Origin of the sequence: Nocardia sp. NPDC004604 (assembly GCF_040609795.1) — a bacterium.
In the GTDB taxonomy this organism is placed as follows: Bacteria; Actinomycetota; Actinomycetes; order Mycobacteriales; family Mycobacteriaceae; genus Nocardia.
On sequence record NZ_JBEXLC010000049.1, the window covers coordinates 1 to 56,803 of the forward strand.

Annotated in this window: 51 protein-coding genes and 2 pseudogenes; 30 read left to right on the plus strand and 23 right to left on the minus strand. The window is 66.4% G+C overall.

All coding sequences use genetic code 11. The annotated features are described in order from the left end of the window. Positions 1–42: 42 nt before the first annotated feature. Positions 43–2,859 (minus strand): aconitate hydratase, encoded by a 2,817-nt coding sequence (locus ABZW16_RS19110; protein WP_354957246.1) that lies wholly within the window; start codon positions 2,857–2,859, stop codon positions 43–45. A 334-nt stretch (positions 2,860–3,193) separates the two neighbouring features. Between ABZW16_RS19110 and ABZW16_RS19115 the strand changes: the two genes are divergently transcribed. The 8 genes from ABZW16_RS19115 (at position 3,194) to ABZW16_RS19150 (ending at position 11,596) form a co-directional block, all read left to right on the plus strand. Further along, on the plus strand, positions 3,194–3,769 hold the full coding sequence (locus tag ABZW16_RS19115; RefSeq protein ID WP_354957247.1) for a DUF6676 family protein: 576 nt from the start codon (positions 3,194–3,196) through the stop codon (positions 3,767–3,769). Between the two features lie 264 nt (positions 3,770–4,033). After that, positions 4,034–5,461 carry an NlpC/P60 family protein gene (locus ABZW16_RS19120; protein WP_354957248.1) on the plus strand — a complete coding sequence of 476 codons (1,428 nt, stop codon included), beginning with the start codon at positions 4,034–4,036 and terminating at the stop codon, positions 5,459–5,461. Between the two features lie 138 nt (positions 5,462–5,599). Continuing rightward, complete coding sequence (locus ABZW16_RS19125) at positions 5,600–6,802, plus strand: MoxR family ATPase (protein WP_354957249.1); 1,203 nt, start codon at positions 5,600–5,602, stop codon at positions 6,800–6,802. A gap of 32 nt (positions 6,803–6,834) precedes the next feature. Further along, entirely contained in the window at positions 6,835–7,785 is a 951-nt protein-coding gene (locus tag ABZW16_RS19130) for a DUF58 domain-containing protein (protein WP_354957298.1), read from the plus strand. Beyond that, a complete protein-coding gene (locus ABZW16_RS19135) occupies positions 7,782–8,786 on the plus strand; it encodes a VWA domain-containing protein (protein WP_354957250.1) in 1,005 nt (334 codons plus the stop codon). Before ABZW16_RS19130 ends, ABZW16_RS19135 begins: the two co-directional genes overlap by 4 nt. Positions 8,787–8,883: 97 nt before the next feature. After that, the gene (fabG1, locus tag ABZW16_RS19140; protein ID WP_354957251.1) at positions 8,884–9,600 is read left to right on the plus strand and encodes a 3-oxoacyl-ACP reductase FabG1; all 717 of its coding nucleotides are present in this window, start codon (positions 8,884–8,886) and stop codon (positions 9,598–9,600) included. 76 nt (positions 9,601–9,676) lie between these two features. Next, on the plus strand, positions 9,677–10,513 hold the full coding sequence (inhA, locus tag ABZW16_RS19145; protein ID WP_354957252.1) for an NADH-dependent enoyl-ACP reductase InhA: 837 nt from the start codon (positions 9,677–9,679) through the stop codon (positions 10,511–10,513). A gap of 21 nt (positions 10,514–10,534) precedes the next feature. Continuing rightward, on the plus strand, positions 10,535–11,596 hold the full coding sequence (locus ABZW16_RS19150; RefSeq protein ID WP_354957253.1) for a ferrochelatase: 1,062 nt from the start codon (positions 10,535–10,537) through the stop codon (positions 11,594–11,596). Between the two features lie 28 nt (positions 11,597–11,624). Here the strand turns inward: ABZW16_RS19150 and ABZW16_RS19155 are convergent, their stop codons facing one another. The 4 genes from ABZW16_RS19155 to ABZW16_RS19170 form a co-directional block, all read right to left on the minus strand. Continuing rightward, a complete protein-coding gene (locus tag ABZW16_RS19155) occupies positions 11,625–14,069 on the minus strand; it encodes an FHA domain-containing protein (RefSeq protein ID WP_354957254.1) in 2,445 nt (814 codons plus the stop codon). A gap of 594 nt (positions 14,070–14,663) precedes the next feature. Continuing rightward, positions 14,664–15,434, minus strand: a complete 771-nt coding sequence (locus ABZW16_RS19160) for a serine protease (RefSeq protein ID WP_354957255.1) — start codon at positions 15,432–15,434, stop codon at positions 14,664–14,666. Positions 15,435–15,543: 109 nt separating this feature from the next. Next, positions 15,544–16,362: a hypothetical protein gene (locus ABZW16_RS19165; RefSeq protein WP_354957256.1), complete on the minus strand. Its 819-nt coding sequence runs from the start codon at positions 16,360–16,362 to the stop codon at positions 15,544–15,546. A gap of 210 nt (positions 16,363–16,572) precedes the next feature. Beyond that, positions 16,573–17,400: a DUF3097 domain-containing protein gene (locus ABZW16_RS19170; RefSeq protein WP_354957257.1), complete on the minus strand. Its 828-nt coding sequence runs from the start codon at positions 17,398–17,400 to the stop codon at positions 16,573–16,575. Positions 17,401–17,480: 80 nt separating this feature from the next. On the opposite strand from ABZW16_RS19170, the gene ABZW16_RS19175 reads away from it, so the two are divergent. Together ABZW16_RS19175 and ABZW16_RS19180 are read left to right on the plus strand one after the other, a co-directional pair. Continuing rightward, on the plus strand, positions 17,481–17,912 hold the full coding sequence (locus tag ABZW16_RS19175; protein WP_354957258.1) for an NfeD family protein: 432 nt from the start codon (positions 17,481–17,483) through the stop codon (positions 17,910–17,912). Beyond that, entirely contained in the window at positions 17,912–19,168 is a 1,257-nt protein-coding gene (locus ABZW16_RS19180; protein ID WP_354957259.1) for an SPFH domain-containing protein, read from the plus strand. The genes ABZW16_RS19175 and ABZW16_RS19180 overlap by 1 nt, the downstream gene beginning before the upstream one ends. Before the next feature lie 78 nt (positions 19,169–19,246). Here ABZW16_RS19180 and ABZW16_RS19185 read toward each other — a convergent pair whose 3' ends face one another. Next, on the minus strand, positions 19,247–19,786 hold the full coding sequence (locus ABZW16_RS19185; RefSeq protein WP_354957260.1) for a DUF3558 family protein: 540 nt from the start codon (positions 19,784–19,786) through the stop codon (positions 19,247–19,249). Positions 19,787–19,977: 191 nt separating this feature from the next. On the opposite strand from ABZW16_RS19185, the gene argS reads away from it, so the two are divergent. Next, positions 19,978–21,741: an arginine--tRNA ligase gene (argS, locus tag ABZW16_RS19190; RefSeq protein WP_354957261.1), complete on the plus strand. Its 1,764-nt coding sequence runs from the start codon at positions 19,978–19,980 to the stop codon at positions 21,739–21,741. A gap of 40 nt (positions 21,742–21,781) precedes the next feature. Here the strand turns inward: argS and ABZW16_RS19195 are convergent, their stop codons facing one another. After that, complete coding sequence (locus ABZW16_RS19195; RefSeq protein ID WP_354957263.1) at positions 21,782–22,669, minus strand: LLM class flavin-dependent oxidoreductase; 888 nt, start codon at positions 22,667–22,669, stop codon at positions 21,782–21,784. A 21-nt stretch (positions 22,670–22,690) separates the two neighbouring features. Continuing rightward, the gene (locus tag ABZW16_RS19200) at positions 22,691–23,032 is read right to left on the minus strand and encodes a metalloregulator ArsR/SmtB family transcription factor (protein WP_354957264.1); all 342 of its coding nucleotides are present in this window, start codon (positions 23,030–23,032) and stop codon (positions 22,691–22,693) included. A gap of 204 nt (positions 23,033–23,236) precedes the next feature. Here ABZW16_RS19200 and ABZW16_RS19205 point away from each other — a divergent pair, with 204 nt between their 5' ends. The 7 genes from ABZW16_RS19205 to ABZW16_RS19235 all read left to right on the plus strand — a co-directional run bounded on the left by ABZW16_RS19205 (position 23,237) and on the right by ABZW16_RS19235 (position 31,575). Further along, the gene (locus ABZW16_RS19205) at positions 23,237–23,422 is read left to right on the plus strand and encodes a hypothetical protein (protein ID WP_354957265.1); all 186 of its coding nucleotides are present in this window, start codon (positions 23,237–23,239) and stop codon (positions 23,420–23,422) included. Positions 23,423–23,425: 3 nt separating this feature from the next. Beyond that, a complete protein-coding gene (locus ABZW16_RS19210) occupies positions 23,426–24,361 on the plus strand; it encodes a CorA family divalent cation transporter (RefSeq protein WP_354957266.1) in 936 nt (311 codons plus the stop codon). Between the two features lie 174 nt (positions 24,362–24,535). Continuing rightward, positions 24,536–25,825, plus strand: coding sequence for an extracellular solute-binding protein (locus ABZW16_RS19215; RefSeq protein WP_354957267.1), 1,290 nt, complete (start codon positions 24,536–24,538; stop codon positions 25,823–25,825). After that, positions 25,822–27,642, plus strand: a complete 1,821-nt coding sequence (locus ABZW16_RS19220) for a hypothetical protein (RefSeq protein WP_354957268.1) — start codon at positions 25,822–25,824, stop codon at positions 27,640–27,642. Before ABZW16_RS19215 ends, ABZW16_RS19220 begins: the two co-directional genes overlap by 4 nt. After that, a complete protein-coding gene (locus ABZW16_RS19225; protein WP_354957269.1) occupies positions 27,639–29,270 on the plus strand; it encodes a tetratricopeptide repeat protein in 1,632 nt (543 codons plus the stop codon). The genes ABZW16_RS19220 and ABZW16_RS19225 overlap by 4 nt, the downstream gene beginning before the upstream one ends. A 124-nt stretch (positions 29,271–29,394) precedes the next feature. Further along, on the plus strand, positions 29,395–30,702 hold the full coding sequence (locus ABZW16_RS19230; RefSeq protein ID WP_354957270.1) for a DUF3533 domain-containing protein: 1,308 nt from the start codon (positions 29,395–29,397) through the stop codon (positions 30,700–30,702). Positions 30,703–30,771: 69 nt separating this feature from the next. After that, the gene (locus ABZW16_RS19235) at positions 30,772–31,575 is read left to right on the plus strand and encodes an LLM class flavin-dependent oxidoreductase (RefSeq protein ID WP_354957271.1); all 804 of its coding nucleotides are present in this window, start codon (positions 30,772–30,774) and stop codon (positions 31,573–31,575) included. Positions 31,576–31,580: 5 nt separating this feature from the next. On the opposite strand, the gene ABZW16_RS19240 is transcribed toward ABZW16_RS19235, so the two are convergent. Genes ABZW16_RS19240 through ABZW16_RS19250 form a run of 3 tightly spaced genes read right to left on the minus strand, consistent with a single transcriptional unit; the run spans position 31,581 to position 33,281 of the window. Then, entirely contained in the window at positions 31,581–32,417 is an 837-nt protein-coding gene (locus ABZW16_RS19240; RefSeq protein WP_354957272.1) for a helix-turn-helix transcriptional regulator, read from the minus strand. Beyond that, positions 32,414–32,959, minus strand: a complete 546-nt coding sequence (locus tag ABZW16_RS19245) for a DUF6879 family protein (protein ID WP_354957273.1) — start codon at positions 32,957–32,959, stop codon at positions 32,414–32,416. The genes ABZW16_RS19240 and ABZW16_RS19245 overlap by 4 nt, the downstream gene beginning before the upstream one ends. A 4-nt stretch (positions 32,960–32,963) precedes the next feature. Further along, entirely contained in the window at positions 32,964–33,281 is a 318-nt protein-coding gene (locus ABZW16_RS19250; RefSeq protein ID WP_354957274.1) for a hypothetical protein, read from the minus strand. A 165-nt stretch (positions 33,282–33,446) separates the two neighbouring features. Between ABZW16_RS19250 and ABZW16_RS19255 the strand changes: the two genes are divergently transcribed. Both ABZW16_RS19255 and ABZW16_RS19260 read left to right on the plus strand, forming a co-directional pair. Then, a complete protein-coding gene (locus tag ABZW16_RS19255) occupies positions 33,447–33,839 on the plus strand; it encodes a hypothetical protein (protein ID WP_354957275.1) in 393 nt (130 codons plus the stop codon). Positions 33,840–33,950: 111 nt separating this feature from the next. Continuing rightward, complete coding sequence (locus ABZW16_RS19260; protein ID WP_354957276.1) at positions 33,951–34,319, plus strand: nuclear transport factor 2 family protein; 369 nt, start codon at positions 33,951–33,953, stop codon at positions 34,317–34,319. 175 nt (positions 34,320–34,494) lie between these two features. Here the strand turns inward: ABZW16_RS19260 and ABZW16_RS19265 are convergent. Continuing rightward, a pseudogene (locus ABZW16_RS19265) lies at positions 34,495–35,178 on the minus strand (iron-sulfur cluster-binding domain-containing protein). A gap of 2 nt (positions 35,179–35,180) precedes the next feature. Next, a pseudogene (locus ABZW16_RS19270) lies at positions 35,181–35,444 on the minus strand (metal-dependent hydrolase); the annotation flags it as partial. Positions 35,445–35,767: 323 nt separating this feature from the next. On the opposite strand from ABZW16_RS19270, the gene ABZW16_RS19275 reads away from it, so the two are divergent. After that, on the plus strand, positions 35,768–36,670 hold the full coding sequence (locus ABZW16_RS19275) for a trypsin-like peptidase domain-containing protein (RefSeq protein ID WP_354957299.1): 903 nt from the start codon (positions 35,768–35,770) through the stop codon (positions 36,668–36,670). Between the two features lie 338 nt (positions 36,671–37,008). Then, positions 37,009–37,287 carry a hypothetical protein gene (locus tag ABZW16_RS19280; protein ID WP_354957277.1) on the plus strand — a complete coding sequence of 93 codons (279 nt, stop codon included), beginning with the start codon at positions 37,009–37,011 and terminating at the stop codon, positions 37,285–37,287. Between the two features lie 309 nt (positions 37,288–37,596). Here ABZW16_RS19280 and ABZW16_RS19285 read toward each other — a convergent pair whose 3' ends face one another. Next, on the minus strand, positions 37,597–38,289 hold the full coding sequence (locus ABZW16_RS19285; protein ID WP_354957278.1) for a TVP38/TMEM64 family protein: 693 nt from the start codon (positions 38,287–38,289) through the stop codon (positions 37,597–37,599). 175 nt (positions 38,290–38,464) lie between these two features. Between ABZW16_RS19285 and ABZW16_RS19290 the strand changes: the two genes are divergently transcribed. The 3 genes from ABZW16_RS19290 to meaB all read left to right on the plus strand — a co-directional run bounded on the left by ABZW16_RS19290 (position 38,465) and on the right by meaB (position 43,768). Beyond that, positions 38,465–40,342, plus strand: a complete 1,878-nt coding sequence (locus tag ABZW16_RS19290; RefSeq protein WP_354957279.1) for a methylmalonyl-CoA mutase family protein — start codon at positions 38,465–38,467, stop codon at positions 40,340–40,342. Continuing rightward, the gene (gene scpA / locus ABZW16_RS19295) at positions 40,342–42,675 is read left to right on the plus strand and encodes a methylmalonyl-CoA mutase (protein ID WP_354957280.1); all 2,334 of its coding nucleotides are present in this window, start codon (positions 40,342–40,344) and stop codon (positions 42,673–42,675) included. Before ABZW16_RS19290 ends, scpA begins: the two co-directional genes overlap by 1 nt. Positions 42,676–42,766: 91 nt before the next feature. Continuing rightward, entirely contained in the window at positions 42,767–43,768 is a 1,002-nt protein-coding gene (meaB, locus tag ABZW16_RS19300; protein WP_354957281.1) for a methylmalonyl Co-A mutase-associated GTPase MeaB, read from the plus strand. Positions 43,769–43,802: 34 nt separating this feature from the next. Here meaB and ABZW16_RS19305 read toward each other — a convergent pair whose 3' ends face one another. Next, a complete protein-coding gene (locus ABZW16_RS19305; protein ID WP_354957282.1) occupies positions 43,803–44,399 on the minus strand; it encodes a TetR/AcrR family transcriptional regulator in 597 nt (198 codons plus the stop codon). Between the two features lie 48 nt (positions 44,400–44,447). On the opposite strand from ABZW16_RS19305, the gene ABZW16_RS19310 reads away from it, so the two are divergent. After that, a complete protein-coding gene (locus ABZW16_RS19310; RefSeq protein ID WP_354957283.1) occupies positions 44,448–44,849 on the plus strand; it encodes a nitroreductase/quinone reductase family protein in 402 nt (133 codons plus the stop codon). A 458-nt stretch (positions 44,850–45,307) separates the two neighbouring features. Here ABZW16_RS19310 and ABZW16_RS19315 read toward each other — a convergent pair whose 3' ends face one another. From ABZW16_RS19315 to ABZW16_RS19330, 4 genes are all read right to left on the minus strand, one after another. Then, positions 45,308–46,732 (minus strand): neutral zinc metallopeptidase, encoded by a 1,425-nt coding sequence (locus ABZW16_RS19315; RefSeq protein ID WP_354957284.1) that lies wholly within the window; start codon positions 46,730–46,732, stop codon positions 45,308–45,310. Then, on the minus strand, positions 46,729–47,589 hold the full coding sequence (locus ABZW16_RS19320; protein ID WP_354957285.1) for a hypothetical protein: 861 nt from the start codon (positions 47,587–47,589) through the stop codon (positions 46,729–46,731). The genes ABZW16_RS19315 and ABZW16_RS19320 overlap by 4 nt, the downstream gene beginning before the upstream one ends. A gap of 65 nt (positions 47,590–47,654) precedes the next feature. Next, a complete protein-coding gene (locus ABZW16_RS19325) occupies positions 47,655–48,533 on the minus strand; it encodes a hypothetical protein (protein WP_354957286.1) in 879 nt (292 codons plus the stop codon). 290 nt (positions 48,534–48,823) lie between these two features. Then, positions 48,824–49,318, minus strand: a complete 495-nt coding sequence (locus tag ABZW16_RS19330) for a MarR family transcriptional regulator (RefSeq protein WP_354957287.1) — start codon at positions 49,316–49,318, stop codon at positions 48,824–48,826. A gap of 117 nt (positions 49,319–49,435) precedes the next feature. On the opposite strand from ABZW16_RS19330, the gene ABZW16_RS19335 reads away from it, so the two are divergent. Then, entirely contained in the window at positions 49,436–50,077 is a 642-nt protein-coding gene (locus tag ABZW16_RS19335; RefSeq protein ID WP_354957288.1) for an NAD(P)H-binding protein, read from the plus strand. A 3-nt stretch (positions 50,078–50,080) separates the two neighbouring features. Here the strand turns inward: ABZW16_RS19335 and ABZW16_RS19340 are convergent, their stop codons facing one another. From ABZW16_RS19340 to ABZW16_RS19350, 3 genes are all read right to left on the minus strand, one after another. Beyond that, a complete protein-coding gene (locus ABZW16_RS19340; protein WP_354957289.1) occupies positions 50,081–50,962 on the minus strand; it encodes an amidohydrolase family protein in 882 nt (293 codons plus the stop codon). Next, entirely contained in the window at positions 50,959–51,984 is a 1,026-nt protein-coding gene (locus ABZW16_RS19345; RefSeq protein ID WP_354957300.1) for a nucleoside hydrolase, read from the minus strand. The genes ABZW16_RS19340 and ABZW16_RS19345 overlap by 4 nt, the downstream gene beginning before the upstream one ends. A 61-nt stretch (positions 51,985–52,045) precedes the next feature. Then, the gene (locus ABZW16_RS19350) at positions 52,046–53,254 is read right to left on the minus strand and encodes an FAD-dependent monooxygenase (protein WP_354957290.1); all 1,209 of its coding nucleotides are present in this window, start codon (positions 53,252–53,254) and stop codon (positions 52,046–52,048) included. A gap of 101 nt (positions 53,255–53,355) precedes the next feature. Between ABZW16_RS19350 and ABZW16_RS19355 the strand changes: the two genes are divergently transcribed. Next, positions 53,356–53,928, plus strand: coding sequence for a TetR/AcrR family transcriptional regulator (locus tag ABZW16_RS19355; RefSeq protein ID WP_354957292.1), 573 nt, complete (start codon positions 53,356–53,358; stop codon positions 53,926–53,928). A gap of 257 nt (positions 53,929–54,185) precedes the next feature. On the opposite strand, the gene ABZW16_RS19360 is transcribed toward ABZW16_RS19355, so the two are convergent. Further along, positions 54,186–55,532 carry a CoA transferase gene (locus ABZW16_RS19360; protein ID WP_354957293.1) on the minus strand — a complete coding sequence of 449 codons (1,347 nt, stop codon included), beginning with the start codon at positions 55,530–55,532 and terminating at the stop codon, positions 54,186–54,188. Between the two features lie 44 nt (positions 55,533–55,576). Here ABZW16_RS19360 and ABZW16_RS19365 point away from each other — a divergent pair, with 44 nt between their 5' ends. Both ABZW16_RS19365 and ABZW16_RS19370 read left to right on the plus strand, forming a co-directional pair. Beyond that, on the plus strand, positions 55,577–56,482 hold the full coding sequence (locus tag ABZW16_RS19365; RefSeq protein WP_354957295.1) for a dienelactone hydrolase family protein: 906 nt from the start codon (positions 55,577–55,579) through the stop codon (positions 56,480–56,482). Positions 56,483–56,555: 73 nt separating this feature from the next. After that, on the plus strand, positions 56,556–56,803 hold a 248-nt coding region (locus ABZW16_RS19370; RefSeq protein ID WP_354957297.1), incomplete at its 3' end, for a thioesterase domain-containing protein.

The window sequence follows — 56,803 nt, forward strand, 5'->3', positions numbered from 1 at the left end:
CCATACACGTCGCTCTTCAGATGTTCACTACAGCACAGTCGATCAGCCGCGAATCATATTGCGCAGCACGTACTGCAGGATGCCACCGTTGCGGTAGTAGTCGGCCTCACCGGGGGTGTCGATCCGGACCACCGCGTCGAAGGTGACCACATCACCGTTCTCCTTGGTGGCGGTGACCTTCAGGGTCTTCGGAGTCACACCCTCGTTCAGCTTGGTGATGCCTTCGATATCGAAGGTCTCGGTGCCGTCCAGCTTCAGCGACGCGGCCGACTCACCGGCCGGGAACTGCAGCGGGATGGCGCCCATACCGATGAGGTTCGAGCGGTGGATGCGCTCGAAGGACTCGGTGATGACGGCCTTCACGCCGAGCAGCGAGGTGCCCTTGGCGGCCCAGTCACGCGAGGAACCCGAGCCGTACTCCTTGCCGCCCAGCACGACCAGCGGGATGCCCGCGGCCTGGTAGTTCTGCGAGGCGTCGTAGATGAACGCCTGCGGGCCACCGTCCTGGGTGAAGTCGCGGGTGTAACCGCCCGAGACATCGTCGAGCAGCTGGTTGCGCAGCCGGATGTTGGCGAAGGTGCCGCGGATCATCACCTCATGGTTACCGCGGCGCGAGCCGTAGGAGTTGTAGTCCTTGCGCTCGACGCCGTTGGCTTCCAGGTACTGCGCGGCCGGGGTGCCCGGCTTGATGTTGCCCGCGGGGGAGATGTGGTCGGTGGTGACCGAATCGCCCAGCAGCGCGAGCACACGCGCGCCCTTGATATCGGTGACCGGCTCCGGCGTCTGCGGCATGCCCTCGAAGTACGGAGGCTTGCGGACGTAGGTCGACTCCTCGGCCCACTCGAAGGTCTTGCCCTCCGGGGTCGGCAGCGAACGCCAGCGCTCGTCACCCTTGAAGACGTCCTTGTAGTCCTCGAGGAACATATCGCGGGAGATGACCCGGTCGATGGTGTCCTGGATTTCCTGCGGCGAGGGCCAGATGTCCTTCAGGAACACCTCGTTGCCGTTGGTGTCCGTGCCGAGCGCGTCGTTTTCGAAGTCGAAGTCCATGGTGCCCGCGAGCGCGTAGGCGATGACCAGCGGCGGGGAAGCCAGGTAGTTCATCTTCACGTCGGGGGAGATGCGGCCCTCGAAGTTGCGGTTGCCGGAAAGCACCGCGGTGACGCTCAGGTCGTTGTCGTTGACCGCCTTGGAGATCTCCTCCGGCAGCGGACCGGTGTTGCCGATGCAGGTGGCGCAACCGAACGCGACCAGGTTGAAGCCCAGCTTGTCCAGGTACGGCCACAGGCCGGCCTTTTCGTAGTAGCCGTTGACGACCTGCGAGCCCGGGGCCATCGAGGTCTTCACCCACGGCTTGCGGGTCAGGCCCTTCTCCACCGCGTTGCGGGCCAGCAGGGCGGCGCCCAGCATGACCGACGGGTTGGAGGTGTTGGTGCAGGAGGTGATCGAGGCGACCACGACCGCGCCGTGGTCCAGCACGAAGTCGCCGTACTCCTCGGTGGAGACCTTGATCGGCTTGGACGGGCGACCAACCGCGCCGTTCGCGGCCGAGGGCAGCACGGCGTCGTCTTCGGCGAAGGAGAGTACCGCCGGATCGCTGGCCGGGAAGGACTCCTCGATGGCCTCGTCCAGGTGGGTGTGCGGCGTCGCGGCGGCCGGACCGCTCTCCGCGTCATTGGTGTAATTGTGGATGTCCTTGCGGAAGGCGGTCTTGCTCTCCGACAACAGGATTCGGTCCTGCGGACGCTTCGGACCGGCGATGGACGGCACCACGGTGCTCAGGTCCAGCTCCAGGTACTCCGAGTACGCGGGCTCATTATCGGCGTCGTGCCAGAGGCCCTGCTCCTTGGCGTAGGCCTCGACCAGCGCGACCTGCTCATCGGAGCGGCCGGTCAGCTTCAGGTAGTCGACGGTCACCTCGTCGATCGGGAAGATCGCTGCGGTGGAACCGAATTCGGGGCTCATATTGCCCAGGGTGGCGCGGTTGGCCAACGGCACCTCGGAGACGCCCTTGCCGTAGAACTCGACGAACTTGCCGACCACACCGTGCTTGCGCAGCATATCGGTGACGGTGAGCACGACGTCGGTGGCGGTCACACCCGGCTTGATCTCACCGGTCAGCTTGAAGCCGACGACGCGCGGGATGAGCATGGAGACCGGCTGGCCCAGCATGGCCGCCTCGGCCTCGATACCGCCGACGCCCCAACCCAATACGCCGAGGCCGTTGACCATGGTGGTGTGCGAGTCGGTGCCGACACAGGTGTCCGGGTAGGCCTGGCCGTTGCGGACCATGACGACGCGGGCCAGGTGCTCGATATTGACCTGGTGCACGATGCCGGTGCTCGGCGGAACGACCTTGAAATCGTCGAAAGCCGTTTGGCCCCAACGCAGGAACTGGTAGCGCTCACCGTTGCGCTGGTATTCGATGTCGACATTGCGCTCGAAGGCGTCCGCACGGCCGAATACGTCGATGATGACGGAGTGGTCGATGACCATTTCGGCGGGGGCGAGCGGGTTGACCTTGTCCGGGTCGCCGCCGAGGGTGGCGACGGCCTCACGCATGGTGGCCAGGTCGACGATGCAGGGCACACCGGTGAAGTCCTGCATGATCACCCGCGCCGGGGTGAACTGGATCTCGGTGTTCGGCTGAGCCGACGGATCCCAGCTCGCGATGGCGCGGATGTGATCGGCGGTGATGTTGGCGCCGTCCTCGGTGCGGAGCAGATTCTCCGCGAGGACCTTCAGTGCGTAGGGGAGTTTCTCGGTGCCCGGCACGGCCGAGAGACGGAAGATCTCGTAGGAGTTGCTTCCGACCTCGAGGGTGCCCTTGGCGCCGAAAGTATCGATACTTGTCGTCACGTCAGCTCCACTCGTCTGTGAGGGTGGCCATCGGCGGGGCTGTGCCGATGGCCGGTCTTTCCGAGCGACCCGAAAGCGGTCGCTACGGTTACGTCTTTGGAGGGCTCCAGCGCTGGAAGGTACTGGCTCCTCGCGCCTTCGAGCCTAACAGTACGCTTGTCCTGTGAAACGCGCGGGTGCCGTTCGGCGCGCCGCCCGAAGGTGCTGCGACACTCCGTCGCGTACTGTGCTTGCGAGTTGGTCGGGACGACCGGTGGGCAGGCACCGGTTGATCCCGCAGTGTTGTATGCCCGTCGCCTCGCGTCCCGATGCGGCTCGACAGACCGGATGGAAGATGACCGTCTCGTACACCTCGGTTCTTACCCCCATGCGCGCCGAACTGCCGCCTGGTATCGACGACAAGACCTTGGTTCAGATCAAAGAGGATGTGGTCGACAACCACATCGCCACCCCGAAGGGTAAGGATCAGGACGCACTCGAGGCGGTTGTCGCCGACGCTCGGGCCCATGGCATCGAGCTCAGCATCGTGGTGATTCCCGGCAATCCCGGCCACGACTCCAATCTACGTGACCTGGCCACCGAGATCGGCAAGACCGAGCACGGAACCGTGGTGGTGTTCAGCGACGATTGGGTCGGCACCTATAGCGATTCGATCAGCCGGGTGAAGCTGGAACGGGCCGAGGACTTTTCCAAGAGCACGCAGGGGCAATCGGCGCAGGCGGCGCAGCTTTTCGTCGATCAGCTGGAGCGACCGGAGACGTTCTCCTGGACCGCGATCACCAGTGTGTTGCTCGTCGGTACGGCAGTCTTGGTCGGCGGACTCTATTGGATCAAGTCTCGCCGGCCTGCTGGGGAGTCTGTGCCGGTAGGGGTCTTGGGGCGCGACGACGACCTGGGCTCCACTTCATAACGGGTTTCCGTTCAGCAACTTTTCCTGACAGTCGGTGCGTTTTTCCCGACCAAATCCTCATGCCCGTCTGGCTATCTTGCGGCAATGGGTAAATTTCGCGGCTGTATTTCTGTTGCTGGAGTTACATTGGTGAAGGATGTGTCGTACGGTTCGAATGATCCTGATGGGGAAAGAGTGTTGAGAGAGCTATCTGTCAACCACTGAGCGGGATGGTTCGCAGGGGGCTCGTGAGGTTAAGCCGAATCGGGTCCTTTGGGAGGTGCGATGCGCAACGTCGGCGTAGCCGGTTCTCAGCGTCCACTGTGGGTCGCTCTGGGGTTGCTGGTCACCGCGGCGCTATTCGTCACGGCCGGACCCGTTACCGCGGTGCCGCCTGCCCCACCCAACCCGAGCGACAGCCAGATCGCCGATGCCGGAGCGCAGGTCGATGCCGGAGTGAGCGAGGTCGGCGCGCTGATCAACCAGGTTGCCGCCGCGGATCAGAAGCTGCAGGAACTAGACGCCGTGGTCGCCCAGAGACGCGAAGCGGTCAATAAGGCCCTTGTCGATCTGCAGGACGCGCGCGATGCCGCCGATGTGGCCGCCGCCGCGGTCGTGGATACCCAGCGCGAACTCGTCGATGCCGGAGCCCAGGTCGAACAGGCCCGCCGCAACTTCGACCAATTCGCGGTGCAGGCCTACAGCCGGCCCGCGGCGACCTCGGTGGTCACATATCTGTCCTCGGCGAATCCGGACCTCGCACTCGGCCGCGCTCAGATATTCACCCTGGTGTCGAAGAACCAGCAGTCGGTACTGGACTCGTTGCGCCGCGCTCAGATCGATCAGGGCAATAGGAATTCCATTGCGCGGCAAGCGAAGTCGGTCGCCGACGCGGCCGCCGCAGCAGCCGAGCAGAAGAAGGCCGACGCCGAGCATGCGGTCGCCGCGGTGCAGGCCGAACAGAATCAGCAGGCCGCACAGCGAGAGGGCCTACTGCGCGAGCGCACATCGGCACAGGGACGTTTGGAGTTCGCGCGTGCGAATGTGGCCGGGCTGCAAGGACAACGCGAGGCCTATCTGGCCTGGGACGAGCAGCGCAAGGCCGAGGAGGCCGCCGTGCGCGCGGCCGCCGCGGCCGCCGCCGCGCGGGCCGCGCAGGATCAGGCCGCGAAGGAGCGCGCAGCGCATGCGGGTGAGGGTAGGCGACCACACGTCCAGCTGGACGATTCGCCGCCACCGCGCAAGACCCGGCCGCGGGCGACCGGGCCGAACATGCCGTCCATCGGCGGCTCCGCGGCCGTCGAAACCGTTGTCGATCGCGCCATATCGCAGCTCGGTGTCGACTACGCCTGGGGCGGCGGCGATGAGGACGGGCCGACTCTCGGGATCCACGACGGCGGTGTCGCCGACAGCTACGGCGATTACGACAAGGTCGGCTTCGACTGCTCGGGTCTGATGATCTACGCCTTCGCCGGAATCGGCGTGTCATTGCCGCACTACAGCGGCTATCAGTACAACGCGGGCACTCGGGTGCCCGTCGGTCAGCGCACCCGCGGCGACATGCTGTTCTGGGGGCCGAACGGCAGCGAACACGTCGCGCTCTACCTCGGCAACGGCAAGATGGTCGAGGCGCCGCAATCCGGCGAGGTCGTGCGGGTGTCTCCGGTGCGTGAGGGCGGCATCATGCCTTACGCGGTGCGGATCGTCACCTGACCCTAGGCTGGGGCCGTACGCCGCGAACCCGACGCGCGAATCTGTTGATTTGCCGTGATCTCGGGTCCCGTTGCGGCGTATGCGGCCATCACCTGGAATAGTTGTGGCAGCACGCACAGGACCAAAGCGAAAGCGGGGATGTTGGTGACTTCGACGGACGGTGTGAGCGGGGCAAATTTGGCGAAAGCGGCCGCTGCTCCCGCATCCAGCACCCTGGAGCGTGACGTCCAGACCCTGGAGAAGGCGATATACGAGGTCAAGCGCGTAATCGTGGGTCAGGATCGGCTCGTCGAACGGCTGCTCGTCGGGGTGCTGGCGCGTGGCCACGTACTGCTCGAGGGTGTGCCGGGTATCGCCAAAACCCTTGCGGTGGAGACCTTCGCCAGGGTGGTCGGCGGTTCGTTCTCCCGCGTCCAGTTCACCCCCGACCTGGTCCCGACCGACCTCATCGGTACCCGGATCTACCGCCAGGGTCGCGAGGAATTCGATACCGAACTCGGTCCGGTCGTGGCGAACTTCGTCCTCGCCGACGAGATCAACCGCGCGCCCGCGAAGGTGCAGTCTGCGCTGCTGGAAGTGATGGCCGAGCGGCATGTGTCGATCGGCGGCAAGACCTACCCGATGCCCGATCCGTTCCTCGTCATGGCGACGCAGAACCCGATCGAGAGCGAGGGCGTGTACCCGCTGCCCGAGGCGCAGCGCGACCGCTTCCTGTTCAAGGTCGTCGTCGACTACCCGTCGGTGGAGGAAGAGCGCGAGATCATCTACCGGATGGGTGTCACCCCGCCGGAGGCCAAGCCGATCCTGGAACCCGTCGAGCTGATCCGGCTGCAGCAGGTGGCCGCGAATACCTTCGTGCACCACGCGCTGGTCGACTACGTGGTCCGGGTGATCGCGGCGACCCGCAAGCCCGCCGACTTCGGCATGCAGGATGTGGCGAGCTGGATCGCCTACGGCGCGTCGCCGCGCGCCAGCCTCGGCATCATCGCCGCCGCCCGCGCCGTTGCGCTGATCCGCGGCCGCGACTATGTGGTGCCGCAGGATGTCGTCGAGGTGATTCCGGATGTACTGCGCCACCGTCTAGTGCTGTCCTATGACGCACTCGCCGACGAGATCAGCCCGGACGATGTGATCAAGCGGGTGCTGCAGACGGTCGGCCTGCCGCAGGTCGCGCCGCAGGCGGTCGCGCCGGGCGCCGCGGCCGCACCGGCTCCGGCCGCTCCGCCCGCGATGGGGCCGCACGGCTCGGCGATTCCGCAGCCGCCCGCACCTCAGGATGCGGTGCCGCAGCCGCCGGTGGCGCAGATGTCCCCGGTCGCCAGCAATAACCAGCCGAAGTGACCTCAGCATCGGATCCGGTTCCACCAGTGCCGATGTCATCCCACGCACCGCCGTCCTTCCGATCGGGTGAATTGTCCGATCCGAAACTGACGGCGGCGCTGAAAACGCTGGAATTGACCGTGCGCCGCAGGCTCGACGGTGTGCTGCACGGCGATCATCTCGGACTTATCCCGGGCCCCGGCTCGGAACCGGGCGAGGCCAGGACCTACCAGCCGGGCGACGATGTGCGGCAGATGGATTGGTCGGTCACCGCCCGCACCACTCATCCGCATGTCCGGCAGATGATCGCGGACCGGGAACTGGAGACCTGGATGGTGGTCGACCTGTCGGCCAGCCTCGACTTCGGCACCGCGCTGTGCCAGAAGCGCGATCTGGCGATCGCGGCCGCCGCGGCGATCACCCACCTGACCAGTGGCGGTGGCAATCGGATCGGCGCGGTCGTCGCGACCGGTGAGCAGTTGACGCGCATTCCCGCACGCAGCGGCCGGGTGCACGCGCAGTCGATGCTGCGCGAGATCGCGACGACGCCGCATGCCCGCGACGGTGTGCGCGGCGATCTGCGCGAGGCGATCGAATCGCTGCGCCGCCCGCAGCGCAAGCGCGGACTCGCGGTGATCATCAGCGACTTCCTCGGTGACATCAACTGGCAGCGCTCACTGCGCGCCATCTCCGCGCGCCACGATCTGCTCGCGGTAGAGGTGCTCGATCCGCGCGATCTGTCGCTGCCCGATGTGGGTGATGTGGTGTTGCACGATCCGGAGACCGGGCGAACCCGGGAATTCAGCGTGACTCCTGCGCTGCGCGCCGATTTCGCGGCCGCCGCCCAGCGCCATCGCGTTCGGGTCGAACAGGCGCTGCGCAGTTGCGGCGCACCGGTGCTCACCCTGCAGACCGATCGGGACTGGATCTCGGATGTGGTCCGGTTCGTGTCCACCCGGCGCCACGCGTTCGGCGCCCCGAGCGGACGGGCGCCGCGCCAGTGAGTATTTCGCATTTCACCGCGCTGATCTGGTTGGGCTTCCTCGCCGTCGTCGTGCTGATCGCGCTGGGCTATATCCTCGTACAGCGCAGTCGCCACCGGCACATGCTGCAGTTCAGCAATATGGAACTGCTGGAGAAGGTCGCCCCGTCGCGGCCGAGTCCGATCCGGCATGTGCCGATTGCGTTGATGCTGATCGGTCTGGTCTTCCTCACCATCGCGGCCGCGGGGCCGACCGCGGTCAAGAAGGTGCCGCGCAATCGCGCGACAGTCGTTCTGGTAATGGACGTTTCGCTGTCCATGGAGGCCACCGATGTGCCGCCGTCGCGGCTGAAGGTGGCGCAGAAGGCGGGTAAGGAATTCGTCGACGGACTGCCGCCCGGTATCAATCTCGGCTTCGTCACCTTCGCGGGCACCGCCTCGGTCATGGTGCCGCCGACGACGAATCGCGAGGCCGTCAAGGCGGCTATCGACAACATCAAACTCGCCGAGCGCACCGCAACCGGTGAGGGCATTCTCACCGCGTTGCAGTCGATCGACACCATTGCCACGGTGCTCGGCGGTGCGGAAACGCCGCCGCCTGCACGCATCGTGCTGATGTCGGACGGTAAGCAGACCGTGCCCGACGATAAGGATGTCGACAATCCACGGCACGGTTTCACCGCGGCCCGCCTGGCGAAGAACAAAGGCGTTCCGGTGTCGACGATTTCGTTCGGCACCTCATGGGGCACGGTGGAGATCCCGGACCAGGACGGTAAGGGCGCTCAGCGCGTCAAGGTGCCTGTCGACGACGATGCGCTGCGCGAGATCGCCAAACTCTCCGGCGGTGACTTCTATACCGCGTCCAGCCTGACCGAGTTGACCGCTGTCTATGACACCCTCGAAGAGCAGATCGGCTTCGAGATGACCAGGGGCGATGCCAGTCGACCATGGCTTTTGCTGGGCATGTTGGTCGTCGCTGCCGGTGTGGTTACCGGCTTGCTCTATCGTCAACGCCTGCCGTAGTCGTCAATGTCCGCCGTCGCGACGCGCCCGGCGCCGCATAGCGCACTGCATGTGGCCGGGGCGTGGCGCACGAACCCGAACAGATAGGTTGGTCTTCATGTCGAACATCACATCCCGGTCGGTCCTGGTGACCGGCGGTAATCGGGGCATCGGCCTCGCGGTCGCGCAGCGTCTGCTGGCCGATGGGCACAAGGTGGCCGTCACGCATCGCGGGTCGGGGGTTCCGGACGGTCTGTTCGGTGTGAAATGCGATGTGACGGACAGTGACTCGGTCGATGCCGCCTTCACCGAGGTGGAGCAGCATCAGGGGCCGGTCGAGGTGTTGGTCGCCAATGCGGGCATCACCGACGACACCCTGCTGATGCGGATGACCGAGGAGCAGTTCACCAAGGTCATCGATGCGAACCTGACCGGCGCGTTCCGCTGCGCCAAGCGCGCGAACCGGGCCATGCTGCGGGCGCGTTGGGGTCGGATGATCTTCCTCGGCTCCGTGGTCGGCCTTGCCGGTCAAGCCGGACAGATCAACTACGCCGCATCCAAGGCCGGTGTTATCGGTCTGGCTCGCTCGGTCACCCGTGAACTCGGTTCGCGTTCGATCACCGCCAATGTCGTCGCTCCCGGCTTCATCGAGACCGATATGACCGCCGAGCTGCCCGACGATCTGCGCGAGATGGCGAAGAAATTCATTCCGTTGCAGCGTCTCGGCGAGCCCGAAGATGTCGCGGCCGTGGTCAGCTTCCTCGCCTCCGAGGATTCGCGCTATGTATCCGGCGCGGTGATCCCGGTCGACGGCGGCATGGGCATGGGCCACTGAGCCGACCCGAAAACGGTGCGCCGCCTCGGCGGTCGCGCAACCCCACGAACTTCGACCACAGGAGAACCGAAAACCCATGGGCGGATTGCTCGAAGGCAAGACCGTACTGATCACCGGCATCATCACCGATTCCTCGATCGCGTTCCACGCGGCCGCGGTCGCGCAGGAGCAGGGCGCGAAGGTGCTGATCACCGGTATTCCGGAGCGGCTGCGGCTGATCGATCGGATCGCCAAGCGGCTGCCGCAAGAGGTTGGTCCGGCCATCCCGCTCGATGTCACCAGCGAGGATGATCTCGGCGCGCTGGCCGATAAGGTGCGTGAGCTCGCGCCCGAGGGCGTCGATGGCGTGCTGCACTCGATCGCCTTTGCGCCGCGCACGCTGATGGGTCCGGAGGCGCGTCCGTTCCTGGACGGTCCCGGCCCGGATGCGGCCAAGGCGTTCGAGATCTCGGCTTGGAGCTACGCCTCGCTGGCGCGCGCCGTGCTGCCGGTCATGAACGAGGGCGGTTCGATTGTCGGCATGGACTTCGATCCGCGCACCGCGATGCCGTTCTACAACTGGATGGGTGTGGCCAAGGCCGCGCTGGAGTCGGTGAACCGCTATGTGGCGCGCGAGGTCGGTACCGCCAAGCGGATTCGCTCGAATCTGATCGCCGCCGGACCGATCAAGACCCTCGCGGCCAAGGCCATCGCGGGCACCGCGACCGATGATGCGGCCAAGCTGAACCAGCTCAACACCTACTGGGATGGTGCCTCGCCGATCGGCTGGGATGTCGACGACCCGACCGTGGTCGCGAAGTCGATCGTCACGCTGCTCTCGGACTGGCTGCCCGCTACCACCGGTTCGATCATCTACGTCGACGGCGGAGCCAGCCACAACACCTGGTTCCCGGAGAACATGTCGATCAACTGACGTATTTCGAAGGGAGACACCGTGGTTCGGGCCGCCGACGCCCTGCTGCTGCTGTCGTTCGGTGGCCCTGAGCGTCCCGAGGACGTCATGCCGTTCCTGGAGAACGTCACCCGGGGGCGGGGCGTGCCGCGCGAACGCTTGGCAGAGGTCGCGCAGCATTACCTGCACTTCGGGGGTGTCTCACCGATCAATGCGCTCAACCGCGACATCATTGCCGCGGTGCAGCGCGAATTGGCCGGTGCCGGAATCGAATTGCCGGTCTATTTCGGCAACCGCAACTGGAACCCGATGGTCGAGGAGACCGTCGCGCGGATGGCCGCCGACGGTGTGCGGTCGGCATTGGTCTTCCCGACCTCGGCGTGGGGCGGGTACTCCGGCTGTCTGCAGTACGACGAGGACATCAGCAGGGCGCGGGCGGCCTTCGGGCCGGATGCGCCGGAACTGGTGAAGTTGCGGCAGTACTTCGACCATCCGCTGTTGATCGAGGCATTCGCCGCCGCCATTCGTGCCGCGGTGGATGCTCTGCCCGTGCAGCGCCGGGACGGCGCTCGACTGGTGTTCACCGCGCACTCGATTCCGGTATCGGCCGATATTTCCGCGGGGCCGCCTGCCGATGGTGGCCGCCTGTACAGCCGCCAGGTTGCCGAGGCCGCCCGATTGTGCGCCGCCGCAACGGGATTCACCGATTATGACCTGGTGTGGCAGTCCCGCTCCGGTCCACCGCAGATCCCGTGGCTCGATCCGGATATCGTCGATCATCTCGAGGAGCTGTCCGGCAAGGGGGTGGATGCGGTCGTGGTCTGCCCGGTCGGGTTCGTCTCAGATCACCTCGAGGTCATCTGGGATCTGGACAACGAAGCCAGGGAAAAGGCCGAGGAGCTGGGCATGGCGTTCGCCAGGGCCGCCACCCCCGGCACCGATCCCCGCTTCGCCCGGTTGGTCGTCGAATTGATCAACGAGCACCTGGCCGGTAGTTCGCCGCGCCGCCTCGGCGACATCCCGGGCTATGGCTGCACCGTAAACGGTGCACCCTGTGCGGTCGGCTGCTGCACCCCGCCCCGTCGTCCCGCCACGGCAACCTAGCCAGCTTCTGCGGCGGACGTCCTGGGCGTCAGATCGCGCGGCGGGCACCGCGCCGCCGTGGACGCAGCTGGTACAGGCGGTACCAGGCCAGCGCCAGGAAGATGGCCCCCAGCCCGGCGACGACTCCCATGTCGAGCAGCCACGTGCCGATGGTGTGTTTCCACAGCGGGTCGGCCGCGCCCTCATGCGGTGAGAGGGTGTCGAGGTCGACGGTGGCGGCTCCGGCGCCGAACCCCCAACGGGCCGGTGATATGTACGCCAGTTGCTCTAGGACGGGTGTGCCGGGGAGTCGCACCAGCCCGCCGGTGAGTACCAGTTGTGCCATCGACAGCACGATCAGCAGCGGCAGTGTCTTCTCCGAGGTGTTCACCGATACCGACACCAGCAAGCCCAATGCCAGCGATGCGATGCCGAGCAGCGCCATCGCCAGGATCAACTCCAGCTCGACCGACGTGAAGAGCCCCTTGGGGGGCATATCCACGCCGATGGTGCCGATCAGCACCAATACCGTCGACTGGAGGGCGGTGATCACGCCCAGGACCAGCAGTTTCGACATCAGGTAGACCCCTGGTGACAGGCCTGCCGCGCGTTCTCTGCGATAGATCGTCTGTTCCTTGACGATCTCGCGAATCGAGTTTCCGGTGCCGACGAAGCATGCGCCGAATGCCAGAATCATGAGCTTGGTCGCGGCATCGATATTGGATCCCGGCGCCCCGGCGAATCCCTGGCCCGACGGCACTGCAGCGATCAAGCCACCGAGCAGTAGGGGCATCACGCCGAGGAGAGCCAAATAGCTTCGGTCCGAGGCGATCACCGCCAGATATCGGCGGCACAGGGTGCTGAGCTGGGCGAGTTTGGACTGCTGCGCGGGCGGCGGCGCCGGTGGGTGCACTTCCGCTGGGCCGATATCGTCGGTCAGCCCGACCGCCACGTAGTTCTCGAAGCGTGGCGACGTCCGGAACTCACCGGCCCAGTCGCGCTCGTGCTCGCGATCGAAGGCCTGGAACACATCAGCCCAGCTGCGCTGTGCGAACTCCAGCAGCCCCTCCGTCGGCGGTCCGTAATAGGCCAGTCGACCGCCGGGCACCAAGACCAGTAGACGGTCGCAGGAATCGAGATTCGCCACGCTGTGCGTGACGACGATGACGGTCCGCCCGTCGTGCGCCAGTTCGGCCAGCATTTCCATGACCGTTTTGTCCAGGCCCGGATCGAGGCCGGAGGTCGGTTCGTCGAGAAACAGCAGGGACGGTTTGGTCAGCAACTCCAGTGCGACGCTCACACGTTTGCGCTGCCCGCCCGAGAGCCGATCAATGCGGGTATCGGCGTGCCGCGCCAAGCCGAGTTCGTCGAGGACCTCATCGACCCGCTGCTCGCGCTCCTCGCTGCGGGTGTCACCGGGGAAGCGCAGTTCGGCCGCGTAGAGCAGCGCACGCCGCGTCGGAAGCTGGTTGTGCAGGATGTCCTCCTGCGGGACCAGCCCGATCCGGTGCCGGAGTTCGTCGTAATCGGTGTACAGGTCGCGTCCGTCGTAGCGGACCGTCCCCTCCGTCGCGGGCCGCAATCCGGTGATCGCGCCGAGCAGCGTCGACTTGCCCGCTCCGCTGGGGCCGATTACCCCCACCAGCGAGCGCTGCGGGATGGGGAAGCTCACCCCGTCGAGGATCACCTTGCCCTCAGGCGTGCGCACGATGAGGTTCTGCACCGAGACCGATACGTCACCGGTGTCGACGAACTCGCGCAGCTCGTCGCCGACGAGCCGGAAGGTGGTGTGCCCCATGCCGATCAAGTCGGATTCGGCGAGGTCCGCAGCATCGACCCGAGAGCCGTTGACGTAGGTGCCATTGTGGCTGTCGAGGTCGATGATCCGGTACCGGCCGTCGTCGGTCCTGTGCAGTTCGGCGTGATGGCGGGAGAGCAGGAGGTCGGGCACGACTACGTCGTTGTCGGCGGCACGTCCGATCCGAAGCTTGTCGGATGTGATCCGGACGACCTCGCTGGGGGGCCGCAGCATCCGCGACGATCGCGAAGATCGCCGGGGCAGGCTCGACGGGAACTGCGTGACCGTCGCTTCCTCGGCGAGGCTACGGCCGGGGACGATCAGCGTTTCGCCACCGGTATCGCGATCGGACTCGCCGCCCGGCGGCGCCTCCGGCGAGCAGGCCAGCTGTTCCCCATCCACGGAGTGCCCGAGCCGGAATGTCTCGTCGTGGTCGATCACCATCCGATTGACCCGGCGCCCGTCGAAAAAGGTGCCGTTGCGGCTGCCGACATCCTCGATTTCCCAGCCTTCGGCACCCAGCTCCAGAACTGCGTGGATCGAAGATACGCGCGGATCGTTCACCACAACGTCGGCGGCCGGATCGCGACCGACGTTGTAGACGTCACCAGCGCGTAGCCGATAGACGCGTTCCCTCGTCTGCACCACGAGTACTGGCGCCACGAGGGAGTCCGTGGAAGACGGTTCACCCGCCATGACGTGAGTATACGACTGGGCCGCCATGTCGCCGCAATGATTCGGCCACCCCGCGATCCCGATTGCCGGGCACTTGCCAGCGCAGGCGCCCGATTGGCGTCCGTGTCGGCGACGCACCCGGCGCCGGTCCGGCCGACGGCGCGATGGTCCTTCAGTGCGCCAGCATTGCTCGGACCGATGATCGCCACTCGGCACGAAGCAAACGTTCCTTTCACCCTGAGACGGGTGATCGTGTGTGCACGCGGCAGGTTCTGGTAACGAGGTCGACCCACACGTGTGGATCGGTCGCCCATAGGTTGTGGGCGACTCCGGGTAGTTCTTCGAATCTGCCATCCGGGATCAAGGCTGCGAGTTGCCGCAGGGGCCACGGCGGGCGGATGTCGTGCTGCGCGGCGGGTACCACGCCCGCATTCCGCGAGGTGCCAGCCCGTCATCCTCGAGGTAGTGGACACAGCCCGGTCCGCCGGATAGGACCACGACATCGGGACCCTGTCCCGTGACACCGACGTGCAGTAAGGTCCCGTCATCGGCTGACACCATCGTCGATCGAATTTCATCCCCCGTCGTCGCCGCGAAACCGACGTTCCGTGCTGGTCAGAAGCTCACAGTAGTGACGTAGGCGTAGACGCCGGGGAACCCTGGGCGGGCGCTGCCCTTGCCCCAGGAAGTGAGGCCGAGCAGGCGGCCCGAGGCGAGAAGTGGTTCGCCGCTGTCGTATTCGGCGGTATCGGCGGCGGTGGATCCGGCGCAGAACATATCGGCGGGGTCGAAGGCGGAGCCGTAGGCGGCGGCGCACGTGGCGTTGGAGACGATGGGGACGGTGGCTGATCGCAGGTGCGTATTCGAGGTGTCGGTCTCGCTGGTTGCGCCCCAACCCACGATGGTGCCGGTGTCGCCGTATGCGCGCGGATCATGCTGTGGCGCAGCGATTTCCAGAAATGGCCCCGGTCTCGGCTCGTCGAGGACGAGGATCGCGAGATCACTGTGGTGCACGGTCTCGCCGTCGAAATCGCTCTCCCGGAAATCCGGGTGAATGCGAATCTCCTTGACCCCCACAATGACTCCGTCGTGCGAGCGCAGGTCGGTGCGCCCGAAGGTGACGGTGATCGCCTGCGGCAGCAGCCGGGCCAACTCGACGCAGTGCGCGGCTGTCACCACCCGATCCGGCGCAATGAGCGCACCGCCGCAGAACTGTCCGGACGGCCGGGGGAAGAACAACGGGGAGCCGACGGCGGCGAGCCACGGGTAGGCGCTCGCCTCGGTGGTATCGCCGCCCACGATCGCCGTGGCGGGAACGGCTGGCACGCCGAGACCGATGAGGACTGCGGTGGTCAGAGCCGCGGCAATGCGACGTATGCGGAACATGCCGCCTCCCGGATGATTCAGTCGATCTGTCGGCCTATTCAACCAGAGGATGCCGGTGATCTCGCGGCTTCGGGGACCGGTGGCTGTCTCGAGCCCCGAATGCTGGCGCTTATGAATTGCCTCGGGCCGCGGCGTGTACCGCCACCAACCGCGCCGCGCGGATCGCATCCCACAGTGGGCGTAGCAGGTCTTCCTGGGCGCCGATGGCGGTGGCGGAGGTGGGGGAGGAGGCCGGTTCGCGTTGGGCGACAGTGAGGATGGCGGCGACGTGGTCGGCGCTGTCGAGGATTCGCCTGGCGCGCAACGGGATCGAATCCGGATAGTCGTGGCGGGAGTAGTCCGCGAGTTCGGCCTCGATGAGTTCGCGGGGGTCGGTGTCCGCGGCCGCGCCGACGGCGGTGGTGTGCAGTCGCATCAGGGCGTCGGCGGCATCGCGCACCGCCTCGCGCATGGTGTACTCCGCCTCGCCGAGCGACATATCCGATCCGGGCGTGGCGGGGATCGGCGTGCTGTAGACGGTCCACTGCAGGGTGTCGTCATCGGCCCACTGCGGGATCAGTCCGGTGCCGTCACTGCCGGGCACGCCGAAGAGCATGCCCTCGCCCGCCTCGATGGCATCGGCGGCGAAGGCCGTTCCGGTCGGCAGACCGCGCACATCGCCGGGCACCGGCAGCACCAGTCGCAGTTGCGCACCGGGCTGGGCCATCGCCTCGCGAATCACCTTGAGCAGCGCCATGACTCCGGTGCCGGACAGATTGCCGCGAGAGGACCAGGGCAGGTCGTCGCGACCGCCGGTGACCGGGTCGCCCGCGGCGATCGTGTGCCGCTGCGCCCAGGCGTACAACGCCTCCAGAATGTCATCGGGCGCGCTGCGACCGGCCAGCCATGAGCCAGCCCACACCGTCAGCGTGGCACTAGGAGAGCACATAATTATCGAGCATAAAGGAGGGTTGCGACTCGGGGGGAGCATGCCGGATACCCCGGTGAGCTGCGCGCATCTATCAGTCTACTGGTACCGCGAGTACCTGCAATACCGGACCGGCCGCCGCCGCTTCACAGTTAGGCCGACCGGGATCGAATTCCGCGTAGTGGGACCTGGTTTCAGCGATTGGACCCGGAATTGATCTTGCCGCTCCGGTTATTCCGGTTCGGTGACGAAGTCGATGAGCCGCTCCATCGCGCCGATCAGGGGGGCCTCCAGATCGCGGAAGGATTCGACGGCGTTGTAGACCCGCCGCCACCCCTCCTGCGGGGTGCCCCAGCCGAGGCGGCGGCAGATGCCGGTCTTCCAGTCCTCACCGCGTGGTACCTGCGGCCATGCCGCGATGCCGATCGCCGCCGGGCGCACGGCCTGCCAGACATCGATATAGGGATGCCCGGTGACCAGCACATATTTACCGAGGCCGGTGGTCAGCTGGGTTTCCTTCGAACCGGTCACCAGATGGTCGACCAGTACACCGACCCGCCGACCCGGCCCCGGCGCGAATTCGGTCAGCCGCTCGGCCAGATTGTCCAAACCCTCGAGATGTTCGACCACCACGCCCTCGACCCGCAGATCGTGCCCCCAGACCCGCTCCACCAATGCGGCATCGTGCACACCCTCCACCCAGATCCGGCTGGTCTTGGCGACCTGGGCGCGCAGTCCCTCCACTCGCGTCGAGCCCGATGCCGACCGGGTTTGCTTCTTGGGCGCCGCGGCTTTGGGGCGGACCAGTGTCACCGGCTCACCGTCGATCAGGAACGCGGCCTCGCGCAATGCGAACAACCGCACCGCACCGTGCGCGTCCTCCAGTTTGACGAACTCGCCGTCGTAGCTGCGATCGAATCCGACAACGGCGCCGCAGAATCCGCTCGCCGCATCCTCCACCACGAGGTCGCGTTCTGCCGACACCGTCGGCACCGCCGGCCTCTTCGCTCGCGAATGTCCGGAGAAGATATCGCCGCCATACATGTCACGCCCGCTCACCCGCCGAAACTAGCACTGCCGCTTCGGTTGATCTCAGATTGTCGCGCCACAGAAGTGCCGCGGACAACTACAGTGGGCTTGTGGCCGCAATCGTTTGGCTGGTCGCGGGTTTGCTGCTCGCGGCAGCGGAGATGCTCACCGGGGACCTCACACTGCTCATGTTGGGCGTCGCGGCGCTCGGCACGGCGGGCGTGAGTGCGGTGGCGGGTACGGGTCTGGTCGTCGACGCGGTGATCTTCGCGGTGCTGGCGCTGGTTCTGCTGCTCGGGGTGCGCCCAGTTCTGCGGCGCCGCTTCGGAACTCCGCCGCCGATCCCGACGAATGTGGACGCGCTGATGGGCAAACAGGCGCTGGTGCTCGAACAGGTGGCCGAGCACAGTGGCCTGGTCAAAATCGGCGGTGAGGAATGGACCGCACGGCCGTTCGATACAACGGTCGAGTATCCGAAGGGAACCACGGTGTACGTCATGAAGATCGACGGCGCGACCGCGGTCGTCTGGAAGGGGCCGTAATGGGTGTACTGATCGTTGCCGCCGTCTTGGTGCTGTTGGTCGTGGTGGTGGTCTTCAAGTCGATCGCCCTCGTCCCGCAGGCGGAGGCGGCGGTCATCGAGCGACTAGGTCGATATTCGCGCACCGTCTCCGGTCAGCTGACCTTCCTGGTGCCGTTCGCCGATCGGATCCGGGCCAAGGTGGACCTGCGCGAGCGGGTGGTGTCCTTCCCGCCACAGCCGGTGATCACCGAGGACAATCTGACCCTGCACATCGACACCGTCGTGTACTTCCAGGTGACCAGCCCGCAGGCGGCGGTGTACGAGATCAGCAACTACATCGCGGCCGTCGAACAGCTCACCGTGACCACGCTGCGCAATGTGGTCGGCGGTATGACCCTGGAGCAGACGCTGACCTCGCGCGATCAGATCAATGGACAGCTGCGCGGTGTGCTCGACGAGGCCACCGGTCGCTGGGGGCTGCGCGTCGCGCGGGTCGAGCTCAAGAGCATCGATCCGCCGCCATCGATCCAGGAGTCGATGGAGAAGCAGATGAAGGCCGACCGCGAGAAGCGCGCCATGATCCTCACCGCGGAGGGCACCCGGGAGTCGCAGATCAAGACCGCAGAGGGTGCCAAGCAGGCGCAGATCCTCTCCGCTGAGGGTGCCAAGCAGGCCTCGATCCTGGCGGCCGAAGGTGAACGGCAGAGCCGCATTCTGCGCGCCCAGGGTGAACGTGCCGCGTCCTATCTGCAGGCGCAGGGTCAAGCCAAGGCCATCGAAAAGGTGTTCGCCGCAATCAAATCCGGTAAGCCGACGCCGGAACTGCTTGCCTACCAATACATGCAGACCCTGCCGCTGGTCGCACGCGGCGATGCGAACAAGGTCTGGCTGGTGCCGAGCGATTTCGGCAAGGCCCTGGAAGGTTTCGCGCAGAACTTCGCGACCAAGGGCGAGGACGGTGTATTCCGGTACGAGCCCGCTCCGGCCGACGATGTGCAGAGCAAGCCAGAGGACGATTCCGATGTGGCGGGCTGGTTCGATACGGCCCGTGACCCGGCCATCGAACAGGCGGTCCGTGCCGCGGAGGCCGATGCCCGTGCGCCGGTGGAGGGCATGGCCACCCCGGTGACCCGCCAGCCCCAGCCCGCGCCGTACCAACAGGCCGTGCCACCACAGCAGGCGATTCCGCCGCAGCAGGTGCCACCGCAGCAGCAGCCGTACCATCCGGACGGGCCCGGGCCCCAGGGCCGTCCCTGGCAGCCGCCGGCACAGTAGGAAGTCGACACGAAACGCCCCGGATCCCAGAGATCCGGGGCGTTTCGTTCAGCGAGGTCCGCGTAGGTCCGGTCGGCGTTAGGGCGCGAGATCGATGGTCAGCGTCGCCAGTTGCAGCGCCATGGCGCAGGGGTCTGGTGTCGTGGTGTGCGAATGGTTTTGTACCCGCCAGACGATGGTGCCGTTATCGGCGGCGGCGACCGCGCAATCGCCGGGGTCGTTCGGATTGCGGATGTAGAAGCCGGTCGCGGTGACCGTGATGCCGAATATCTGTCTGGTGATGGTCAGATGTTCGTTCTGGAAGCCGTCGTTCTCGGCCCGCTGCCACGTCTGTTGCAGTGATTCGCGGTCGGTGTAGGTGAAGGTCAGGTCGGATTCGTCGTCGCCGCGCTGCGCCTGCCAGACGCAGACCGGCGGACGATGGTGTGCGGTGAGGGTATCGGCCTGTGCGGTGCGACTGATCTGCTCATCGGTCAGCGGCGTGCAGTTGGCCAGGGAGTTGGCGGCCGGGGCGGCGGTCGGACCCGCATCCGGCATGCCATGGCCGGAACAGCCGGTCAGCAGTCCGGCGACCGCGAGAACGGCAAGTCCGATGCCGCGCGTGCGGAATGCGGCCACGTCCGCTCCTCCTCGAGAATCCAGCCGGGCGAGTATGTGCCAAGGCTACCGGCGCTCGCTTGGGCGGGCAGTCCGGTGGGACCACACCCCTCTGATCATCGACAGGCGTCGACCTTGGACCGGAAAATCATTCGGCACGATACGGCCGGGCTGGAATACTCACGGATCCGAACCGACAGGAGGGAACGCGCGTGGGTGATTCCGGAGTGCTGCCATTGCTGGGCCGGGCTGCTGCCGTGGTATCGGCGGCGATCGGGCGAGTCCGCCCCGAGGTGGCTGGCGCGGATCCCGTGGTGCGACGCTCCGAACGCGCGGACTTCCAGTCGAATGCGGCGCTCGCGGTCGCCAAGCGGGTCGGGATGCGGCCCGCCGAATTCGCTGCGGAGTTGGCCGGGGCATTGGCCGATCCGGGCGACGGGCTGTTCACGGCAATGGTTTCGGGGCCCGGATTCCTCAACATCACGGTGGCGGATCATGTGGTCTGGCAACAGGTTTCGGCACGACTGGGCGATGATCGGCTCGGCGTAGCGGCAGCCGAGGCCGGACGCCATACCGTGGTCGACTACTCGGCGCCCAATATCGCCAAGGAGATGCATGTCGGCCATCTGCGGACGACGATCATCGGCGACAGCATCGCCCGGGTGCTCGACTTCCTCGGCGCCACCGTAATTCGGCAGAATCACCTGGGGGACTGGGGAACTCAGTTCGGCATGCTCATCCAGTACTTGGACGAGCGCCCAGACCTGAGGTGGCGCCACGATGAGCTGAGCGGCGATGTCTCGGCGGTATCGGCGCTGGACGGTTTGTACAGGGCGGCTCGCGGGGAATTCGACGGCGATCCGGCATTCGCGGACCGCGCCAGGGCCCGGGTGGTGGCGCTGCAGTCCGGCGATCCGGCCACCTCGCAGCGGTGGCGGGAGATCGTCGTCGAATCGGAGCGTGCGTTCGGTGATATCTACGACCGGCTCGGTGTACTACTCACCCCCGACGACTACGTCGGGGAGTCGTTCTACAACCCACTGCTGGCCGACACCATCGCCGAGTTGGTCGACAAGGGTATCGCCGTCGACAGCGACGGTGCACTCGTGGTGTTCTCCGAGGCGGTGACCGGCCCCGATGACCAGCCGGTCCCGCTGATGGTGCGCAAGCGTGACGGGGGATATGGCTATGACACAACGGATTTGGCGACCATTCGCTACCGTGTGCACACCCTGCGCGCTGAGCGGTTGCTCTATGTCACCGATTCCCGTCAGGCCCTGCACTTCCGGCTCGTCTTCGAGGCCGCGCGGCGGGCCGGATGGTTGACCGATGAGATCGATGCCGAACATATCGCCTACGGCACGGTGCTCGGCCCGGACGGACGGCCGTTCAAGACCCGCGCGGGTGGCACCGTACGGTTGGCCGATCTGCTGGACGAGGCCGTCGCCAAGGCCAGAGCCGTTGTCGCCGAACGGAACCCGGACCTGCCCGCCGCCGAACTCGACGCAATCGCCGAACCCACCGGCATCGGCGCGGTCAAATACGCCGACCTGTCCACCTCCCGGGTCAAGGATTACACCTTCGACCTGGACCGCATGGTCGCGTTGCAGGGCAATACCAGCGTCTACCTCCAATACGCGCATGCGAGAATCCGGTCCATTCTGCGCAAGGCCGAAGACCGCAGGTCACGCATCGATGTGAGCGTCGCGCTCGAACCCGCCGAGCGGGCGCTGGCACTGGAACTCGACGCCTACGGCACGGTCGTCGCCGAGGTGGCCGCGACCGTGGAACCGCATCGACTGTGCGGCTATCTCTACGACCTCGCCCGCGACTTCACCGGCTTCTACGAGAGCTGCCCGGTGCTCACCGCGGCCGACCCTGTCCGTGGAAACCGCCTCGCACTCTGCGAATTGACTGCAAAAACGCTCGCGCACGGACTCGGTCTCTTGGGCATCGCGGCCCCTGAGCGCATGTGAACCACCTGCACAGTGCAGACGCGAGCGCGGCTGTCCGAGGTCAGGTGCAGAGTTCGCGCACGCGCGGCACTACCTCCGCGACCCACCGGCGCAACTGGGTCTCATCCGGTGACTCCGGCCAGTACACGAAGGTGTCGAATCCGGTATCGGTGGCGAGATCGGCCAGGATTCGTGACCATCCGGCCGCATCGGTGCGAATCGGCTCCTCGCCGCGCAATGTCACCGAGCCGGGCGCCTCGGTGATATCGCCGACCAGTTGGGCCATCCGCATGATGTCGCCGGGATCGCGTCCGGCATCGAGGGCGCTGGCCGAGATGATCTGTTGCGCGCCTTGCCATTTCTCGTAGGGCAGGTAGTGCGGGATCGGCGCCGCCCAGCCGTCGGCGATCCGCCCGGTCAGCGCATTGGCCTTCGGTCCGACACTGCCGAACCAGATGCCGACCGGATGCACCGGCGCCGGACCGGATTGCACACCGCGCACGGCGTAATGCGCGCCGGCCACCGTGGCCTTCGCGCCCGGCACCCACATGGTCCGAATGATCTCGGTGGCCTCGGCCAGCGCCTGCAGCGCTTCGGGATTCGTCCGCGCCGGACCACCCATCGCGCTGATGGCGGGCCAGAAGGCCCCGGCGCCCAGGGCCAGTTCGAACCGTCCGCCGCTCAGCAGATCGAGTGTCGCCGCCTGTTTGCCGAGTAGCGCCGGACCGCGCAGCGGCAGGCTGGCCACATCGGGAAAGACCCGGAGCCGCTCGGTCTCGGCGAGGACGGTCGCGATGACCGCGAAGGTATCGGCGAGCCCACCGGCGTACGGGTGGTCCTGAATCCCGAGCAGATCCAGCCCTTCCCGATCGGCGAGTCGGGCGAGTGCGCGAAGACGCGGGAGTTCGTTGGCGTTCGGCGCCAGCTGAATTCCGAAACGAAGGTTCACATAGCGCATGATGCCAGCACGTCAGCGCGCATCCGGACGCGGCGGTCCGTTGCGCAGTTGGTGGTGGCGGAATGCAAGTCGCACGATATCGGCGATATCGGGATCGGTAATGGTGTAAATGCTGCGCCGACCGAGCTTTCGGACGTGAACCAGACCAGCGAGTTTGAGTTTGCTCAGATGCTGGCTGACCGCGGGCACGGTTTGGCCGATTTCGGCGGCGAGGGTGCCGACATCGCGTTCACTCTGGCTGAGCAGCCAGAGGATCTGGAGGCGGGCGGTGGCGGCAAGCATGCCGAAAACCGCTGCCGCGTTGTGTAATCGGTCGGCCGGGATAGGTCCCGGCGGCTCGCCACGCTGAGTCACGTCTGCCTCCACCTGTTGCAAGAGTTGCACGATTGCGCATACTTGCGCAACTGATTGACGGACCGCCGCGGCGGGTTTCTAATGATTGATGGCGCAGTTCGTGCGCCGGGATCAACCAACGAAGCGGGGTGCCCCGCCAATGGCGTTCGCCGGTGCATCGTGGCGAGCGCGGCCACTGCACGAACGGACGTATTGGAGCCCGCCATGGCGACGCTGTTCAACAAGGTCGAATCTCCGTACCGCACACCGAATCTCGAGCGACAGGCGATCTGGTTCACCATCGGTCTATATCTGTTGATCAGCGCCGGACTGCTGACGATGCACTATGCGCATCCGCAGCAGCCGGTCGGATCGTCGGTGTCGCCAGCGCATACGTCGTTCGGGCAGTAGCCGATGACGACGACTACCGCCGCTCCGAGCGACCGCTTCGATACCGAAATCCTTCAGCAGCATTGGATTCCGCTCTCGGTGACCGATTCCGACACCGCCGCGGTGCTACACAACCGTTTGGGTGTGGATTTCACCACCGCGCGGAATCGGGTCTTCGAGACCGACAAGTTCATCTATCTGCCCGTCGTCCTCAGCTATAAACGCGGCGACACCATCGAACGTGACACCATCGTCTTCGCCCTGGGCAGCGATTTCCTGATCACCCTGCAACCGGACGAGCATTTCACCCCGTTCGACAAGGCCGTCGCGAAAATGCGCCGCAATCCGAACCTCACCGGATCCCCGCACGGCGTCATGTATGCGCTGCTCTGGGCGATGAACGAGGCATCGGAACGGGTCATCCACTACGCCAGCGACGCGCTGGAGGCGATGAACGAAGATATCGAGATGGCCACCAACGGCTATGACCACCGTGGCCGCGAAATCGGCGTCGCGGATATGCGCGGCACCATGTCGCGGATGAATGCGGCAGAGGAGATCGTCTCGCGGGTACAGGAGACCCAACTGCAATTGGCCCGCGCGGCCAGACATCTGATGGCCGATACACCCACGGGCGATCTGGAGGGCCTGATCGCCATCCTGATCGCCGATATCGATGGCGTGAAGCAGCACGCGGGTTTCGAACACGATAAGGTTCGCTATCTGCAACAGTCGGTGATGACCTGGCTCGACGTGAAACAGAACCAGATCGTGAAGGTCTTCACCATCATTACCGCCGTCTTCCTACCGCCGACGCTGATCGCGACCTTCTACGGCATGAACTTCACCTGGATGCCGGAATTGGAGTGGGAGCACGGCTTTCTCGCGACCACACTGATGACCCTGGTGGCGGCGGTAATTCCGCTGGTCTATATCAAACGCAAGGGCTGGTTGCGTTGAGGCCGTGACGGCGGAGCGGAACTGGCTCGGATTCCCTTGGATCCGAGCCGGTTTCGGGTCGGTGATGCACGGCTCGCTGGGGTGTCCATCGAGCTGTGCGCGCGGAATCGCTCCGGCCCGGCGGAGTTGATGGAATAATTCTCGGCGACTGTCACAAGACACTGTCGGGAGAGCATGGGGACTAGACGAGCACTGCTGCAAGCGGGTTTGGTGCTGCCGTTGGCCGCCTGTGCTCCCCAGTTGCTGTGGGGTGATTCGAGCCTGGTGCGGATCGGGGTGTCCTGGAGCGGGACAGAATTGTCCGCGTTCCGAACGATTTTGGCGCGTTTGCCGTTCGCCGGGTCGGTGGAGGTGATCCCGCTGGGCGACGAAATCGGCACCGCATTCACGGCGGGCGGGAAGTCGGCGCCGGATATTGTCATGCTGCCGCAGGCGGGACAGGTCCGCACCCTAGTCCAAGACGATAAACTGCGGCCGGTCGCCGAGGGGTTCTGGGCCGATGAGAACGGGGCACGCTATTCAGAACCGTGGCGGCAGCTGTTGTACCACGGAGGAAAACCGTACGGTGTGCCGTTCAAGGCCGCTGATAAATCGCTGGTCTGGTACGACCGGCAGGCGATCGACCGCTATCGTCTCGGCGATCCGGCCAATTGGACGATCCCGGACTGGATCGACCGGATGGAGGTGCTCGCGAACACGCCGATCCGGCTGCTCGCCCTCGCCGCTGGCGACGGTTGGGTATTGACCGACGTCTTCGAGAATGTGCTGCGCGCCGAATCGCCACGCACCTACGACGAATTGGCGGGAGCGGGCAAGGATCGGACCTGGGATCGTCCCGCCGTGCGCGCCGCCTTCGGATACCTTGCCCGGCTGTGGGGGCAGCGCCACACCTTCGCAGGCGGTGTCGCGGTGGCCCTGACCAGACAATTCCCGGATGCCATCCGGGATGTGTTCGAACGCGGTCGCGCCGCCATGGTGATCGCCCCGGATTTCGCCGAACCCATTGTGCGCGATAGCCTTCGGGCCACCGGACGGTCCGAAGACGTTGTCGGCATCGCACAGTTCCCGTCGGTCGGTCTGGGCGGCGAGCGCCCGAAGATCGTCGGTGGCGATGTCCTGGTCGTGACCAAACACGCCGACCAGCGGGCCGACGAGGTGGTGGCGGCGCTGGCCGCACCCGAGGCGCCGCTGCCGTGGATCGAGGATGTCGGCGGCTTCATCGCGCCGAATCTGCGGACCTCCGTACGATATTCGGCATTGCTCGAACCGATCGCGCGATCGCAGACCTCGTGGAGCGCGTTCGACCTGTCCGACCAGCTCGGGGCAGTTGGCGGCCGAAACGGCCTGTGGCGCATCCTGACCAGCTTCCTCACCGCGATCGGCGACGGTGCGAACGAGCATCCGGATGCCGCGATCGATGCCGCGATCACCGCGCTCGACGCCGCCGAGCGGAGCCGTCGATGACGGGTGTCTCCGACTTCCGGGCCAATGGTCTGCGCCTGGAACTGGCCACCCGGCGGATGCGCGGGCCGCTCGTCCCCGGTGGCCGCCCGCGCCGCTGGTTCGGCTGGGCGGGTCTGCTCGCGGTCGGGCTGATCGTGGTGCTGCTGGTGGCTCCCGCGCTGTGGACCGTTGCGATCGCGGTGCAGGCCCGTCCGCGAATCGTGTTCTCCTGCACCGTCGTTGCCGTCGCCGCCGTGGCGTTCACGCTGATATCCCGGCATCGCCGCCGCGATGGCCTCCGACTGGCGCTGCGGTCGGCTTTCGCCCTAACCGCCGCGCTCGGGCTGTGGTCGCTCGGCGCCGCGCTGACCACGGACGGAGCCTGGGCATATGCGCGCACCCTGCTGTGGGTTGTCTACGGCCTGATGCTCCTGTTCGCCGCGCTGGTGATCGCGTGGTGGTCGCGGAACTCGCGCGCGCTGTGGGTGCCGCTGATCGTCCCCTTCGGCATCTCGGCATTCGTCTCGGGCGTCGCGTTCCGGCTGATCTTCGAATATCTCGCCGACCGGTTCGGTATGCAGAGCGTCGGCGGGTACCGGATGTGGTACGCGGTAATGCTCGGCTCGGCCTTCCTGTGGACCTGGCTCGGCTTCCTCACCGGACTGCTCCGCGCCGATATCCGAGCCATCGAGGCCGACCCGGTGCGCTCGGGCCATCTGCACGGACAGGGGCGGCGATTCCCGTTGCTGCGCCTGCTGGAGTTGGTGCGTCCGGTATTGCTGATCCTCGGTCTGGTGGTGGGGGTGGCGGCGGCCCGCGTCTTCGATGTGGTGCTGATCGGGGTGCCGGGATCGATGCAGTATCAGCTCGATAGCGCGACCGTGCAGTGGTGGCGGCTGGTCACGGACTCCGATCTCGGCGCGGGTGTGGCGGCCGCCTACGCCCTACCGCTGGCGGTGCTGGTGGGGTTCGTGGCCTGGCTGCTGCAGACCGGCGTGCGCAGGTATCGCACCGGATGGACGTCCGCCACGGTGGTGTCCGGGGCGGTGGGCAGGCCCCGGATCGGCCTCGTCCGCGCGACGGGTATCGCGCTGGTGTCGGTGTTCGCATCGATTCCGATCCTGGTGCTGATCGTCGTATGTTTCGACGGCCCTTCCGGATTCGACCTCGCGGCGCTCACGGGCATGTGGCAGGACCAGACATTCCGTCATGCCTGGCAGACGACATTCCTGGTGGCCGGGCTGGCCACCGTGGTCGTGGTGGCCGCGGCGCTGCCCGTGGCACATCGACTGGCCGCGGTCGGCCCGGATCGAGCGATGGCGCGGATCGCGGTGGTGGTGCTGGTCGTGCTGTCGGTGCTGCCCGCGCAGGGCTATCTCGGTTCGCTCGACGCGTTCATCGACGCATTCGGCCTGTCCGGCACCAGAATTCCGTTGATCTTCGTGCACGCCGCCGCCGGATTGCCGGTCGCGATCTTGATTCTGCGCGGTGCCATGCTGGCTCCGCTGGACGGTCCGGCCGATGATGTGCTGCACGGGCTGGCCAGTCCGGGCACCATCATTCGGCGGTTGCTGGACGCCGCAGGTCCGGCCGTGGTCGCGGTTGCGGTGCTGGAATTCATCCAGGTGTGGAACGACTTCTTCATCGGGCTGATGATGAACGGCGCTGGTGCGAGCCCGTGGTCGCTGCTGCTCTGGGGCGAGGCACGGCAATTCAACGAGAATGCCGCACAACTCGCGGCGGGCTCCCTGCTATCGGCCGTGCTCCCGGTGCTGCTGTTGCTCTCGACGTGGCGGCGCTGGCTGGTGCCCGGACTGACGGGCGGAACGCTGCGATGACCCAGCCACGCGGGCACGAATCGCCACAGCAGACCACACCGCGGTCGACTATCTGGGAGGGCGTGCTCGGCACCGCCGAGGTGGTGGCCTGGGCCGTGGTGCTGGAGCTCGCCCGGAATATCGTGGTGAATTCGCTCGGTGACAACGATGCCGTCAAGGTGGTCAGTGGACTGCTGCGTGGACTGACTGTTGTCGGAGTGCTGGCGGTAGGTGCCTACGTCGCCTATCGGCGCATCGAGAAATTTCGCGAAAGAGTGCGCACCGAACGGGAACTCGCCCTGATCGCGGAACTGATCGAACCGGGTGAGCCGGTCCGGTTCGTTGGTGCCACCAGCTGTCCCGATGAGCCGGAAGAGCTCACCGAACTGGACCACGATCCGATCCTGGCGGCACTGCGGGACCTGCCGGTCCACGAATTCGAGACTGCCGCACTACTGGCCGTGCTGTCGGCGATTCTCGACGCGCCGACCCGGTTGCCGTCGGATTCGGCCGCGGAGCGACGCACCGCGGCATTGCTGCTCGAGGATCTCGAGGTGCGCGGGATCGTGACATATCTCGGGGCCGACCGGTACTGCCTGCGCAAGAAGCCCCGACTGCCCGCTACGGCGGAGGTCGTCGCCGGGCCACGGTGGCAGGCCGCCTTGCCCGCGCTGCTACACCACTATGCCGACCGCGCGAGCCGGTGGGCGATCGCCCTGGAAACGGTCCGTTTCGCCAGGGGTGCCCGCCGCTGGTTCGAGGCGCAGGAACCGTATCTGCGCACGTTGTTTCCAGCGCCGACGGTGCCGGTGTCGAGGGCCGCGGTGCATGAGCTCGCGCGGCTCGCCGACGCCCTGGACGTGTGGTATGCCCGAAAGGGCCTGCCGGAGAATGCGTCCGGTGTGGCCGAGGCCCTGTGCCGCCTGACCGAATCGGACGAGTTCCCGCTGTCCCGCGATCTGGCCCTGCTGCGCGCCGGGCGCCTGCGCGTGCGGCCGCCGAAGTATCGGCCGCGTGGCCTGTCGACGAGTCTGTCCGCGCGCTGGGCGCATCACACCGCACTGCATTCGCTCGACACCGCGCCACCGAGCCCGATCGTGCTGAGCGAGGCGGAGAATCAGCTGGAGGTCGCCTGGTGGCTGCTGCCCCGCACGGATGTGCCAGCGGAGGTCTGCGCCCTGATCAATCTGGCGGTCGTCCATCTGCATCAGGGCCACTTGGACGCCGCCCAGGGCCACCTGGAACTGGCCGAATCCCTCACCCGCGGCGGCCGCGATCCCGCGGGGCGCGCGCATACCCGCGAAACGCTCGGAATCGTCTGGTGGACACGCGGTGAACCCCGGCGCGCGCTGCGGCACTGGCAGCGCGCTCTCACCGCCTATCGCGACCTCGACGACGATCTCGGCACCGGCCGCTGCCTGCAGCATCTCGGTTCCGCCGCGATCGTCGCCCCGGAACACGGCGCCCTGCTGCTCGGCACCGACCCGCCCCTGACCCGGGCGGAGGTCCTGCGCCAGGCCGGTGGCTGGCTGGCCGCGTCGCGCAGACTTCACCCGGGCGCACTGCACGCCGAACACTATGCCCAGCAAGCCGGTTCGACCCTGCACACCGTGGATCGCTGGCCCCTGCCCGCCCCTGATCCATCCTGAACCGGCCCGATGCGCACAGTTGTGACGGGTGTCTCGGTGATGGGTGTCGGACCCGCGATGTGACCAGCAGCAGACCCACGCCGGATCGGTACCGAAACACCGCCCGACGGATTACGGTGCGCCCATGACGACTGCCGACACAGCCGCCCGCCATCTGCGGCCGCGGGCCTGGATCGCCCCGATCGCCGTGGTCACCCTGCTCATGTCGCTACTGGCCACCATGTACCTCGCATACGTGGTCAATCCGACCAAGAATCTGCACGATTTCCGCGTCGCACTGGTCAACCAGGACGACGGCGATACCCTCGGTGGCAAGCCGACCAACGTCGGAAATCAGATCACCGAGGCGCTCATCGCTGGCATACCCGCCGACAAGATCGACCTGCAGGTCGTCGGATTCGCCGAGGCGCAGCGGCAACTGCGCCAGGGCCGGGCCTATGGCGCGATCGTCATCCCCAGTGACTTCACCAAGCGGCTGGCCATTCTCGGCGCGGCGGGGGTGGTACCCGGCAAGGTCGAACAGCCGATCATCACGGTGCATACGAATCCGCGCGCGGGCAGTTTCGCCACCGGGGTGATGCAGCGCATCGCCGAACAAGCGCTGAGTCGCGTGGATGAGACCGTCGGCAGACAACTCACCGATACCGTGCAGGCTCAACTGCGCCCAGCCGGAGGCGGTGCGGCGCCCGAACTGGCCGGAGCCAGCCAATTGATGCTGGCCCACCCGATCCAGGTGGTGGTCGCACCGTATCGGCCGCTGCCCGACGGCACCGGACAGGGCCTGTCCGCGTTCTTCTATACGATCATGGTGCTGCTCGCCGGATTCACCGGCGCGATGATCATCCATTCGATGACCGATTCCGCGCTCGGATTCGCACCGACCGAATACGGGCCGTGGTACGTGCACTATCCGCCCGCATCGATCTCCCGGTTTCGTACCCTGCTGCTGAAGTGGGCGATCCTGATCGTCACCGCGCCCATCGTCTCCGGAGTATTTCTCGGCGTCGCAGCGGCATTGGATGTGCCGCTGGATCATCCGCTCGCGCTGTTCCTCTATTGCGTGCTCGCGATCATCGCGGTCGGGCTGACCGCGCTATCGGTGCTCGCCGCACTCGGCACCGCGGGTCTGCTGGTCAATCTCATCCTGTTCATCGTGCTCGGTTTGCCCTCCTCGGGCGGCAGCGTGCCGATCGAAGCGACGCCGAGCTACTTCGCGTGGCTGGCCACCTTCGAACCGATGCACCAGGTCTATCTCGGTGTGCGCGCCATCCTGTACTTCAATGCCAATGGTGACGCCGGGCTCGCGCGCGGCAGCTGGATGGCGGTGCTCGGTGTGGGTATCGGCCTGGTGCTCGGCGCCGTGGTGACTCTGTACTACGACCGAAAGGGTCTGCAACGCAAGCCCGCCGAGCAGGCAGCTGCGTCGGAGTGAGCGTTCGGGACATCGGAGTGAGCGCTCGGGCCATTGGAACGCTCACCTCCGGTACCTAACGTTGTGCTCATGACCTTGGAAATCGGCGTTATTCTCCCGACCTCGACACCCGATCCCGCGCAGCCGATCCTCGGCGATGTGCGGGCCAGCGCCCGGCTCGCCGAACAGCTCGGACTCGAATCGGTCTGGTCCACAGACCATCTCGTGGCGAGTGCGCCGATGTTGGACAGCACCGTGACGCTCGCGACCGCGGCGGCCGTCACCGACCGGATCCGGATCGGCTACAACGCCATGCTGCTCGCGCTGCGCCCGGTGGCCTGGGCGGCCAAGCAGATCAGCACGCTGCAGTACGTATCGGGGAACCGGTTGCTGCTCGGCATCGGCACCGGGAATCCGGCGCACGGCGATATCGGTTGGCGCGCGGCCGGTATGGCCTTCGAGGATCGTGGCCGCCGCACCGATGAGGCGCTGCGGGTGCTGCCCGATCTCGTCACGGGGTCGAGTGCCGCGGTCAACGGTGTGGATGTGGCCTTGTCGCCCGGATCGGCAATGCCACCGATCCTGGTGGCGGGCAACGGGGCTCGGGCGCGGCGTCGGGCCGCCGAGTACGCCGGGGGGTGGATCACCCTACAGCCCGGCCTCGCACAGCTGGCGACCGAGATCGACGAATTGCGTGCGCTTGCAGCACAATTCGATCGTCCGGCGCCTACGGTCACCGTCGTCGCGCCAGCGTTGCCCGAAGATCACGCCGCCGCCGTCGAACTGCTCGCCGCGCACCGGGATGTGGGAGTCGAACGTGTAATCCTCGCCCCGACCGGCCCGCAATGGCAGCGCGATTATGAGAATGCCGCGAAACTCCGTGCGGCACTGTAGCTGCACTACTGGGGCAGCCGCTGCTTCAGCGCGTCGGTGATCATGGCCCGGGCGGCTTCGCCATAACGCGCCTGCCGGTGCAGCGCCGCCCAGGTCTTCTCGTAATACGCGAGTTCCCGCGGCTGGGTGATGGTCAGACCCGCCGAAATCGTCTCCACCTCGGCGACGCGTTTGTCGAGCAGTACGAAACAGGTTGTGGTGTAGAGGAAATCCGCCGTCCGGGGAATGATGCCGAGTCCGAGCCGCGGCAGCGGCATCACATCGATCAGCCGCTCGAGCTGACCGGTCATCACATCGTCGTCGCCGACGGTGGTGTAGAGCGCCTGTTCGGCCAGCAGGATGCAGATGCGATGGGTGCCGCGGTGCAGAATCCGCTGGCGCGCAACGCGTGCCGCCACCGCGCGGTCGATATCGTCGATGCCGCCGACGAAGTCGATGCAGCGCTGCAGGACCGCCCTGGCATATGGTTCGGTCTGCAACAGCCCGGGGACGACCGCGTTCTCAAAGTTGCGGATCGTGCTGGCGCGTGCTTCCAATTCGATGCGGCGGCGCTGCTGCTGGGCATGTCCGGTCGCGGCGATGCGCCGCCACTCCTGCCAGAGCGCCTCGATATTCGCCAGTGCCGCACGCAGATCGGGCAGCAGCAGTTCGGCGCCGCACAATCGGCACCATTCGGCCAGGTCGTTATCGCTCGGCGTCTGCTTGCCGTGCTCGATGCGCGACACCTTCGCCGAATGCCAGCCCGCATCGGCGGCCAGCTGCACACCGGTCAGATGTGCGGCTTTGCGCAGTTCACGTAATCGCGCCCCGAAGGCTTGCCGGGACTGCTCGACACCGGTCATCCACTCCGCCCGCCGGGCATATAGTCGTGGTGTGGAATTGCTTTGTTCCACAGCGTATCTCGTACTGTCGTGCATCGTGCGACCAAGACGGGGTCGGTGGTTACCGCGGCACCCGCCAGATCGCCTGACTTGGTGAAGATCGTAAAGGCGACCGTCTCGTCGAGTAGCCACCACTCGTCGTCGGTGTACTCCGAAGGATCCGCGAGATGCCTTGGCAGCCAGCGAATATCCTCGCCGTAGTGCTGATTTCGGTCGGTGAGTGCGTGTAGGAATCGAACATAGTCGGTGAGCGGTTCCGAGACCACCCGAACGCGCCGGATCGGCACGCCGCGTCCCGAGACCTCGCTGGTCAGCTCCTCCCAGGCCCGCCACGACGGCGGATAGGCCTGCTCCTCGAAGGGCGGTAGCCCCGCCAGCACCCGGCGCATCGGTTCGGTCTCGTCGGCGACCTGGGAGTGATCATCGGACACCTCTAGATGGAAAGCGTCGCTTCGGGTCTCACGAATGAGATCGTTGGTTTCCTCGATGGTGAAGTAGAGCATTGCATTACCATTCCCATGGGCTCTGTCCGACCGGGACCGCGATCGCGGTTTCGTGATCGGGAATCCGCATGTGCGCCAAGGCATCTGGATCGGTTACCGGTTGCCCGGCGAGAGTGAAGGATCCGTGCCCGGAGTCGTGCAGTGGAACGCCGATATAGGTGCCGGGTTGTAGCCAGCCCAGCAACATATGGGGTATTTCAACGTGGTTGGCGTGATGGGCCACCCGGTAGCCCTGGACTAGATACAGATGTCGATCCTCATCGATCCACAGCCGCGGTGAGCCGGTGTTGTTGGTGGGTCCGCCGAGCAGTTGTATACGCATCAGAGTGGCCTCGTCTCGCGTGGAGAATTGCGCTGGCTATGACCAATCGTCGCCGGTCAGCGCGATGAGGGTCAACAGATTCCGCAAATCCCCGCAAAACCATGGTGTCGCGGGAGCCCGGTTTCCTACCGTTTCAGCTAGGTGCTGGCAGACAGGGTGTGCAAGATGAGCGGGTCCGAGCCATGGGAGGTTGTCGCGGGATTGGGAGGCGAAACGGGGGCATTTGGCAATGGGGTGGCGGCGAAACCTTGGGCGATCGGGTTCGTGCGGTGGGACATTTCCGGATCCATGGTGGACCACGACGTGCGGGGCATCCGCAACTGTGCGGCCCGGCTCGGCTACGACCTGGTCCCGATGACGGTTGGTCCGCAGGGTGATCCGGTCGCGCGGTTGCTGGCGGCGATAACGCGCTGTGGTGCGCATGCGGTGCTCGTGCCGAACTGCGAGCACATCTGGGCCTCGAGGCGTGCGGTCACCGAGGTCTGCGACCTCATCGTGGTCTGCGGAGACACGGTGTGGGAGCGCGGCCATCAGTGGCCGCGCTGGTTCGCCAGGTGATCCTTACCTCGCGCGTAATCGACTCCGCGATCGGCAGCGGGCAAGGTTGGGGTATCCGCATCGGAACTTCGACGGATGACCGAAATACCTTTCAGCAGAGGATGATTCACTATGTCGAACTATGAGGACGCGGTCGGCCGGTACTTCACCGCGTGGAATGCCACCGACGATGACGTGCGCGCGCGGGCGGTGGCCGCGGCCTGGCATGAGGACGGCTTCTACACCGATCCGCTGGCCGACGTCGCCGGGCACGAGCAGTTGAGCGCCGCCATCGGGGGAGTGCATCAGCAGTTCCCCGGCTTCGAGTTCCGTCAGCTCGGCCCGGTGGACGGGCACCACGATACTGCCCGCTTCTCATGGGAGCTGGTATCGGTGGCCGACGGGAGCGCGCCGGTCGCCGGGACCGATGTGATCACCTTGGCCGAGGACGGCCGCATCCTCGGTGTGCGCGGCTTTCTGGATCGGGTGCCAGGGGCGTGAACACCACGACGCCATGACCGCCGCTTCAGGAGCGCCTCGCGTGGCACGACTCCGGCCGCGGCGCGCCCCGATGCTCGCACCGAATGTTGGCGCGAGCATCGGGAGCGGGTGTCCCGGGGATTTCGTCGATGCCGCCCTGTACCCGTGCATCTCGCCTTCGACGCGAACTGAATCCCTATTGGTCGAAGGCGATGTGCACGCGGGGGATGCCAGGAGGGTTTGGCAGGCGAGAGTGAGGCCCTGCGCCAGTCCGTCGTCGATGAGGGCCTCGTTGTGGAGCATTCGCGTTCGGCCCTGCCCAACCGAGCAGACACAGGTGCCGCAGGCGCATTCGCGGCGACTGTAGGGAGGCGTCGATGCCCTTGTCCAGCAACAGATCCAGAAGTTTGGTTCGCATGGGCCAGCTCCCGGTCCCGATTGGCCTACAGGAGCAGGATTTTCGCGCGTCCGGCGATCAGCATGGTTCGCACGATCGACATGATCGGAGTGATTCCGCTGCCACCAGCGCAGCACAAGACATCGGTATCGAAATCGCGCGGTCCGAAGTTGCCCGCCGGTTCCAAAACGGTGATCAGATCGTCGGCGGCGATGGTGTCGCACAACAGATTCGACGCGTAGCCGCCCGGCGTGCGTTTGACGGTCACGGCGAGGCGGTCGTCACAGCGCGGACTACTGCACAGCGAATAGCGCCGCGCCACCGACCCGGTGCGGTCACTCGGCACCTTCAGCGTGAGATATTGGCCCGGCCGGTAGGTGAATCAATCCGTGAGATCGCTGGGGACATCGAAAACAGGGTGGTGGCACCCACGGTTTCGACAATGACCTCGGCGACCTTCACGATATGGGCGCGGGAGTTCATCCCTCCTGGCCGACAATGCCCGCCACCCGCTTCTGCAGCACCGGATCGGTGATCTGATCGGCGAATTTGCGCACCGATCTGATGAACGCCTCCTCGCCGGGCGGGAAGCCTGCCGCGAGTCCGGCGATGAAATTGCTGAAGACCATATCGCCGTCCGCGAAGTACTTGGACATGGGCTCCGGCTCGCCGAAGCGGACGGTGACTCGTCTGGCCTGGGGATATCCAGGGATCGTGCGGCCCTTTGCCCGCACGGTCTGCTCCGTCATGCGCACCTCATTGGGCTCGGTACCGTAGGTATGCGGTACTGCAAGTACGGTACCGTCTCAGACGGTTGGACAAGATTGTCGTGTGGATTGATACGAAGGCGCTGTTTCGAACGCGTCGGCAGCGTTCTTCGGCGGCGGATGAATCCGGTTGCGCCTGTGGCGAACACGGTGCACGGGCGGTGGCGGCGGGGCATGCTGGAAAGGGCGCCCTCGAGTCGAGTGCGCGCCCGATGAGCAGGATGGTGGTCAGCGTGGACGACGAATCGGTCCCGTTGTCGGGCCAGGGCGACGCCGCACGACAACACAATCTCGACGAGTCCGCAATGGATGCGTATTCGCGCACCGTCATCGCAGTGGCGGCGTCGGTCACTCCGCATGTGGCGAGCGTGCGTACCCGGCGGGGGAGTGGATCCGCGGTGGTGTTCACCGATGACGGATTCCTATTGACCAATGCGCATGTGGTCGGCTCGGCGGGCAGCGGTGATGTCGTGTTCGCCGATGGTGTGGAATCACGCATCGATATCGTCGGCGTCGACCCACTATCGGATCTCGCGGTGCTGCGGGCACGCGGCGGCGCTCCGGGCGCGGTTGTCCTCGGCGACGCGGACAAGCTCGTGGTCGGGCAGTTGGTGGTCGCGGTCGGGAGTCCGCTGGGGTTGGCGGGCTCGGTGACCGCGGGCGTGGTGAGCGCGCTGGGCCGCGCGGTTCCGGTCGCTTCCCGACGCGCCGGACGGGTGATCGAGGATGTGATCCAAACCGACGCCGCGCTGAACCCCGGCAATTCCGGTGGTGCGCTTGCGGATTCGGCGGGTCGAGTGGTCGGCGTCAATACCGCGGTCGCCGGAGTCGGTCTGGGCCTTGCGATTCCGATCAATGCCACCACCCGGCGCATCATCAGCACGTTGCTCGCGGACGGCCGGGTCCGCCGCGCCTATCTCGGCCTCGTCGGCGTCCCCGCCCCGCTTCCCGCATCCGTGGCGGACCGCACCGGCCAGCCCGCCGGTGTCCGTATCGTCGAGGTGGTTCGCGGCGGCCCCGCCGACCACGCGGGCCTGCGCCGCGGCGATCTCGTGCTCAGCGTGGCCCGTTCCGAAGTGGCCGATGCCCAGGGGATCCAACGCCAACTCTTCGGCGACGCCATCGGCGTCTCCATGCCAGTGACCGTCCTTCGCAACGGCGCGATGGTGGACGTGTTCGCGATTCCCATCGAACTAACCGTCGACTAGCGCATCGCCGAATATTCGCACCCACAGGGGCCCTGTGCCTCATGTCGAGATGCCCGCGAACGGTGAGTCGTTGCCTCATCGGAGATTGCCCGGCAATGTATTCATGCCTTGATACGCCGCAATGACAGCCATTGAACGGCTGTGTGTGTTCAGGGTGACGGGAGAAGGCCTGACCCTGACGCTGCGTCGGGGTTGCAACCTTGCTTTATGACGAAGAACGTCGCTTCCGCAGCTCGGCCCGCTCCGCCGATCGGAGGGTTCCAGGAGGTCGGCGGCCGCCGGGTTGCGAGCCTGAGCGTGATGCCTCCAGCAACCGCCGCTACAGCGCACAGGCGGCGGTGGACCTCGTCCGAATCAGGACCCTCGCCGATGCCGGAGTGCCACTGGCCCGCATCGACGCCCTGCTGCACGCACAACCAACCGAATTCGCCGCTGCCATCACCGACATCGATACCGCATTGCAGACCTGTCACGCGGGCAGCAGGCTGCGAGGCTCGTCAGCCAGCTGGGCATTGTCCGTGATCAGCGTCGTGCTGCAGGTCGGGATACCCGCGTTCGGCGACTTCGCGATGCTGGTTTGCAGGCGCTGGGTCGGGTACGGCGGTGCTTCGCCTTGACGACCTCTAGGAGTTCCCCGGTGCGGTCGAGGATGTCGCGGCGCAGCTGTGCGGGATCGAGCGCCTCGTACTGGCGTGAGAGGGCTGGTGACGGCCGCCGGGTGCGTACTTCCCGCACCTGGTACCGGCTAGTGCAGCACAGAGATTGCGCCGCGCTGGTGCTCGGGAGAGCAGGATCGCGGATGGCGACCTGTCCCTAACGGTCTTCGCACCCTTCATAGCCCTATCAGGAGTACGGCGAGGAGCGCGCTCAGGCGAGGGGAGCGCGGTGAGCAGGTATCGGATGTGGTGTCGCGCGCGGGTATTCGATCAGTCGGTGCTCGAGGCTGGTGCCGCGGTGGTGGGTTCCTGAGCTGGCTGATGGGTTTGCGACCAGCGCGCATCGACTATCAGCCCGATAATGCCGATGGCGATCAGCGCTCCGGAGACCACCAGCATCCCTGGATGGGTACCGCCGGTGAGGGCGTCACCGAGGATGACGGTGCCGATGGTGCCGGGGAGGATGCCGATGACGGTGGCGATCATGTAGGGCCAGAACTGGATCGAGGAAAGCCCGCAGCTGTAGTTGATGACCGAGAACGGGGCGAAGGCGATCAGGCGCAGCGAGCCGACGGCGAGCCAGCCGCGGCGTTCGAGGCGCTCATCGATGGAGCGCACCGCCGGGTGGGTGAGGTGGGCGGCGACGCGGTCGCGGTCGAGGGCACGAACGAGCAGAATGGCCAGTGCGGCACTCACGGTCGTCGCGGAGGCGGCCAGGACGATGCCGAGCGCCGGGCCGAACAGGACGCCCGCGCTCACCGTGAGCACCGTTCGCGGTACCGGCGCCACCGTGACCAGCGCGTGGACCACGAAGAACAGCAGCGGGAAGATGGGACCGACCGAGGCGGCCCAGTCCTGCATCTGCTGTGGCGTCGGCAGCGGGGCCAGCATCGCCGCGATGAACAGCGCCGCGCCGCCGACGAGCAGAGCGACGACGCGTGGGTCACGGATCAGCCTTGTCACCCGCGAAAGGTTACCGGTTGGTAGTGGCGGCCACGGTCAACCGGCTGCCGCGCTGCCGCTAGCATCAAAAGAAACGGGACGAATGCTCGTTAACTGATGTGCTCGCTGAGCTGGGCGAATGCAACGGTTTCGGGCGCACGCAAGGCGTGCGTCGAGGAGAAGAGGAACAGCAGCTATGCCGATTGCTTCAGAGCCGGTGGCCGGAGCGGAGCCCGCGGAACGGCCGGACGTTCCCGACTATGCCGCATGGCGCAAGGGTGTGGCCGGGGTGCTGGCGAAGGCCAGCCGGGTCGGGGTCGCCGAACTTCCCGAGGAGCCCGAGAAGCTGCTCGAGGAAAAGACCTACGACGGGCTGACCATCGCCCCGCTGTACACCCGCCGGGACGAGCGGGCCGAACTGCCGCTGCCGGGCGAATATCCATTCGTGCGTGGCCGCGACGCCACCCGAGACGTGCATCGCGGCTGGTATGTGGGCGCTTTAGTCGATGCACGAGATGGCGCCACAGCGAATCGTGAGATCCTCGCGGGTCTGGAGAACGGGATCAGCGCACTGTGGCTTGCCGTCGGCGAGCGGGGTGTTCCGGTCGCCGAACTGCCCGCGGCGCTGTCGGGGCTGCTTTTCGAACTGGCGCCGCTGACCCTCGATGCCGGTACCGCGGCTTCCGATGCGGCCCAACAGGTTTTCGCGGTGCTCGACGGCTACCAGGTGGCCGACCGGGCCGGTATCCAGGTGGCACTCGGTGCGGCCCCGCTGACCAGTCGCTTCGCCGGAACCGCCGATGTCGAGCTGGCCGAGGCGATCGCCTTGGCCGGTGCCGCGGTGGCGCGGTCGGAAACCGTGCGCGCTATCACCGTGGACGGCACCGTCTTTCACAATGCCGGTGCCTCGGACGCACAGGAACTCGGTGCCGCGGTGGCCGCGGGTCTGGCCTATCTACGCGCGCTCACCGCCGAACACGATATTGCGGATGCCTTCGACCAGTTGGCATTCCGCTTCGCCGCGACCGACGACCAATTCGCCACCATCGCGAAATTCCGTGCGGCCCGCCAACTCTGGGCCCGTGTCGCGCATGTGTGTGGTGCGCCCACCTTCGGTGACGCACCCCAGCACGCGGTGACCTCCGCGGCCATGATGACCCAGCGCGACCCCTGGGTGAATATGCTGCGCACCACCCTCGCCGCATTCGGCGCCGGCGTCGGCGGCGCGGATACGGTGACCGTGCTGCCCTTCGATTCGGCATTGCCGCCGGGCGAGCTCGGTGTCTCGAAGTCGTTCGCGGACCGCATGGCGCGCAATACCCAGCTGCTGTTGCTCGAGGAGTCGCATCTCGGACATGTGCAGGATCCGGGTGCTGGCTCCTGGTACGTGGAGGATCTCACCGCCGCGCTCGCTGCCAAGGCATGGGAGTTCATGCAGGAGATCGAGGCGGCGGGTGGATATGCGACCGCACTGGATTCCGGCCTGCTCGCCGAGCGCATCGCCGCCACCCGGTCGGCCCGGGGTGCCGATGTGGCCCACCGCAAGACGGCGGTCACCGGCGTGAACGAATTCCCCAATCTGGCCGAGGCACCGCTGTCGGAAGCCGCGCGGGCGGCCGGGCAGGTGGCCCGCTACGGCGCAGCCTTCGAGGCGCTGCGCAATCGCTCGGATGCCTACCTGGCGGCCAAGGGTGCGCGCCCGCGTGCGCTGCTGGTGCCGCTCGGCACGGTGGCCGAGCACAACGTGCGGGTGACGTTCATCGCGAACCTGCTGGCCTCCGGCGGTATCGAAGCGGTGCATCCGGGTCCGTTGGAGGTGGCCGGAATCGGTACGGCCGCAACGGAATCCGGTGCCACGATCGCCGTACTGTGTGGTTCGGACAAGCGCTATGGCGAACAGGCGGGTGCAGCCGTCGAACAGTTGCGCGCCGCCGGAATCGAGACGGTACTGCTGGCCGGTGCGGAAAAGGCCGTTGCCGAGCTGAGCGGTGCACAGCGCCCGGACGGCTATCTCGCGGCCCGCATCGATGCGGTCGCCGCACTGTCCGACCTGCTGGAGAAGGTGGGAGCCTGATGACACTGAGTCATATCGACAACCCGGGGCACATCGACGAACCGGGTGGTATCGAACATCGGATCGGCAGTTTCGCCGAGGTGCCGCTGTCCGAGCGTCCGGCCGAACCCGCCGAGGTGGACGCCGCGCAGGTCGACGCGTACGTGCGCGCCGCCGCCGAGGCGAACAACTACACGCCTGAACAGCTGGTGTGGTCGACGCCCGAGGGCATCGACGTGCCACCGGTTTTCACCAAGGCCGATCGCGATGCCATTGCCGCCGAGGGGTATCCGCTCGACAGCGTGCCCGGTATCGCCCCGTTCGTGCGCGGTCCGTACCCGACCATGTACGTCAACCAGCCGTGGACCATTCGCCAGTACGCGGGCTTCTCCACCGCCGCGGACTCGAATGCCTTCTACCGCCGCAACTTGCAGGCGGGCCAGAAGGGTCTTTCGGTCGCCTTCGATCTGGCGACGCACCGCGGCTACGACTCCGATCACCCGCGCGTACAGGGTGATGTCGGCATGGCCGGTGTCGCCATCGATTCCATTCTCGATATGCGTCAGCTCTTCGACCACATCCCGCTGGACCAGGTGAGTGTGTCGATGACCATGAACGGTGCGGTGCTGCCGATTCTCGCGCTCTATGTCGTCGCGGCCGAGGAGCAGGGCGTCGCGCCGGAACAGCTGGCCGGAACCATTCAGAACGACATTCTGAAGGAGTTCATGGTCCGCAATACCTACATCTATCCGCCCAAGCCCTCGATGCGGATCATCTCCGATATCTTCGCCTACACCAGCGCGAAGATGCCGAAGTTCAATTCGATCTCCATCTCCGGCTACCACATTCAAGAGGCCGGAGCCACGGCCGATCTAGAGCTGGCCTACACCCTCGCCGACGGCGTCGAGTACATCCGTGCGGGTATCGACGCTGGTATGGAGGTCGACAAGTTCGCGCCGCGGCTGTCGTTCTTCTGGGCCATCGGCATGAACTTCTTCATGGAGGTCGCCAAACTCCGTGCGGGACGGCTGCTCTGGAGCGAACTGGTCGCGAAGTTCGAACCGAAGAGTGCGAAATCGCTATCGCTGCGCACCCATTCGCAGACCTCCGGGTGGTCGCTGACCGCGCAGGACGCCTACAACAATGTGGCGCGCACCTGCATCGAGGCCATGGCCGCGACCCAGGGCCATACCCAGTCGCTGCACACCAACGCCCTCGATGAGGCGCTGGCCCTGCCCACGGACTTCTCCGCGCGCATCGCGCGCAATACCCAGCTGCTGATCCAACAGGAGTCCAACACTACGCGGCCGATCGATCCCTGGGGCGGTTCGTATTACGTCGAATGGCTCACCCACCAGCTGGCCAACCGGGCCCGCGCGCATATCGCCGAGGTGGAGGCGCACGGCGGGATGGCGCAGGCGATCGGCGAGGGCATCCCGAAGCTGCGCATCGAGGAGGCCGCCGCGCGCACCCAGGCGCGCATCGATACCGGCCAGCAGCCGGTTATCGGCGTGAACAAGTACCAGGTCGAAGAGGATCAGCAGGTCGAGGTCCTCAAGGTCGAGAATTCGCGGGTGCGGGCCGAGCAGATCGAGAAGCTGAATCGGCTTCGGGCCGAACGTGATGCGGGTGAGGTCGAGCGGGCGCTGGCCGAATTGACCCGTGCGGCAGCCTGGGAGCGGAGCCTGCGGAGCGACCCGACGGCCCCAGCCGAGGGTGGCATGGAGAACAACCTGCTGGCGTTGGCCATCAATGCCGCTCGGGCCAAGGCCACCGTCGGCGAGATCTCCGACGCGCTGGAGCAGGTGTACGGCCGCCACCAGGCCGAGATCCGTACCCTCTCCGGTGTGTACCGCGACGAGGCCGGGAAGGTGACCAATATCAGCAAGGCGATCGAACTCGTCGAGGAGTTCGCCGATGCGGAGGGCCGTCGACCGCGCATCCTGGTCGCGAAGATGGGCCAGGACGGGCACGACCGAGGACAGAAGGTGATCGCGACGGCCTTCGCCGACCTCGGCTTCGATGTCGACGTGGGCCCGCTGTTCCAGACCCCGGAAGAGGTGGCGCAGCAGGCGGCCGATAACGACGTGCACGTCGTCGGTGTGTCCTCGCTGGCGGCTGGCCACCTCACGCTGGTGCCCGCCTTGCGGCAGGCACTGGCCGATGTCGGGCGTCCCGACATCATGGTCATCGTCGGCGGTGTCATCCCGCCCGGTGATTTCGAAGAGCTGTACGCGGCGGGTGCGGCGGCGATCTTCCCGCCCGGCACCGTGATCGCGGACGCCGCGATCGATCTGCTGAAGAAGTTGGCGGGCGAACTCGGTCACGAGATCGGCGGCGGCAGCGGCGAATGATTCCAGCATCGCGCAGCGGTTCGATGGGGGGCGGTGGTCGGGCGACGGGTGGGCTTCCAGCGTCGCGTAGCGATTCGATGGGGGTAGCCGGGTGACGGCCGGGTCGAAGCGCGTCATTGACATCGATGCACTCGCGCAGGCGGTCCGCTCTCAGGAGCGGGCCGCCATTGCCCGGGCCATCACCCTGGTCGAATCGACCAGGGCCGATCATCGGGAGCTCGCACAGCAATTGCTGCTGCAACTGACCCCGCCCACCGATACCGTCACCTCGAATCGTGTTGGTATCACCGGTGTTCCCGGCGTCGGCAAGTCGACCTTCATCGATGCCCTCGGCATGGATCTGATCGGCAAGGGGCATCGGGTCGCGGTGCTCGCCGTCGACCCGTCCTCCACCCGCACCGGGGGTTCCATCCTCGGTGACAAGACCCGCATGGCGCGACTGTCGTTGGAGCGCAATGCCTATATCCGTCCGTCGCCGACCGCGGGCACGCTCGGCGGCGTCGCCAAGGCGACCCGTGAAACGATCGTGCTGCTCGAGGCCGCGGGCTATGACGTGATCCTGGTGGAAACCGTCGGTGTCGGCCAGTCCGAGGTGACCGTCGCGAATATGGTCGACGTGTTCTGCTTCCTCACCCTGGCCCGCACCGGAGATCAGTTGCAGGGCATCAAGAAGGGCGTCCTCGAACTCGCCGATCTGGTCGCGGTCAATAAGGCCGATGGCAAACACGAGATCGAGGCCAAGGCCGCCGCCCGCGAACTGGCCGGGGCGCTGCGCCTCATCCATCCGCACGACGCGCTCTGGCGTCCACCGGTGCTCACCATGAGCGGGCTGGAAGGCCATGGGCTGGACAAGTTCTGGGATACGGTGCTCGAACACCGCCGCGTCCTCACCGAGGCGGGCGAATTCGCCGAAAAGCGTCGCCGCCAGTTGGTCGATTGGACCTGGACCATGGTGCACGACCAACTCCTGCGCCGTCTCGCCGAGAACCCCAACGTCAAAGCCATTCGCGCGCAAGTGGAGAAGCAGGTGCGTGACGGCACGCTGACCGCCGCATTGGCCGCGGAACAGCTTCTCGACGCCTTCGATAGCTGAGCCTGGCTCTCGGCAAGATCGGGGCCGTCTTCGGCTAGACGGCAGCGAGTTGGGCGGTCAGCGCCCCGGCGAGTTCGGCTGCACCCTCGGCGTGTAGGGCGCTGGGCTGGAACAGGATTCGGTACCACAGCACGCCGAAGGCCTGTTCGACGGCCAATTCGACCGGTGCGGTGGCGGGGATCCCGCCGCGCGATCTGCTCTGTTCGATGACCTCGGTCAGTGCCGTTCGGCGGCGGGCCAGGAATTCACGCAGGGCCTGTTCGAGGTTCGCGTCGTCCTGGGCGGCCATGACCGCGGCGATCAGGGCTTGGCGGTTGCGTTCGGTCTGTGCGGCGGCGAAGGTCTCGCGCAGGAAGATTTCCAGATCGCCGCGCAGGGTGCCGGTATCGGGAATCGCGACGGCCTGTTCGGCCGAGTGGACCAGCGCGTCGAGTAGGACCGCGTCCTTGGACGGCCACCAGCGGTAGATGGTCTGACGGCCGACGCTCGCGTGCGCCGCGATGCGGTCCACCGTGACACCCGAACTCCCGTATTCGGCAAGGAGTTCGGCGGCGGCGGTCAGAATCGCCGCCCGCGCCGCCGCATTGCGGCGGGATCCGGTGTGCACTCGGGTACTCGCGTTTTCGGCCATGCCTGATCCTACCTTGACGAGACTGACAGTCTCGACAACACTCGCATCATGACTACACCGGCTGACAATTCCTGGCGACTGCGTCTCGACCACGCCTTCCACCGCCGCCTCGCCAACCCGATCACCACGCGCATGCGCGACCAGATCCTGCTGGAAACCACCGGGCGCAAATCCGGTGAACCGCGGCGCACACCGGTCGGCGGGAAGGTGGTGGGGGAGCATTTCTGGATGGTCTCCAACCACGGCGAGCACTCCGACTACGTGCGAAATATCAAGGCGGACCCCGCCGTTCGCGTACGCATCGATGGCCGATGGCACAACGGCATCGCCCATCCGCTCCCCGACGACGACGCAATCGCCCGCCTGGCCACCCTCCCGCGGATGAACAGCGCCATGGTCCGTGCCTTCGGCACCAATCTCCTGACCATCCGCATCGACCTGACCGACTGACGAGTTGCCGAACTCGACGGCCGCGGTGGCATTCGGCTTCCGTTTCCAGCGGACTACCACTATCGGCCTCGGCGGTTCACACTGTCCGTTCCACTTCGACCGCACCTGACGAGTCGCAATCGAGACTGAGACAGCCGTTGATTCGCTGTCTCAGTCGCTTTGCCGTGGTCGGACAACAGCGTGGTTGTGCAGGTTCCGATGGTCGACTCGCTGCTGCGGCACTATGCCGCTGACGCGCGTTCGCTGCTTCCCGGTACGGCGGCCGGGGTGATGCGGCTGATGCATCCGCAGCTCGGCAGGTGGCAATGGCGATACCGCCGCCTTCGCCGCGCTGGCCCAGGGCGGCCGGATCATCACGAATCGCATGAACCATTGGGGTCTGCGCACCGCACTCCGCGTCGTCGGCGCGGGCACCCACGTGGAGCGGTACCGCCCCGTCGCATAGTGCGCATCGTGGCCTAGCTCGCGTCGGTGTAGGTGTTGTCGCAGGCCGTACGACCGTGCTTCAGGCCCAGCTGATAGGCCTCGATGCGAGCGAATCCGCTGGGCACCGAAAGGCCGTCGACGTTGCTGGCGACCAGCCCGTCCCGCAGCAGCCCGGCCAGCGCTTCGTCCACATCACCTTGGGACAGTGCGCTTTCCGGCTGCTCGCCCGTGGCCAGGGCATCGGTGTAGACGCCGGTGTAGCACGCGACATGCAGTGCGGTGCTCTGCTCGGAAAGTGATCGGCCGGAAGCCTTTTCGACCGGAAGCAGGACGCGAGAGACAACCAGTGCGTAGGCATCGAAGTCGCCACTGGGCACCAGGCTATCTACCTTGCGCCCGCGTTTCACCAGCCCGGGCAGGTCGATGCCGATGGTGTTGGTGGACGGGCAGTACGAGACCGGTGTGGTTTCGTGCGCATCCGGGCAGCCCCGGATCGCGCCGGTGTATTCCACTTTGGGCTTGTCCTTCAGCTTGAACAGTTGGGTGACGAAATCGATCTGGGCTTGCACCGAGTCCCGGGTGATCTCCTGTTCGCCGGTTTCGGTGGAACTGAATATGGCGGGCAGATTGCCGCGGCGTGCCGCGATTTCGGCATCGTCGATCCTGCTGCAGGCGTCCGCGCCGTCGGTGATGCCGAGCTCCAGGGCGCTGGCCCGCTCGAATCCATTTCCGTGCTCGGACGGCATCGTTCCGATGTAGTAGCCGTCGCGCAACGACATTGCCGCGGCGACCACCCGGTTCAGCCCGTCGGCAGTATTGAGGGCGAAGCGGGCCGACTTGCCCTCGGCGACGGATCTCAGGTAGACCCCGGCGAAGCAGTCGGCCTGCTGTTCACGCACGACGGTCGTGGTGGAATTGTTGACCAGCCTGGCCTGATCCTGGATCGCGTGTCCGTACTCGTGGGCCAGAATGTATGGGACGGTCTCCTCGCCGAGCCGGGCGTACATCGAAATCAGGCCGCGGTCCCACGCGATGAGTCTGCCCTGCTTGCAGTCGCTGGTGTAGAAGGCGTTCGGCATACCGGTAACGGATTCGCCGCAGACGCTTGCGGCCGCATCGTCGGAGTCGTAGGAGACGTGGTGGTCGACGGGTATGAACTGGCGGCCGAATATCTTGGGGTACTGGACGCGCCAGTAGTCCTCGACATCGGCGACCGCATCGGCTGCCAGCAGGTCGACCGGCGTGCCGGTGAATCCGTCCACCGTGATCGCGGGCGGTGGCACATGCTCGCGCAGGCCGCTGGGACCGTCCGCGACCGTCAGACCCGCGACCTCGGTCGCGTCGTAGCCGACGCGCGCGGGTGCGGCGGGGTCGTCGCCGCACCCGGCGACCAGGGCGAGCACAGTGACCGCAATAAGCGTCCCCAGCAGGCCCCGGCGCAAGGTTCGTGCGTTCATCGGTGTGCACTCCCGGCCTGGACCGTGTTCAGCACGGCGGAATCCACAATCAGCCACCGCCCGCCGATACGTTCGAGCTGGAAGGTCACGCGGTGGGTCACATCGGCCCGCTGAATGGTTACCGTGATACTCGCCGAATCGCCGTTGACGACGGTCCGATCGACGGAGCGGATCGCGAATCCCTGCAGCGCCGTGAAGTTCTCCGCACTGATATCCGCAATCTGTTGTGCGGCAGCGAGATTGCCGCTGCCCGATGCATCGAAAAGATTCTGGACCGTCTGCTGCACATCGGCCTCGTCCGACAGCTGGGTCCGTTTGCGTTCCGCGGCGGGATCGCTGGGCAGCTTGCTGATCCGCCATGCGCCGTCGATCCTGGTCAGTTCGATCCGTGGATGCTCGTCGCCGATATCGGCCCGCTCGCCACCGATCGAGTGGCCGGTCACGGCGACCCGCGCGCGGTCGCCGTCGATCTCGACGTTATCGAACCAATTGACCACGAAGTGGCCGTTCTGGGCCGTCACCTGCTTGACGTAGTCGGCGAATGCGGTCGGCGGTACATCGAATTCGGCCTTGGCCACGTCGTCGGTGACGTCGGCACGGACCTTCGTCAGATCGCCGCGCTGCCAGTCGGCGTAGTAGTTGTCGATGGCGGCGCGCACCCGCACTTCGGCGGTCGGCCCGGACTGCGTCGGGCGGGTGAGCAGGTAGCTTCCGCCTGCCGCGCCGCCCGCGATCGCGACGATAACAAGGCTGCCCAGCGCGATGAGCGCCCAGCGCCGCAATTTGCGTGCGACGGGATTCGCGGGCACATCCGGCATCGGCGACAGCGGCTCCGTGAGCGAGGGTGGAGTCCACATGATGGGTCCTTTCGGCATTGCAAGGTCGGTGGGCGGCGGCGGTGCGTCCGGGCCGGGGTGCGGGCTCATCGGCTGATCTCCGCGGAGTCGGACAACTTCCATTCGCCGAAGATCCGCTCCAGGGTCAGCTCGGCGACGTACCTGCCGTCTCGGTCCTTGCCGGTGACCGTGACCTTGGCCGAGTCGCTGCGGATCACCACCTCGTCGACGGATTCGAGCGTGCCCCAGTTGCGCAGGGTGCGCGCGAACTGATCCGGTGAGGTGCCGACGATGCTCTGAGCGACGGGGCCGTCGCTCAATGCGGCAAGCCGCTCACGATCGCGGTCCGCGACCGCGTTGTAGAACTTCGTGACGACGTCACGTACCGCTTGCTCGGCGGCCGCCTGCTCCTGTTCGGCCTTGGTCGCGGGATCGTCTTCCGGCCACTTGCACAGTCTCCAGTCACCATTGATTCGGGTCAGCGCGAAGCTGGTGTGCTGCGCGCCGATATCGCCACGATCCATATGCCCGGACACCGAGGCGCGTGCGCGATCACCCGAAACCTCGACAGTGTCGAACGCGTCGATCGTGAATCGACCGTTCTTGTTGTTGTCCAATCGAATCAATGCGGCAAACTGTCCGGGCGAGAATTGCGACAGCTCCTCCGAATACTCGGCACAGAATGCGGAGCGCAGCCGACCGATATCGCCGTCCTGCAGTGCGGCCGTGGCGGATCGAACGGCGGCCCGGACATGATCCTCCTCGGTGGGCCGGTCCAGATGCGCCCGAACGGGGAAGTACGTGCCCGCCCCGACACCAGCGAGCACCAGCAGCGATACGACACCGATCACAACAGCCCTGCGACCACGGCGGCTCGGCGCAGGCCGTCCCGCGGGCGCGCCGTGCTGCACTGGACCAGCTGCCGGGATACCGGGGGCTTGCAAATTGTTCTCGGACTCGGACATGCCTTTCCTCTCGATTGTGACCGTTGCCACTAAATTCTGCGGTTGGCGGTCCGCTGTTAACGGGCAGCAATATAAGAAATCCGCTCGATGGGCCGACCCGGCCAGCAAGCGATCGCGCCGGTTAACGATTCCGACGTAGATTGCGAAATTTAGAAAATGTCCGCGTCACGAATCGTTGCAAAATGAATCATCCTTCGGCAATCGAGGATGAACGCCGCTGATTTGCAATTTCCTTGCGGTGGAGTGGATTCCGACCGCAAGACGAGTTGGCTCGAGTCCGATCCTGAGCGTCAGACCGAATCGCCGTGTGCCTCGAGCAGGGTGCGCAGTGCGGATGCGAGCTGCTTGCGTTGCGCGGGCGTCAGGGGCTCGAGCAGGCGGGCCTCGGTGGCGACGTGGTCGGGCAGTGCCGCATCGATGAGTTCGCGTCCCGCTTCGGTGAGCGTGACGTGTACGCCCCGCCCGTCGTATTCGCTGCGGGCGCGGGCGACGAGGCCGCGTTCCTCCAGGCGGTCGAGGCGCTGGGTGACCCCGCCCGAGGTGATCATGGCCGAGCGCATGAGTTCGGTGGGAGTGAGGCGGTGGGGTGGGTCGCTGCGGCGCAGGGTGGCGAGGACATCGAAGGAGGCGGCGTCGAGTCCGTGCGCGGCGAAGGTCTTGCGCAGCTCGGTTCCGACGACCTGGGACAGTCTGGTCAGTCTGCCGAGCACGGCCATCGGCGAGACGTCCAGGTCGGGACGCTGCGTGCGCCATTGGTCGAGCACCCGTTCGACATGATCGGTCACGACCGCAGCCTAGCGAATACCTCAGCGGTGAGGTATCTCATAAGCGGAAATTACTTAACGCTAAGCTATGTTTCTTAGAGCTAAGTGATCTACGAGCTCGACGAAAGGCGAATCATCATGCGTATCACCGTATTCGGAGCGGCGGGCGATGTCGGAAGTCGGGTCGTGGCCGAGGCGCTGGACCGCGGCCATGAGGTCACCGCGGTGGTCCGGGACCTCGCGCGGGCCCGTGCGGTGCCCGCCGCGGCGACGCTGCGCACCGGAGACGCCGCGAATCTCGACGATGTCGTATCGCTCAGCGCGGGCCGGGATCTGGTGATCACCGCGACCCGCCCGGCACCCGGTCACGAGCAGGAACTAGCCGCAATCACCTCGGTGCTCCTATCCGGTCTGGCGCGCACCGGCGTCCGGCTGCTAGTGGTCGGGGGCGCGGCCACCCTGGTCGTGCCCGGCGCGGATCCGCTGACCCTGCACGAAAGTCCGGACTTCCCGGTCGAACTGCGTGCCATCGCGCAGGCCTGCGCCGACCAATTGGCCATTTGCCGCGCCGAAACCGCCACCGACTGGACGTATCTGAGCCCGCCCGCCGAACTGGTGCCGGGGGAGCGCACCGGCAGCTACCGGGTCGGCGCGGATGAACTGCTCACCCGCGCCGATGGCGTCTCGACCATCTCCATGGAGGATTTCGCGGTAGCACTGCTCGATGAGGCCGAGCGGCCCGCGCACCGCCGGACCAGATTCACGGTGGCAGGGGCCTAGGTGCTAATGGATCCCGAAGAGCCGGGCGGCATTTCGGTAGCAGACCTGTTGTAGCCAGGCGTCGCCCAGGTCCAGGCGTTCCAGCGAGTAGATCGAATGCCCGTAGGAATACGGGATATTCGGGAAGTCGCTGCCGAACAGAATCCGGTCACCGAAGTGGCGCAACCTGCCGTGTTCCGAGGTGGGGAAGGGGGCATCGGCCTCGGTGAAATCGGTCCACACCATCGTCGTGTCCAGATACACCCCCGGGTATTCCTCTGCCAGATCCAGGAATTCGGAGTATTCGGGTGTGCCCATATGCGCGATGATGAGTCGCAGGCGCGGAAACCGCTGCAACAGACCGGCAATGGGCTCGGGTCCGGTGAATTCGCCGGGTGCTGGACCGGAGCCGCAGTGGATCAGCGCCGGTATCTGCGCATCCTCCAGCATGCCCCATACCGGATTCAGCAGCGGATCACCGGGATGGAAGTCGCCGACCTGCACATGGACCTTGAATATCCGGGCACCGCGTTCAATGGCCGCCTCCACGTAACTGTCGGCGTAATGTTCGGGATAGAACGTCGCGGTGTGCAGGCAATCCGGGGTGCGCTCGGCGAATTCGGCGGTCCATTCGTTGAGCCAGGCCGCCATATCGGGTCTATGGGGATAAACCAGCGAGGTGAATGCGCGAACACCGAAGCCGCGCAATGTCTTCAATCGGACCTGTTCATCGTCGCGGTAGGCGATGGGCCACTCCCGGCCGACCAGCGGACCGGCCGAATCGAAGTACGCCCACACCTTGGCCATCACCTGCTCCGGCATGAAATGCGTATGGACATCGATGATTCCGGGCAGGTCGAGTCGGGTGCGGAACTCGGCGAGATAGGTATTGTCGTCGCCTGTCATTGCGCCCCTTCCGGATAGATCGCGCGAGCGAAGTCGCCGACCCTGGTGATCAATCGCTCGAAGAACACATCGGGCTCGGTGCCGATGACAATGTCGGCGTTGGGTTCCCGGCCCCACATGCCAGCCCAGTCCGCTACCGTCGTCGCGCGCGTAAGGGTGCCGACGAGTTCCACATCGACCGTTGCCGGTCGAGTGCTGGCGAGTGCGGGATCCAGCGCGACGGCCGCCGCGAACGGATCGTGCATATGCGCGAGATAGCCCTGGTCGTAGAGCTTGTGGAAGTCGAAATAGAACCGGACTGCATCGGTGAAATGGCGCACGATGGGATTGCTCGTCGCCGACCTGGCCTCCGGCGGATCGGTCTCCGAAACCACCTCGACGGGCAGGCTGCCCGCGCGCTCGGCGAGCTGGGCCACATGTTCGGGCCGCATTTCGATGGTCTCGGTGATATCGAGCGCGCAGACAATGGGCCGTCGATCGGCGGGGGCGGCGGCGAAGGCGTCGAAGACCTCCTTGGCCGCCTCCGGGTCCACGTGCACATTCCATTCGTTGGTCGGGGTGGTATTGCCGGGATGGTTGAAGGCCCCGCCCATGATCACCAGCCGCCGCAGCAGCAGTGGCAATCGTGGTTCGAGCCGAAGGGCGAGTGCGAGATTGGTCAGTGGTCCAGTGCAGAGCCCGATGATCTCGCCGGGTCTCGCACGCACCAGATCGACCCACATCTGCGCCGCGGACCGGGCCGAGAGCGATCGAGCAGACTCCGGCAGTTCCGCATAGCCGACGCCCTGCGGCCCGTGGGTGTCCTCGGTGGTGCGCAACGGGATCGCGAGCGGTGTCGCGGCACCGAGCGCAACCTCGATATCGGGTGCGCGGCACACATCGAGCCAGGCGAGATTGTTCGCCGCCACCTGCGGCGCGGGCACATTGCCCGCGGTGGCGGCGATTCCCACGATCTCGGCCTCCGGGGAGGCGAGGAGGTACAGCAGCGCGAGTGAATCATCGATACCGGTATCGACGTCCATAATGATCTTTTGCCGCACCCGTCGAGCCTAGCGAGTCGATGCCGTCGCTCAGCCGTGAGGCTCAGTAGGAGGGCAGCACGTAGTCGTCGGTGTCGGTCATCATCTTCATCATCACCGGCCGGAGCAGTCGCGAGGTCATCAGGCGCATGCTCACCTGCGCCATGCGAGTGCCGATGCGCGAGGTCGGCAGCATCATCTTGATGCCACCGCCGGGCAGTTCCTTGGCCTTGTCCAGGAACGGCGTGACGATCTCCGCATAGCGGGTCAGCGCCTTCGCGAGATCGTCAGGGGCGGAGGCGATTTCACCAGCCAGGACGTACGCGCCGACAATGGCCATCGCGGTGCCCATGCCGGTCATCGGGGAACCGCAGAAGCCGGAATCGCCGAGCAGGGTGACCCGGCCGTTGGACAGTGACGGCATATCGACGCGGGCCAGCATGTCGAAGTAGAAGTCCGGGGTGGTGCTCATCGCGTCCAGCACGGCGGGCGCCTGCCATCCCGCTTCGGCCAGCGCGTCGTGGATGAACCGCTGCTGCGCGGCCACATCGCGGTGCAGCGCCGGATCGGCTTCGGTGCGCACGGTGATGATCGCCTTCGAGGTTGCCGGATCGGCATCCGGTCGAATCGCGACCGCGGCGCTGGGCACCGTATGCATCTTGAACCAGCCGGGCTCGGTTCCGGCGGGCGTCGGGATGGTGAAGAAGGACATGTACCCGCCGAGGTAGGTGACGAACTGTTCCTCCGGGCCGAAGGCGAGCTGCCGGGTCGCCGAATGCACCCCGTCGGCCCCGACGACCAGATCGAAGCGCTCGGTGCGACCCGATGCGAAGGTGACATCCACCCCGGTGTCGTCCTGCCGCAGTCCCTCGATCCATTCGCCGTAGCGGTAGTCGAGTTCGCCTGCCGTGCTGGCGAGCTCGGTGAGCAGCACCTGATTGAGATCGCCCCGGGTGATCTCGATTTCGGCCACCGGCCCCTTGCCGTCGAACATCTCTGCGGGCATCCGGGCGAACTCCCGGCCCTGTTCGTCGACGTAGGCCATACCGCGCTCGTCGAGCTGGTATTTGCGGATGCCCGGCATGATTCCCATCCGCTCGGCGACCTCGCGGCTCGGCCCGCGCAGGTCGACGGCCTGACCGCCGGGGCGCGGCTTGGGGGAGCGCTCTACGACGGTGGTGCGGATGCCCGCACGCAGCAACTGCAGCGCGAGCGCGTTGCCAGCGATGCCTCCGCCGCTGATGAGGATGTGGAGGGTGTTGGTGGTGCTCATGACCGCGCCAATCTGTCGGACGAATGTGTCAGACAAATGTTTAACACAGAGATGGCACGAACGTCTAGTACAAATGTCTAAGTCAAGTGTAGGCTGAGATCATGGGAAATCGAGAAGACCTGTTGGCGGGAGCGCGTAAGGCCATTATCGAACGTGGTGTGGCAAAGACGACCGCCCGCGATATCGCCGCGGCGGCGGGTGTGAGCCTGGCCGCGATCGGCTACCACTTCGGCTCCAAGGATCGGCTGATCACCGAGGCGCTGGCCCAGGCGCTCGGCACCGATATCGGTGACCGGATGGAGGCGCTGGTCCACGACGGCGCCGGTCAGCCGCCGCTGGCGGCATTCATCCGGCTGTGGGACGGAATGCCGCAGGTTTTCGAGGACAACCGCGAGGGCATGCTGGCCAGTCTGGAGAATCTGGTGCGGGTCGCGCGCACACCGGAATCGAAGACCTATATGGACGACAGTCTGACCGGTGCCTACACCGACCTCGGTCGGGCGCTGCGGGAATCTCGCCCGGATCTGGATCAGGACACCGCAGAGGCGATCGCCGAACTGTATTTCGTACTGACCCAGGGCCTCGGCATCCTGTGGACCATCACCAGTGGCAACAACCTGCCCGACGGCGCCCGATTGGCCAAGGCCATCGCGGCTCTGGCCCGCGAGTCCTGACCGGTCGGGACTGATCCGGGGGCGCTCCGGCGGGGATGTGCCGCAGCCGCGGCACCGCGATCACCGAAAGTGCCAGTGCGGCAAGGCCGGCAATGGTCGCGGTGCCGTGCACGCCGTCCAGGAATGCCGTGCGCGCCGCGAGCAGAACTGCGTCGCCGAGCCGTTCGGGCAGCGTCGCCGCCACTTGCTGTTTCATCGGCCACCGCCGATCGACCGCAAACGAATTTTCCGCGGCCCGGAGCAGGTCCGCGCAGGTGCTACCGCGTTGGCAAGGGCCAAGCGGGTCGGTCCGCACCGTACCGCGGTGCGGGCCAGGCGTAGTCCGGATATTCGGCGAGCACCGGCGCCGCGGTGGTGATATTGCCGTGCGTGACCGCCGCCATCGGATTCGGCGCCGTGGCCTGCGGATGCCGCGGGGTGCGGCCGGAGGCGTCGAGGAGCCAGGACGCGGTGCGCGCCAACGCGACTCGGACGTCGCGTCCGATGCCGTCATGGGCGCGGGCGACGAGCGCATCGATCACACCGGCGGCGAGCAGATAGCCGGAGGCGTGGTCGAGTGCCTGCGCGGGCAGCGCCCCGGGCACCGCGGGTGCGCCTTCGATGATCGAGATACCGGCTGCGGCCTGCACAATGCTGTCGAAACCGCGGCGTTGACCCCAGGGACCGGATTCGCCCCACGCCGATATCCGCCCGTGCACCAGGCCGGGACGACGGGCGGCGGTCAGCCCGGCGTGTTCCAGCGCGCCGGGCCGATATCCGGTGATCAGCACATCGGCCGCGGCGAGCAGATCATTGACCACCGGTAGCTGCGCACGCAGATCGAGCAGCGTCGAGCGTTTCCCCTGGCAGGTGTCGTGGTACTGCCAGGGGATTTCGGGTAGTCGCGGCGGGTCGATCCGCAGCACATCGGCACCGAGCAGCGCCAGTGTTCTGGTCGCCACCGGTCCGGCGATGACGCGGGTCAGATCGAGCACCCGGACGCCACGCAATGGCTGCAACGGCGATGCGCCGATCGGCAAGCCGATCTCGCCACGATCGATCCGGGTGTCGATCGCCACCAGCGGACCTGATGCGGCGGCCTGCCCCTGTGGACTGGCCGCCCACTCCGCTTCGGTGCGCACCTGTACCGCGATCGCGCCGTGCGCGGCGGCGAGTTCCTCCACATCGCTGGCGCGGCTCATCGCCATCTGCGCGACCGTCAGATCGACGGGCGCGTCATCGGGGAGTCCGAGCGCGGCGAGCAGTCGCGCGCGATGATGCGGGTAGTTGGCGTGGGTGCGGACCCAGCCGTCGAAGGTCGGGAAGAATCCGGATAGGTCGGCGAATGCCGACGCGGGCGCACCGCCGATGCGCAGCAGCCGCTCACTGGAGAAGGCGGCGGCGATCCGGTCCGGATCGAGCCGGTGCGCCACCGGATTCAGGTGGTGTACGTCGCGTATGCGGTTGGCCGCCGCCGTCATCGCGGCCACCGAACCGGCGGCCAGCGCCCAAACCGGCAGCGTCGCAGCCAAACAGCCGCCCGGATCGGCGGAGGGGGTGGTGTCGGAGGCCGGGACACCGATTCCGGCTTCGTAGTCACGGACCAGCTGTTCGTGCGCAATCACCAGACCGAGAGTAGCTGTTGTGCAGCAGTAGTAGGGTCGGGGCCATGACGCCGCTGCAGCGTTACATAGCCGAAGAGATTGCCACCGATCACGCCGACGGATTGATCGGCCGCCGCGAAGCACTGCGCCGACTGGGAATGCTCGGGGTCGGCGCCACCGCGGCGGTCGCCCTGCTCGCCGCCTGCTCGAGCAGTGGTGATCAGGCGAACTCCGCGTCGACGGGCTCGACACCCGCGGCGTCGGCGGCCCCGCCAGGGGTGAACGGCGCGGTCGCGGTCACCGCGATCACCTTTCCCGGCCCCGGCGGTCGTCAGCTACAGGCTGCGTGGGCGGCCACCGCGCAGCCGCGCGGAAGTGTGCTGGTCATCCACGAGAACAAGGGACTCACCGACCATATCCGTTCGGTGACAGGACGTTTCGCGGGTGCCGGATACTCCGCACTGGCCGTGGACCTGCTCTCCGAGCTGGGCGGCACCGCCGCCTTCAAAGATCCGGCGGCGGCCACCGCCGAACTCGGCAAGATCGCGCCGGAGCAGTTCACCGCCGATCTGCAGGCCGGAATCGCCGAACTGGAGCGCCGGGTGCCCGGAAAGAAGGTCGGCGCCACCGGGTTTTGCTTCGGCGGCGGTCTGGTCTGGCTGCTACTGGCCGCGGGCACCCCGACACTTGCCGCGGCGACTCCGTTTTACGGCCCCTTCCCGGAGAATGGGGACCTGACCGGCTCGAAGGCCGCGGTGCTCGGCATCTACGCCGCCAAGGACGAACGGGTGATCGCCTCGCGACCCACCGCGGAAGCGGCACTCGACCGCGCTGGCCTCACCCACGAGATCTACGTCGCCCCGAACGCGGACCACGCCTTCTTCAACGACACCGGCCCCCGCTACAACCCGACCGCCGCGGCCGAGGCCTGGCGACGGGTCCTGGATTGGTACGGAACATATCTCGGCTGAAACATCACGGTCGGCAGACCGATATCGCGGTCGGGGCAATGTGAGGAATCTTTCAACGGAGAAGGAGATCGACGTGGGCAGAGCCATGGTTGCGACGGACTGGCTGCGGGTGCTGCGAGCGCATCCCGCGCCGCGCCACCAACTGCTGTGCCTCCCGCCGGGCGGTGGTTCGGTTACCGCATATCGCGCACTGGCCGAACGGCTCGACGACGGCATCGCCGTCGTGGCCGTGCAGTACCCGGGTCGGCAGGACCTCCTCCACGATCAGGTCGACGAGGGTGTCCAAATCGTCAATGGCGGGCTCACCGAGCCGGTCCTGCC

What these genes read in the sequence shown, in the direction of transcription:
- ABZW16_RS19255 (WP_354957275.1), top strand. Translation starts at nt 33,447, where the DNA reads ATGAGCGGGTCCGAGCCATGGGAGGTTGTCGCGGGATTGGGAGGCGAA.
- ABZW16_RS19160 (WP_354957255.1), bottom strand. Translation starts at nt 15,434, where the DNA reads ATGTTCCGCATACGTCGCATTGCCGCGGCTCTGACCACCGCAGTCCTC.
- ABZW16_RS19355 (WP_354957292.1), top strand. Translation starts at nt 53,356, where the DNA reads ATGGGAAATCGAGAAGACCTGTTGGCGGGAGCGCGTAAGGCCATTATC.
- ABZW16_RS19180 (WP_354957259.1), top strand. Translation starts at nt 17,912, where the DNA reads ATGGGTGTACTGATCGTTGCCGCCGTCTTGGTGCTGTTGGTCGTGGTG.
- ABZW16_RS19210 (WP_354957266.1), top strand. Translation starts at nt 23,426, where the DNA reads ATGACGACGACTACCGCCGCTCCGAGCGACCGCTTCGATACCGAAATC.
- ABZW16_RS19365 (WP_354957295.1), top strand. Translation starts at nt 55,577, where the DNA reads ATGACGCCGCTGCAGCGTTACATAGCCGAAGAGATTGCCACCGATCAC.
- ABZW16_RS19155 (WP_354957254.1), bottom strand. Translation starts at nt 14,069, where the DNA reads ATGGCGGGTGAACCGTCTTCCACGGACTCCCTCGTGGCGCCAGTACTC.
- ABZW16_RS19305 (WP_354957282.1), bottom strand. Translation starts at nt 44,399, where the DNA reads ATGGCCGAAAACGCGAGTACCCGAGTGCACACCGGATCCCGCCGCAAT.
- ABZW16_RS19345 (WP_354957300.1), bottom strand. Translation starts at nt 51,984, where the DNA reads ATGGACGTCGATACCGGTATCGATGATTCACTCGCGCTGCTGTACCTC.
- fabG1 (WP_354957251.1), top strand. Translation starts at nt 8,884, where the DNA reads ATGTCGAACATCACATCCCGGTCGGTCCTGGTGACCGGCGGTAATCGG.
- ABZW16_RS19215 (WP_354957267.1), top strand. Translation starts at nt 24,536, where the DNA reads ATGGGGACTAGACGAGCACTGCTGCAAGCGGGTTTGGTGCTGCCGTTG.
- ABZW16_RS19340 (WP_354957289.1), bottom strand. Translation starts at nt 50,962, where the DNA reads ATGACAGGCGACGACAATACCTATCTCGCCGAGTTCCGCACCCGACTC.
- ABZW16_RS19335 (WP_354957288.1), top strand. Translation starts at nt 49,436, where the DNA reads ATGCGTATCACCGTATTCGGAGCGGCGGGCGATGTCGGAAGTCGGGTC.
- ABZW16_RS19250 (WP_354957274.1), bottom strand. Translation starts at nt 33,281, where the DNA reads ATGCGTATACAACTGCTCGGCGGACCCACCAACAACACCGGCTCACCG.
- ABZW16_RS19235 (WP_354957271.1), top strand. Translation starts at nt 30,772, where the DNA reads ATGACCTTGGAAATCGGCGTTATTCTCCCGACCTCGACACCCGATCCC.
- ABZW16_RS19115 (WP_354957247.1), top strand. Translation starts at nt 3,194, where the DNA reads ATGACCGTCTCGTACACCTCGGTTCTTACCCCCATGCGCGCCGAACTG.
- ABZW16_RS19260 (WP_354957276.1), top strand. Translation starts at nt 33,951, where the DNA reads ATGTCGAACTATGAGGACGCGGTCGGCCGGTACTTCACCGCGTGGAAT.
- ABZW16_RS19245 (WP_354957273.1), bottom strand. Translation starts at nt 32,959, where the DNA reads ATGCTCTACTTCACCATCGAGGAAACCAACGATCTCATTCGTGAGACC.
- ABZW16_RS19220 (WP_354957268.1), top strand. Translation starts at nt 25,822, where the DNA reads ATGACGGGTGTCTCCGACTTCCGGGCCAATGGTCTGCGCCTGGAACTG.
- ABZW16_RS19310 (WP_354957283.1), top strand. Translation starts at nt 44,448, where the DNA reads ATGACTACACCGGCTGACAATTCCTGGCGACTGCGTCTCGACCACGCC.
- ABZW16_RS19230 (WP_354957270.1), top strand. Translation starts at nt 29,395, where the DNA reads ATGACGACTGCCGACACAGCCGCCCGCCATCTGCGGCCGCGGGCCTGG.
- ABZW16_RS19275 (WP_354957299.1), top strand. Translation starts at nt 35,768, where the DNA reads ATGGATGCGTATTCGCGCACCGTCATCGCAGTGGCGGCGTCGGTCACT.
- ABZW16_RS19165 (WP_354957256.1), bottom strand. Translation starts at nt 16,362, where the DNA reads ATGTGCTCTCCTAGTGCCACGCTGACGGTGTGGGCTGGCTCATGGCTG.
- ABZW16_RS19120 (WP_354957248.1), top strand. Translation starts at nt 4,034, where the DNA reads ATGCGCAACGTCGGCGTAGCCGGTTCTCAGCGTCCACTGTGGGTCGCT.
- ABZW16_RS19130 (WP_354957298.1), top strand. Translation starts at nt 6,835, where the DNA reads ATGTCATCCCACGCACCGCCGTCCTTCCGATCGGGTGAATTGTCCGAT.
- inhA (WP_354957252.1), top strand. Translation starts at nt 9,677, where the DNA reads ATGGGCGGATTGCTCGAAGGCAAGACCGTACTGATCACCGGCATCATC.
- ABZW16_RS19240 (WP_354957272.1), bottom strand. Translation starts at nt 32,417, where the DNA reads ATGACCGGTGTCGAGCAGTCCCGGCAAGCCTTCGGGGCGCGATTACGT.
- ABZW16_RS19225 (WP_354957269.1), top strand. Translation starts at nt 27,639, where the DNA reads ATGACCCAGCCACGCGGGCACGAATCGCCACAGCAGACCACACCGCGG.
- ABZW16_RS19205 (WP_354957265.1), top strand. Translation starts at nt 23,237, where the DNA reads ATGGCGACGCTGTTCAACAAGGTCGAATCTCCGTACCGCACACCGAAT.
- ABZW16_RS19315 (WP_354957284.1), bottom strand. Translation starts at nt 46,732, where the DNA reads ATGAACGCACGAACCTTGCGCCGGGGCCTGCTGGGGACGCTTATTGCG.
- scpA (WP_354957280.1), top strand. Translation starts at nt 40,342, where the DNA reads ATGACACTGAGTCATATCGACAACCCGGGGCACATCGACGAACCGGGT.
- ABZW16_RS19125 (WP_354957249.1), top strand. Translation starts at nt 5,600, where the DNA reads ATGTTGGTGACTTCGACGGACGGTGTGAGCGGGGCAAATTTGGCGAAA.
- ABZW16_RS19350 (WP_354957290.1), bottom strand. Translation starts at nt 53,254, where the DNA reads ATGAGCACCACCAACACCCTCCACATCCTCATCAGCGGCGGAGGCATC.
- ABZW16_RS19320 (WP_354957285.1), bottom strand. Translation starts at nt 47,589, where the DNA reads ATGTGGACTCCACCCTCGCTCACGGAGCCGCTGTCGCCGATGCCGGAT.
- ABZW16_RS19325 (WP_354957286.1), bottom strand. Translation starts at nt 48,533, where the DNA reads ATGTCCGAGTCCGAGAACAATTTGCAAGCCCCCGGTATCCCGGCAGCT.
- ABZW16_RS19290 (WP_354957279.1), top strand. Translation starts at nt 38,465, where the DNA reads ATGCCGATTGCTTCAGAGCCGGTGGCCGGAGCGGAGCCCGCGGAACGG.